Source organism: Demequina maris, from assembly GCF_000971155.1.
GTDB lineage: Bacteria > Actinomycetota > Actinomycetes > Actinomycetales > Demequinaceae > Demequina > Demequina maris.
On record NZ_BBLX01000001.1, the window covers coordinates 41,879 to 98,063 of the forward strand.

The following is a 56,185-nucleotide window of genomic DNA, read 5'->3' on the forward strand; positions in this document are numbered from 1 at the left end:
GTCGTCTTCTTGACGACCGTGGTGGCGGTGCCGCTGCCCGGGATCGAGAGGCGCTGGCCGACGGTGATGAACGCGGCGTTGGCCAGCTTGTTGGTGCGGGCGAGGGCGGCGACGGTGGTGCCGTGGCGCTGGGCGATCTCGGACAGGGTGTCGCCGGCCTTCACGGTGTACACGCTGCGCGTCGTGGAGGCGCGGGTCGGGGCCGCGGCCTCGCGCGTGCCCGAGCCGCCGATGGTGAGCCGCTGCCCGGGGTAGATGAGCCCGGCGTTGGCCAGCTTGTTGGTGCGGGCGAGGGCGGCGACGGTGGTGCCGTGCCGGTGCGCGATCTCGGACAGGGTGTCGCCGGCCTTCACCGTGTACGTCGCGGACAGCGTGGTCGTCGTCCGCGCGGCGGCGGACCCGCCGCCCTTCGTGGGGATCGTCACCGTGGTGCCGACGTAGATCGTGGCGCGCGCGTCGAGGCCGTTGGCGGCCACGATCGCCGGGATCGTGCTGCCGTAGCGGTGGGCGAGGTCGGAGACCGTCTCGCCCTCGCGCACGCGGTGCTCCTCGTCCGCCGCGGCGGGTGCGGCGGTGGCCAGCCCGATCATCGTGACGAGCGCCGCCGTGGTGGCGGCCCTGCCGACGGGGACGGGGGTCGTCGACGCTGCCATGCGAGCCTCCGATGTGAGAGAAGGGGTTGATGTGACAGATGTGACAAATGTGACGGTAACCCGGGGTCGCGCGCGGTCGCAAGGGGGCGGGGCGGGATCAGTACCCTGGAGCCATGACCGACGCCGCCTGGCTCACCGTGCCCGACTTCGCCGACCGCCTGGGGATCACGCCCAGCGCGGTCCGGGAGATGCTCCGCGAGGGGCACCTCTTCGCCGTCCGCCGCGGGGAGCGGCAGACCCTGCAGATCCCCGCCGACGTGATCGTCGAGGGCGACGCGGGCCCCGAGGTGCTCGCGACGCTGCGCGGCACCCTCACCCTCCTGCACGACGTGGGCATGGACGACGCCGAGTGCGGCGACTGGCTCCTCGCCGAGGAGGAGGAGCTGGGCATGACCCCGCTCGAGGCGCTGCGCCAGGGGCGCCGCGCGCACGTGCGCCGCGTCGCGCAGAGCCTGCTGTAGGGCCCTCTCAGGCGCTGCGGTCCACCGCGGCGTCGACCAGGGCGAGCACCGAGGAGGCGTCCGGAAGCGCCGCGCCGAGCGCGTCCCGCGCCCGGGCCGCCTCGCGCGCGATCTGCTCCTCGACCGCGGCGAGCGCGCCCGAGGCGGTGATCGCGTCGATCGCGGCGCGGATCTCGTCCGCGCTCGCGTCCGCGCGGCCGAGGACCCCGAGGACGGCCGCGCGCTGCGCGTCGTCGCCCGCGGTGACCGCGTGCCAGACGAGCAGCGTGCGCTTGCCCTCGCGGAGGTCGTCTCCGACGGGCTTGCCGGTGCGCTCGGGCGTACCCGTGAGCCCGAGCACGTCGTCGCGCAGCTGGAACGCCGCGCCGAGCGGGAGCCCGGCCTCCCGCAGCGATGACACGGTCGCGGCCGATGCGCCGGCGGCGGCCGCGCCGAGCGCGAGGGGGAACTCGGCGGTGTAGGACGCGGTCTTGGACCGCATGATGGTGCGGATGTCGCGCTCCAGCCCCGGCAGCGCGTCGACGGGCGAGACCGCGACGCGCATGTCGAGGTGCTGGCCCGCGGTGACCAGCGCCGCCATCTCGTCGAACAGGTCCGCCACCACGTCGCCCACGCGCCGTGCCGCGAGCGTCGCGCCGCGCTGCGCCGCCACGAGCGCGACGTCGCCCGCGAGGATCGCCCCCGCGCGCCCGTAGGCGGCCGCGTCGCCGTGCCAGCCCGCGTCGCGGTGCTGCGCCTCGAACACCTTGTGCGCCGCGGGGCGGCCGCGCCGGGTGTCCGAGCCGTCGAGGACGTCGTCGTGGAGCAGCGCCGCGGTCTGGAACAGCTCGAGCGCGGCGGCGAGCTCGAGGGCGGCCTCGCGGTCCGAGCCGCCGCAGCCGTCGAAAGCCGCGAGGAGCAGCCGCCCGCGGAAGGCCTTGCCGCCCTCGGAGGACGCGGCGAGCCGGTCCGCGATGTCGGCCGCGGCGACGCCGGCCGGCGCCATCGACGCCGTGGCCCACGCGAGCAGGCGCGCGGTGCGGTCGGCGATCTCGGGGCGGGGGTCCTCGACGGTGCGCATGCGACCAGCGTAGGGGCGGGGGAGCGGCCGATGTCCCCATCCCCGCCCGCCCGCCGCATCGTCCACCGTTCGTGCCTGCGCCGGCCGCCGACCGGGTGCGCGCGCCCAGCCTGGGATCCATGACAACGATCACCGGACCCGGCGAGCTCGTCTCGCTCCTGCCCACCCTCCTCGGCTTCCAGCCGCGCGAGAGCGTCGTGACCGTGCTCCTGCGCGAGCGGGGGGCGGTCGGCGCGATCCTCCGCCTCGACGTGTGGGACCTGCTCGGCGACGTCGCCGCCGAGTCCGCACACGAGCTCGCCCGGATCGCGATGCGGGAGGGCGCGCGCCGCGCCGTGGTGGTCGGCTACGCGGAGGACGAGGACGAGGGGTGCCTCGCGGTCGCGACGGCCGCCGTCGCGCTCGAGGAGACCGTCGCCGCGGTCGAGACGTGGATCGTCGCGGACGGTCGCTACTACTGCCCATCGTGCGAGGACCCGCGCTGCTGCCCGCCCGGCGGTCGCACCGTGCCCTCCGCGCGGCCCGGGGCCGCGTCCGCATGGGCGGTCGCGCCGGACCCCGGGGCGTCGCGCGCTCCGGCACGCGAGCGGCGGCTGGCCTCGCGCGCCGCGCGCCGCTGGGAGGACCGGGCGGTGAAGGGGCTCGATGCCTGGCGCGACGCCTCGGCGCGGCATTGGCGCGCCGCTCTGGACGAGGGCGCGGACGGGCCCGCGCCCCTCGGGCGCCTGGCGGCCGCGCTCGCGGACGTGCGCGTGCGGGACGCGCTGCTGCTGATGCTCGTGCCCGGCTCCTCGCGCGCGGTGCGCGACGCCCTCGCGGGACGCGACTCGCCCGCGATCGCGCAGGCGCTGGGCGCCGCCATGCGGCCGTCCCGCCCGCCCGACCCGCGGCGCGTGGACCTCGTGACGGACCTGCTCGTCGCGGTCCTCGAGCACGCGCCCGAGCGGCTGTGCGCGGCGCCCGCGGCGACGCTGGGCGTGATCGCGTGGTGGGAGGACGACCCGGACGTCGCGCGCGCGTGGTGCGCGATCGCGCTCGACCACGATCCGGGGTATCGTCTCGCGGTGCTCGTGCTCGCGCTCATGGACGCCGCGGAGCCGCGGCGGTGAGACGCCCGGGCGGGCGCGGCACGCGGATCGTCTGCCGTGTCGCGGAACGATCTCGTTGACATGGGCGTTACAATCTAATGGATTTGCGCGAGGCGATCAGCGGGGCCTCACCATCCACTCCGTGACAGGTCGAGAGGGTAGCCGTGTCGCCGAAGCAGCCGGGTCGCGCCGACGGTTCCACCGTCGGTGCGGAGACGCGTCCGAAGAGACGTCCCGTCCGCGCAACCCCCGCATCGTCCGACGCTTCGCTGCCGCCTGCCGGCAGCTCAACCGAGAAGGAGAAGGCCACGACTACCGCAGCCGCATCCAAGTCCACCGGCGCCTCCACCAAGGCCGCCCCCAAGCGCGCCGCGAAGGCCGCCGCCGACGAGGTCGAGGAGACCACCGAGGCGACCGCCGCGCCCAAGCGCAGGGCCGCCCCCAAGCGTGCGACCAAGACCACGGCGAAGGCCTCCGCCGCGAAGGCGAAGGACGCCGAGGACGAGGCCGCCGAGGTCGACCAGGACGACCTCGAGGTCGACGACGCCGAGGTCAAGGCCGTCGCCGACGAGGAGGCCGCCGAGGGCTCGGGCACCAAGCGCGCGGGTGCGGACGAGGAGTCGGACAACCGGGGCTTCGTCCTCGGCACCGGCGACGACGACGCCCCCGTCCAGCAGGTCATGACCGCCGGCGCGACCGCCGACCCGGTCAAGGACTACCTCAAGCAGATCGGAAAGGTCGCGCTCCTCAACGCCGAGCAGGAGGTGGACCTCGCCAAGCGCATCGAGGCCGGCCTGTTCGCGGAGGAGAAGCTGTCCTCGGGCGAGAAGCTCGCCCCCAAGCTCCGTCGCGAGCTCGAGTGGATCGCGAACGACGGCCGTCACGCCAAGAACCACCTGCTCGAGGCGAACCTCCGCCTCGTCGTCTCGCTCGCCAAGCGCTACACCGGCCGCGGCATGCTGTTCCTGGACCTCATCCAGGAGGGCAACCTCGGTCTGATCCGCGCGGTCGAGAAGTTCGACTACACCAAGGGCTACAAGTTCTCGACGTACGCCACGTGGTGGATCCGCCAGGCCATCACCCGCGCGATGGCGGACCAGGCCCGCACCATCCGCATCCCGGTGCACATGGTCGAGGTCATCAACAAGCTCGCGCGCGTCCAGCGCCAGATGCTCCAGGACCTGGGCCGCGAGCCCACCCCGGAGGAGCTCGCCAAGGAGCTCGACATGACGCCCGAGAAGGTCGTCGAGGTCCAGAAGTACGGCCGCGAGCCCATCTCGCTCCACACCCCGCTCGGCGAGGACGGCGACAGCGAGTTCGGCGACCTCATCGAGGACTCCGAGGCCGTGGTCCCCGCGGACGCCGTGGGCTTCACGCTGCTCCAGGAGGAGCTGAGCAAGGTCATGGACACGCTCAGCGAGCGCGAGGCCGGCGTGGTCGGCATGCGCTTCGGCCTCACGGACGGCCAGCCCAAGACGCTCGACGAGATCGGCCGTGTCTTCGGCGTCACGCGTGAGCGCATCCGCCAGATCGAGTCGAAGACCATGTCGAAGCTGCGCCACCCGTCGCGCTCGCAGGTCCTCCGCGACTACCTGGACTGATCACCCGCGCGACGAGGCCGCCCTTCCCCCCTCGGGCAGGGCGGCCTCGTCGCGTCGGGGCGTCTCTCGGCTCCCCGCAGGAGTGACGGACCTGCAGGAGCCGTCGCTGACCTCCCCGCAGCGGTGTCCGGCGCGTCGGCGGCCCGCCGTCACGCGTAGGCGCGGCGGATCGCGAGGCTGCGGCGCATGGCGCGCAGGGGGTGCATGACCCAGGCGCGCACGGTGGCGCGGCGGTCCTTGGGCCGGGCCTCGCGGAGCGCCTCGAGGCGCTCGCGCCGCTGCTCGGCGAGGCGGTCGAGGTCGGCCGCGCGGGTCTCGAGGTACAGGGCGTTCATTCCGAGGTCGTTCATGATGCTCCCCCTTGCCGGCGCCGGCCGTTCCGGCGTCCCGACACCACCGAGCCTGCGCTCTGAGGCGTGCCTCCGGCATCGGGCAGGTGCCCTATCTTTGGCGACCTGGGTGGTCAGGGGCGCGTCGCGTCGTCCTGGGGCGGCAGGCCCGTGACGGACCGCTCGTCCTCCCACACCTCGACGCCCGGGATGCCCGGGATGCGGTCCCGCGTGTAGACGGGATCCCGGCCCGCACGATGCTGTGCCGTGTAGTCCTTGAGCAGCGCGAAGACGTGGCGCGACAGCGGCGCGAGCGCCAGCAGGTTGAGCAGCGCGAGCACGCCGAGCAGCAGGTCCGCGAGCGACCAGACGAGCGTCGCGGACACGAGCCCGCCCACGAGCACCGCCGCGACCACCGCGCCGCGGTAGCCCATCAGCACCGACCGGCGCTCGGTGATGTACTCGATGTTCGACTCGCCGTAGAAGTTCAGGCCGAGGATCGTGCTGAACGCGAGCAGGAACACGATGAGCGAGAGCAGCGCGCCCGCCCACGTGCCGAGCGAGCCCACCACCGCATCGTGCGTCATGGCGACCCCGGGCTCCGCGGTCTCGAGGTCGGGCCGCGTCACCAGGATGATGAACGCCGTGATCGAGCACACGAAGAGCGTGTCGAAGTAGACGCCCAGGGACTGCACGAGGCCCTGCTTGACGGGATGCGTGGTCGCGGCGCTCGCCGCGGCGTTGGGGGCCGTGCCGAAGCCCGCCTCGTTCGAGAACATGCCGCGCTGCACGCCGGTGAGGATGACCGTGCCGAGCGCGCCGCCCGCGACCGCCCGTCCGCTGACCGCGTCCTCGAGGATCGCCTGCACGACGGGCCCGATCGCGTCGACGTGGAGGACCACGATGACGATGCCGAGCCCGAGGTAGAGCAGCGCCATCGCGGGCACCACGGTCTCCGTCACGAGCGCGATCCGGTGCGCGCCGCCGAGGATCACGGCGCCGGTGAGGACCGCCACGACGATCGCGACCGCCGGGGCCACCCAGCCCGGCGCGCCGGACGGGAAGCTGTCGGTGACGGTCTCGGCGATGGTGAAGGACTGCAGCATCGTGACCGCGAACGGGGCGGCGACGATGAGCACCACCGCGAGCACCACGCCCAGCCACCGCGAGCCGAGCCCGCGCTGCACGTAGTACGCGGGGCCGCCGCGGAAGCCGTCCGCGTCGCGGTGCTTGTAGAGCTGGGCGAGCGTGGACTCCACGAACGCGGTGGCCGCGCCGAAGATCGCCATGAGCCACATCCACGCGACCGCGCCCGGGCCGCCCACCGCGATCGCGGTACCCACGCCCGCGATGTTGCCGATCCCCACGCGCGATGCGGCGGAGACCGTGAACGCCTGGAACGCGGACAGGGACTGGGGGCGGCCGTCGGCGTCCGTGGGGGTGCGGTCGGTGAGGCCCTTGAGCATGCGGGGGAGCAGGCGCACCTGCACCACGCCCGAGCGGACGGTGAAGTACAGCGCGAGCACGATGACGAGCGGCAGCACCAGCCAGGTCCACAGCGTGTCGGTGGACGAGACCACCCAGTCCTCGAGCGCGTTCATAGGACTCTCACGCTAGGCCGTCCGGCGGCGAAGCGCCTGGTGGGAGCCGGAAGCGGGGTCATGCGGCGTCGCGACGATGCGCGGCGAACCACGCGGCGGCCTCGGCCCGGTTGGCGGCGCCGATCTTCGCGAGGATCGCGGACACGTGCACGCTGGCCGTCTTGGCCGCGATGTGCAGGTGGCTGCCGATCTGGGGGTTGGTCATCCCGGCCGCGACCAGCGCGAGCACCTCCTGCTCCCTGGCGGTGAGCGTCCCGAGCGCGTCGGCCTCCTCGTCGCGGCGGCGGAGCGCCTCCGCGGCCCAGCGGCCGATCAGCGCGGCGCCCTCGGCGGGCGCCTCGCGCGCGACCCGGGCGAGCAGGTCCTCGGCCGCGCGACGATCGCCGTCGCGGCGCGCGGCGAGCGCGAGGCGGAGGCGCGCCTCGTGGAGGAGCCGGCGAGGCGGGCGGCCGGCCTCGCACGCCTCGACGGCCGCGCGCCAGCGGGCGGTGGCGTCGCCGGCCGCCAGCATCGCTGCGGCGATGGCGGGCAGGTACGGGGGGCCGGCGTCGGTGGGCTGCGCGTCCGCCACCTCGCGGGCGCGGGCCTCGAGCTCAGGGTCGACGTCGAGCCGGGCGGCGCGGGCCGAGGAGATCGCGCGGCAGGTGGACAGCAGCAGCATGGGCGACGCCGTGGCGTCCACCACCGCGTCGGGGTGGAGCAGCAGCCGGGCGTCCGCGAGCGCGCGCTCGCGAAGGCGGCGCGCCGCGACAGGGGCCGCCGCCTCGGCGCGGGCGAGCGCGAGGTCGATCGACAGCGCCTGCCAGTTGAACGCCCCCTCGGCGTCGTCCGCGGGCGACGCGACCAGCGGCTCGGCGCGGGCGAGGATCTCCTCCGCGTCGTCCAGCCGGTCGTCCCAGAGGGTCGCGATCGCCTCCAGCTCGAGCAGGAACTCCTCCCATCGGGGCGACTCCCCGCGCAGCAGCGCCGCCGACCGACGCAGGTGCGGCACCGCCTCATCGCCGCGGCCCGCGTTGACGAGCGCCTCCGCGACGTTGGCGGCGATGGGGGCGCCGATGCGTCGCTCGAGCCCCTCCTCGAACGCCTCCGACAGCGACGCGAGGCCGGCCTCCACGGCCTCGTCGAAGCGGCCGAGCCGGTTGAGGATGTCCACCACGTTGGCCGTCGCGCATCGTCCCCACAGCATGGCGCCCTCGTCGATCTCGAGCGCGTGCCGCAGGTCAGCGAGCGCGGTCTCGTACCCGCCGGCGTGCAGGCGGAGCACGGCGCGCTTGCACAGCGCCATCGACATCACGGCGGGGTCGCCGGACCGCGAGGCCAGGGTCACGCACGCGTCGGTGAGCGCGGACTGCTCCGGCTCGGCCGAGATATGGGCGCGGGCGGCGAGAGCCTGCACGCGGTAGGGCAGCGCGGCGGCATCCGTGCGGTCGCCGAGCAGCGCCTCGATGGGAGCGAGGTGGACCATCGCGGCCGCCGTGCCGACGTGCTCCGCCGCGAGCGACATCGCCGCGGCGTGGAGCCGGGCCTTCTCGATGGCGGCGCCGTCCGCGGGGGCCGACGCGAGCGCGTGCTCGATCATGCGCATCGCGGCGCGGCTCTGACCCGCGTCGCGCAGATCCTCGGCGACCTCGCACCGCAGCGCGAGCTCGTCTCGCCCGAGCATCCCCGCGGGGTCCGCGACCTCGTCCCACAGCTCGAGCAGCTGCTCGCCGAGCCGTGCCGCCGTGGCCACCGCGTACTCCGCGCGCGCCGCCTCGACCGCGACGATGGTCGCCGCGAACGCCTGGTCCGGGTCGTGGGCCGCGCGCCAGTGGTGCGCGGCGGCCGCGGCAAGCGCCCGGTCGCCCGCGTCGACGCGGCGCTGCACGATCGCGGCGAAGGTACGGTGCGCCGCGACGCGCTCGCGGGGGAGGAGCTCCCCGTAGACGGCTTCGCGCAGCAGTGCGTGGTGGAACGCGAGGCCGGACTCGTCGGCGCGCAGCGCCCCCGCGGCGAGGGCCTCGCGCAGCCCCCGGGCAAGCTCGTCGTCGTCGCCTTCCCACGCCTCGGCGAGCAGCGCATCGTCCACCCGTTCGCCGCCGGCGCTGAGGAGCCGCGCCACCGCCTGGGCCTCCGCCCCGAGCCGCTCGTAGCGGGCGAGGACGATGTCCTCGAGGGTGCCGGCGAGGGGCCCGTCGGCCCCCAGCACGAGCTCCTCGACGTAGAGGGGGACGCCCTCGGACCGGGCATGGACGGCGGCGACCGTCGCCGCCGACGGGTCGACGCCGGTGAGCAGGCGCATCTGCTCCGCCACCTCGTGGCGCTCGAGCCGGGTGAGCCCTACCGTGCGGACCGCGCGGCTGCGCTCGAGCTCGGCGACCACGGTACGCAGGGGGTGGCCGCGCGAGACGTCGTCCGCGCGGTAGGTGAGGAGCAGCGTGAGGCGTGAGCCGCGCAGCGTCCCGGCGAGGGTGCGCACCAGCGAGCGGGTGGCGTCGTCCGCCCAGTGGAGGTCCTCCAGCACCAGCACGAGGTGCTGCGCCGCGGACAGGTTCTCGAGGACACGTTCGACCGCCTCGGAGACGAAGTCGGCGCCGCTGGGAGGCGGTGCCTCCGCGCCGTCGTCGAGCTCGGGCACGAGCCGGGCGAGGGTCGCGCGGACGCGGGGGCTGCCCGCCGCGTCGCCCAGGGCGTCGACGCCGACCTCGCGCGCGAGGTCGTGCAGGAGGCGGCGCACCGCGCCGAACGGCGCGCCCACGGTCGCGCCGTCGATGCACTCGCCGGTCGCGACGACGGCGCCCGGCAGCGCGCGGGCGCGGGCCACGAGCTCGCGGACGATGCGCGACTTGCCGATGCCCGCCTCGCCCCTGACGATCACGGCCGACGGCTCGCCGCGGGAGCCCGACGCGAGGGCCTCGTCGAGGACGGCCAGTTCGCGCTCGCGGCCCACGAGCGCCGGCGCCTCGCGCATGGCGGTCACCGGGAGGTCCCTCGCCGGGAGCGTGCGCGCCTTCCCCCTGCGCCGCCGGGTCGGGCGAGGAGGTGCTGCGGCCGGCCGCACGAGAAACGCCCCCCGCGTCCCGGCGCGTCATGCGCCATGGGCCCATCGTCGCACCGCGACGCGCCTGGTGGAAGGGCGGAGACGGCGGGCGAGGGAGGTCAGGGCACCTCGGGCGGCACCTCCGGGGTCGCGACCTCGGCCGCCTCGCGGTCGCGGGCGGTCTGCGCGACCACGATCGCGACCAGGACCACCGCGGCGCCCGCGAGCTGCAGCGGGGCCAGCGTCTCGCCGAGCCACAGCCACGCGATGAGGAACGCGAACAGCACCTCGGAGGACGCGAGGATGCCGGCGGCGGTGGCGTTGACGTGGCGGAGCGACATGAAGATCAGCACGAACGGGGCGAAGCCGCCGAGCGCGACGATCCACAGCAGCGGCACCCACAGCGGGAGCACGACGTCCGCGAGCGCGCCGTCCATCGAGATGCGCTCCACGAGCAGCGCCGGGTCGATCCGCCACCAGCCGGAGAACGCCGCCCAGAAGGCCGTGGCGAAGGTGGACGCCCAGAAGGCCACCGCGAGCGGCGGACGCACCGCGACGCTGCGCTCGCCCGCGAGGAAGTAGAACGCGTACGCGGTCGCGGCGCCGAGCCCCGCGAGCACGCCGACGCCGTCGAGGCTCGAGTCCCAGAGCTCCGCGACCACGGCGAGGCCGAGCAGCACGCCGCCGATCGCCCACCACAGGCGGCGATGCACGCGCTCCTTGAACACGAGCAGCGCCGTCAGCGCGACCAGCACCACCGCCGTGTACTCGAACAGGAGGGCCACGCCGACGGGCAGGCGGGCGATCGCGACGGAGTAGAGCCACTGGATCATCGCGAGGCCCGCGATGCCCAGCAGCGCGTAGAAGCCGAGCTCGCGCCGGGTCACGCGGAACTGGCCGCGGTCGGACACGAGCAGGACCGTTCCGGCGATGAGCATCGTGGCGAGCGCGCGGGCGAACGTGAGCTGCTCGGGCGTGATGCCGGCCGCCATGACGACCTTCGACATCGACCCGTTGATGCCGAACAGGGCCGCGCCGGTCAGCGCGAACGTCGCGCCGAGCGCGGGGGAGCGGTGCGGGAGGGCCACGGCGTCAGCGTAGGTGCTCGGGCGGCGGCGAACCCGCAGGCAACCGCCCGGCGAGGCAGTAGCATCGTGCCGTCCGTCCCGACCCGAGGAGTCCCATCGTGAACGCCCTTCGCTACGCCCTGCTCGTCCTCCACTTCGTGGGGCTCGCCGCGATCCTCGGGCCCGCGCTCGACCAGCTCAAGGCCGACACGAAGCGGATCACGATGGCGATGGTGTGGGGCGCGCGGGCGCAGCTGGTGACCGGCCTGGGCCTCGTGGCGCTCGCGGAGATCCGCGCGAGCCAGGAGGACTTCGAGGTCGACCACGTGAAGATCGCGGTCAAGCTGCTCGTGGCGCTCGCGATCGTCGGCATCGCGGAGGCGACGCGCAAGCGCGAGAACCCCGTCACGCCGTTCTGGATCGTCACCGGCCTGACGGTCGTCAACATCGTCGTGGCCGTCGCGTGGCGCTGACGTGATCGAGGTCCGCCCGGCCGTCACGGCGGACGCCGCCGAGATCGTCCACCTCGGCGCGCTCATGTACAAGGCGGTGGGCGCCAAGCCCACGCCCACGTGGGCGGTCGAGTCGACCCGCATGGTGCGCGAGCGGCTCGGCAGGGACCTCTTCGGCATGGTGATCGACGCACCCGAGGGCGGCCTGGCGGCGTGCGGCCTCGTCAACGTGGCGCCGCGCCTCGCGCGTCCCGGTGCCGACGCGCACGCGATGGGCTACATCCAGTGGGTGTCCACCGCCCCGCAGCACCAGCGCAAGGGCTACGCGCGCGCGATCATGGAGGCGCTGCTCGACGAGACGGACCGGCGCGGGATCGAGGTCGTCGAGCTGCACGCGAGCCCTGCGGGCCTGCACCTCTACCAGGACCTCGGCTTCTTCATCAAGCACGACAACGTCGCGATGACGTCCGTGCGGCGCCGCCCGCGCGGGCAGGGCCCGGTCTAGCCGACCTGCGAGCCGCGGTCGCGCTGCCGCCGCGCCCAGCGCAGCGCGCGCACCTGCGCGGCGACGGTGGCGACCGCGGTCGTGAGCACGATGGCGCCCGCCGCGCCGATCGCGGTCCATCCGACCACCGTGTCCTCCGGCGTGCCGTAGAGGCGTCCCTCGCCGATCCACGCGAGGCCCCACGCGAGCGTCGCGGTCGTGGTCCACGCGAGGACGGGGGAGACCGACAGGTCGCGGACCATCGCGATCCCGAGGAAGCCGGTCGCCACCAGCACGCCGACCGCGGCCGGCATGCCGTCCTCCGGGTCGCTGCCGAGCCACCATGCGACCACCGCCGTGACGTTCGCGACGGTGGCGACGGTCGCCCAGCCGAGGTAGAGGCCCACCGGCGCGTCGGAGACGGCGGCCACGAGCAGCGAGGCCGGGCGGCCGCGCCCGAGCCGTGCCGCCGCGATGCCCAGGGCGATGAGGATCGCGGCGAGGACGCCGACCGAGGCGGCGAGCCACTCCCGCTGGACCACGTAGATCCAGGCGGCGTTGAGCAGCATCGCGGCGAGGACCGGCCACGCGATCGCCCGCAGGCGCGGGCTCGAGCCGAGGGTGGGGAGGGCCTGGACGACGGCGAACACCGCGAGGGCGGCGTAGATGACGGACCAGACGCCGAAGGCCGGGGTCGCGGGCGCGAGGAGCGTCGCATCGGCGGCGAGCACGCCCCCGGCGGCCTCCTCGATCGGGGTGCCGCCGAACGCACCCGAGCCCCACGCCGCGCCCAGGATCGCCACCACGGCGCCCACCAGGACGAGCGCGCGCTCGGCCACCGCCCAGGGCGAGATCTCCTGCTCCACCGTCATCGTCACGTTGTCCCCTTCCTGCCAGGGCTAACGCTCCCACGTCCCGAGATCATCCGCACGCTCATCGGTGAGGCGGCGCGCCGCCGTCGGACGGCGCAACTAGGATGTCCGCCGTGGCGAACGACTACTCCGCTAGGCATCTATCCGTCCTCGAGGGCCTCGAGGCGGTGCGCAAGCGACCCGGCATGTACATCGGCACCACCGACTCGCGTGGCCTCATGCACTGCCTGTGGGAGATCATCGACAACTCGGTCGACGAGGCCCTCGGCGGCTTCGGCGACCGCATCGAGGTCGTGCTGCACCCCGACGACTCGGTGGAGGTGCGCGACCTCGGCCGCGGCATCCCCGTGGACGTCGAGCCCAAGACCGGGCTGACCGGCGTCGAGGTCGTCATGACCAAGCTCCACGCGGGCGGCAAGTTCGGCGGCGGCTCGTACGCCGCGTCCGGCGGCCTGCACGGCGTCGGCGCGTCGGTGGTGAACGCGCTGTCCGAGCGCCTCGACGTGTGGGTGGACCGCGGCGGCAAGACGCACCACATGGGCTTCCGCCGCGGCGAGCCCGGCTACTTCAAGGACCCCGCCACCGGTCCCGTGCCCGACGCCGAGTTCGTGCCGTTCGTCACCGGCTCCGAGCTCGCGATCGTCGGCAAGGTCGCGAAGGCGCGCACCGGTACCCGCATCCGGTACTGGGCGGACCGTCAGATCTTCAACAAGACCGCATCGTTCACCTACGAGGACCTGCTGGTCCGCGCCCGCCAGACGGCGTTCCTCGTGCCCGGGCTCACGCTCGTCGTGCGCGACGAGCGCAACCCCGCCGAGCCGCACGAGGAGGAGTTCCGCTACGAGGGCGGCGCGCGCGACTTCGTCGACTTCATCGCGGCCGATGCGGCGGTCACCGACACCTGGGAGCTCACCGGGACCGGCACGTACACGGAGACCGTGCCCGTGCTCAAGCCCAACGGCCACCTCGTGTCCGAGGAGGTCGAGCGCGAGTGCCAGGTCGACGTCGCGCTGCGCTGGGGCACCGGCTACGAGACCGAGACCCGCTCGTTCGTCAACATCATCTCGACGCCCAAGGGCGGCACCCACCTCGCCGGCTTCGAGGCGGGCCTGGTCAAGGTGCTGCGCGCGCAGATCACCGCGAACGCGCGCCGCCTCAAGCTCACGGGCAAGGACGGCGCGGAGCGCATCGAGAAGGACGACATCATGGCGGGCCTCACCGCGGTGGTGACGGTCCGCATCCCCGAGCCGCAGTTCGAGGGCCAGACCAAGGAGGTGCTCGGCACCGGGCCCGTCCGCGGCATCGTCGCGAAGGTCGTCGAGCAGGAGCTCACCGCGATCCTCACCTCAACCAAGCGCGACACCAAGGCGCAGGCGAACACCGTCCTCGAGAAGGTCGTCGCCGAGATGCGTGCCCGCGTGGCCGCGCGCAAGCAGAAGGAGATCTCGCGGCGCAAGAACGCGCTCGAGACCTCGTCGCTGCCCGCGAAGCTCGCGGACTGCCGCTCGAACGACGTCGAGCAGTCGGAGCTCTTCATCGTCGAGGGCGACTCGGCGCTCGGCACCGCGAAGCTCGCGCGACGCTCGGACTTCCAGGCGCTGCTGCCCATCCGCGGCAAGATCCTCAACGTGCAGAAGGCTTCCGTCACGGACATGCTGCACAACGCCGAGTGCGCGTCGATCATCCAGGTCGTGGGCGCCGGCTCGGGCCGCACGTTCGACCTCGACGCCGCGCGCTACGGCAAGATCATCCTCATGACGGACGCCGACGTCGACGGCGCCCACATCCGCACGCTGCTGCTCACGCTGTTCTTCCGCTACATGCGCCCGCTCGTCGACGCGGGCCGCGTCTTCGCCGCCGTGCCGCCGCTGCACCGCGTCGAGGTGTCGGGCTCCGCGCGCCGCGAGAAGGAGTACATCTACACGTACTCCGAGAAGGAGCTGCAGGAGACGCTGCGCGACCTCAAGCGCGCGGGCCGGAAGTACAAGGAGGACATCCAGCGCTACAAGGGCCTGGGTGAGATGGACGCCGACCAGCTCGCGGAGACCACGATGGACCCTGGGCACCGCACGCTGCGCCGCGTGACGAGCGCCGATGCGGCGGCGGCCGAGCGCGTCTTCGAGCTCCTCATGGGCAACGACGTGGCGCCGCGTCGCGACTTCATCATCGCGGGGGCCGCCTCGCTCGACCACTCGCGGATCGACGCATGAGCGGGCTGCCGGGCCGGGCGCCCGAGACGCACGAGGGCGCGCCGCCGTGCCCCGTCCACCCCTACGGCTTCCACACCCGTGCGAGGGTGCGCCCGGCGGGCAGCGCGACGGTCTTCCGTGACGCGTCGCCCGTGGGCATCCCCGCCCGCTGCCCGCAGCTCGAGCACGAGCTCGACGAGGCGGACCGCGAGGTCGACTTCATCGACGAGCTGTGGATGCGTGAGCGCGCCGCGCGGGGCTTCGGGCTGACGCTGCTCGGCGTCGCGCTGGTCGCCGCCGTCGTGATCGCGCTCGTGCTCGGCGCCGCGGGCACCGTCGCCATCGTGGCCGCGGTGCTGGTCGGCGGAGCCGTCGTGATCGGCCTCGACCGGGCCGACCGCGCGATCCACCGCGAGCGCCTGCGCCGGGTGCGCGACTGGCATCGCCGCGTCGGCACGCCGCGCTAGCGTCCATCCGGCGGGTCCCGGCGGACCTTTGCCACAATGAAGTCCGAAGTCCCCCCAGACAAGCGACGTCGTGGATGCGGTCAGCCGCGTCCCCGACCAGAGGGATGAGATGGCCGACGAACGTGTGAACCCGGGCGACCACGAGCACTCGCTCGAGCCCGTCGGGCTCATCCAGCAGTCCGGGGCGATCCTGCGCGTGGGCCGCATGATGCTCGCCGCGGGGACCGCGAGCTACCGCGTCAAGGAGGCGATGGCCGCCGTCGCGAGCGCGCTCGGCATCGACCGGCACACGGCCGCGGTCACCCTGACCGAGATCACCGCGACGACCCACCGCGGGTCCATCTTCCGCACCGAGGTGACGGAGGTGCGCAAGTTCGGCGTGAACGCCGAGCGCATCGCGCTGCTCGACGACTTCCGCACCGCGATCCCCGAGCGGACCACCGTCGACGAGGTGCACGCCGCGCTCGACCGCATCGAGACCAAGCCGGCGCTGTACCACCCGGCCGTCAACGCGCTCTCGGCCGGCGCCGCCTGCGCGGCCTTCGCGGTGCTCAACAACGCGCGCCCGCTCGAGGTGCTCGCGGTCCTCATCGCCGCGACCGGCGGCCAGTTCCTGCGCCGGGCCCTCGCGCATCGTTCCTTCAACCCGTTCGGCACGACCATGGTGGCCGCGGCGCTGGCCTGCGGGATCTACCTCGCGTCGGTCGCCCTGTACGGGATCTTCGGCGCGGCAGTCGACGTGCACGCGTCGGGCTACATCGCCTGCACGCTGTTCCTGCTGCCGGGTTTCCCGCTCATCACGGCCGCGCTCGACCTGGCCAAGCTGGACTTCTCCGCGGGGATATCGCGCCTGGTGTTCGCCACGATGATGATCGTGGGTGCGGCGCTGTCGGTGTGGGCGATCACGCTCGTGGGCGCGCTCGACACCAGCGCGCGCGAGCCGATCCCGCTCGACGCCTTCCCGCACTACGCGATGATGGCGATCGCCAGCCTGGTGGGCGTGCTCGGCTTCGCGCTGATGTTCAACTCGCCGGCGAGGATGGCGCTGTCCGCCGCGCTCATCGGCATGGTCTCGAACACGGCCCGCCTGCTGCTCATCGACCACGGCGTCATGATCCAGATGGCGACCGTGATCGCGTGCGTCCTCGTGGGCGTGCTCGCCGCGGCCGCCGCCCCGCGCACGCCGTCGCCGATCATCACCCTGCAGGTCCCGGCCGTGCTCGTGATGATCCCGGGCGTCATGGCGTTCCAGTCCGTGGTGAGCCTCAACGAGGGCGACTACAACGCGACCATCGCCTCGATCCTGCAGGTGCTTCTCGTCGTGCTGTCGATCCTGGTAGGACTGGTGATCGGCAAGCTCATCACCGACCCCAAGTGGGCGTTCGACCAGTCCTGAGGCGGCGCGTGGCGCCGGGAGCGGAGGCGATCGTGGGACCGTCGGGCTATCGCGCCATCGATCCGGACCTGCCGTGGATGGGACGCAGCGTGCTGGGGCCGCGACGCCTGCGCGCGGACGATGCGCGGGCCGTGATGGCCGCCGAGGACCCCGTCGCGCTCGGGCTGATGCTGGCGTATGCGCGCTCGTACGCGGGCACGTTCGGCGGGATCGTGCAGGGGATCGCCGGGGCGGCGGCCCTGACGATGCTCGGGAGGCGCCGCGAGGCGGCGTGGGCCGTCGCGGTGGCCGGCGGCTCCGGCCTCGTCGTCGTGGAGACCCGACGGCGTGCTCGGCAATGGGAGGCGGTCATCGAGACCCGCCTCGCGGTCCTCGGGTCGGGTGCGGCATGACCCGGGTCATCGAGCCGACGCGCCGCATCGCGGTGCTCGACGCGCACCGGCTGAGCGACCGGGCGGTGGCGCGGCTCGCGAGCGCGGCCGCGTCGATCGTGGTGCTGAGCAGCGACGCGCTGTTCGACGACGGGGAGCGGTTCCGCGACCTCGTGCCGGACGTCGAGCTGGTGGACGGCGGGCTCGTCCGCGGCGACGTGCGCGAGGCGATCGTGCGGGCCGCCGACCTGGGCTGCCGGCTGCTCGCGGTCCCCGAGCCGATCCGGCGGCGCCGCTTCCTCCACCTCGCGGTCAACGGCGCGATCGACGCCGCCGAGCGCGGGCATCCCACGGTGGCGGTGCTGGTGATGCGGCCCCACGAGGTCGAGGGCGACGTCGCGGTGTTCTCCAACACCGGCGAGGCCTCGGGCTACGGCCTGGCCTTCGCACTGGAGATCGCGATGCGCCGGGGCGTGGCCGTCGCGCGGATCCTGCCCAAGAAGGGCCTGTACGTCCGCCGCACCGCCGAGGTCGGGCATCGTGCCGACGTCGAGGCGGGGGAGGCCGGGGTCAAGGTCCGCTACCGCAAGGTGGCGCGCCCCCTCGAGACCGTGCTGCGCGGGCAGTACACGCTCGCGGTCCACTCGGTGCTCGACGTCATCGGCAGCCGGTCCGCGCGTGCCGGCGTGGGCGCCCCCGCACGGATCCAGCACGACCCGAACGTCGACGCCGTGCTGTGGCTGCTGCGGTTCTTCCGCGGCGACGTGCTGCTGGTCGCGGACGGCGTGCGGCTGCGCCAGGCCCGCGTGAAGGCAGCGGAGGACGACGCGCCGCTCGTCTGAGCGCGCCGGCACACCGCTCCTGCTCCGCCTGCTCCAACCGGCGTACCACGACGCTCTCGACCCGAGCGACCAGGGACGACGCGTGCGAACCTGCTGGTGTACGCCGGTTGCGTGCGAGGGCCTTGACGCTCTACTTGTTTTTTGCAAGTGTGGGCGGTGGTGACATTCACAACCCTGGGGAGGGGATCACCATGACCGCGATGTTCGTCAACCTGCCGGTGACCGACCTCGAGCGCGCGAAGGCGTTCTATACATCGGTCGGGTTCACCATCAATCCGCTGTTCACCGATCACAACGCCGCGTGCGTGGTCGTCGAGGACGACCACAGCTACTTCATGATCCTGGTCCGCGAGTTCTTCCAGACCTTCACCGACAAGCCGATCGGCGACCCGGCGGTCACCGCATCGGTCTCGACGGCGATCTTCCTCGACAGCCGCGAGGACGTCGACGCGACCGTCGCCGCGGGGCTCGCTGCCGGCGGGACCGAGGACAAGCCCGCGTCGGACTACGGCTTCATGTACCAGCGCCAGCTCACCGACCCCGACGGCAACATCCTCGAGTTCGGCTGGATGGATCCGGTCGCGGCGGAGAAGGGCCCCGAGGCCTTCATGAACCAGCAGGCCTGAGGTCCATGGCCGCACGCGACTACGGACAGTACTGCGGCGTCACGCGGGCGCTCGAGCTCGTGGGCGAGCGCTGGGCGCTGCTCATCATCCGCGACCTGCTGGTCGGGCCGCGCCGCTACGGCGAGCTCGCCGCGGGCCTGCCGCGGATCCCGAGCAACATCCTGGCGGCGCGGCTCAAGGAGCTGCAGGCCGCGGGCGTCATCCGCCGCATCCCGCGCCTGCGCACCATCGTCTACGAGCTCACGCCTTACGGACGCGAGCTCGAGCCGGTGGTCCTCGCGCTCGGCGCGTGGGGCTTCAAGGCGATGGGGGAGCCGCGCGACGAGCAGGTCATCACGCCCGACTCGATGACGATGGCCCTGCGGACCGCTTTCCGGCCGCAGGTGTCCGCGACGCTGCCCGCCACGGCGTACGCCGCGAGCCTCGGCCCCGCCGACCTGCTGATCCGCGTCGACGGGCGCGCCCTCGAGGTGGTCCGCGGCGACGGACCGGCCGACCTCGCCTTCGCCGCCGGCCCCGGGATCCGCGACGTCATCTCGGGCGAGCTCGCGCCTGAGCGGGCGATCGCCACCGGCGTGGTCGAGGTGCTGCGCGGGCCCGACGCGCTGCTCGACCGGTTCGCCAGCACGTTCCACCTCGCCGCCTGAGCGCGCCGCGCCGCGCGCCAACCGGCGTATCAGCGCGACCTCGCGGTGGGGGACCAGGGACGATGCGCGCGAGACCGCGGATGTACGCCGGTTGCGTGAATGGCCGGGTGGGGCGCGGGGCGCGAGAAGCCGGTCAGACCAGCGGCTCGCCCGGCAGCAGCTCCCACGAGCGGTCGTGGCGGGAGTAGCCGTGCCGTCCGTAGTACCCGGCCGCGCCCGGCGCCTCCGACACGCGGATCTTGCAGCGCGGCCCGAGGAGCGCCCGCATCTCACGCTGCAGCTCCAGCCCGATGCCGTCCCGCTGACGGGCCGCGTCCACGCCCAGCTCCTGCAGGTAGCAGATGAGCGCGAAGTCGGTCACGGCGCGCAGGAAGCCCACCAGCCGGTCGCCGTCCCACGCCGTCACGACGATGTCGGACGCGTCCAGGGCCGCCTGCATGAGGGCGGGGTCGTCGACCGGGAGCCGCTCGCCCAGGCCCGAGCGCCGGACCACGTCGATGTACGCCTCCGCGCTCGGTCGCGCATCGGTCCGGTACTCGACGGGCCCGGTCATCGGTGCCTCAGCCCAGGCCGGCGACCGGGGTCGGCAGCGTCACGCCGGAGCCGTCGCGCTTGCCCGGCTCCTCGGGAAGGTCGACCGGCTGACCGGCCGACGTCGCGGCGCGCGGGGGAGTGGGACCCGCCCACGCCAGCAGCAGCACGTCCTCGCCCTTGAGGAAGCGGTGCGCGCGCACGCCTCCCGTGGCACGGCCCTTGGCGGGGAACTCGGTCATCGGGGTCCACTTGGCGGAGCCCGCGGCGACGCCCGGCAGGCCGTCGGACGGGCCCGCGATGGTCGCGACCGCGCCCTCGGTGCCCGCACGGACGATGCCGAAGAAGATCGCCTTGGCGCCGGCGGCCATCTTGATGCCCGCCATGCCGCCGCCCGCGCGGCCCTGGGGGCGCACGTTCTTCGCGTCGAAGTGCAGCATGCTCGCGTCGTCCGTGATGAAGACGAGGTCGTCGCCGTCCGCGCCGGCGCCCGCGCCGACGACCACGTCGCCGTCCTGGAGGGCGATGGCCTCCCACGCGTCCTTGTTCGGGATGTCGTCTGCCTTGACGCGCTTGACCACGCCGTGGCGGGTACCCATCGCGATCGGGGTGGTGCCGTCGAGGGGCACGAGGCCCACGGCCTCCTCGCCCTTCTCGAGCAGCACGATCTCGCCGATCGGCGTGCCGCCGCCGAGCGACGGCGGCTCCTGGCTCGGGGGCAGCGCGGGCACGTCGAGCAGCGACAGGCGGACGATGCGGCCCAGGCTGGTCACGACGCCCACGTCCGCGCGGGCGGAGGCGTGGACCACGCTGCGCAGCGCATCGTGCGCCGAGCGGCGGCCCTCACGTGCCGGCGCCTCGTCCTCCGCCGTGCGGGCGGCGAGCCCGGTGGTGGACAGCATCGCGTAGCAGGGGGTGTCCTCGATCTCGAGCGACAGCGCGGGCGCCTTGGCGCCCGTCTTCGCGCCCGTCGCCACGGAGGCGGCCGACGACACGGCGCCGCCGTCGGCGAGGAGGATCGTGCGGCGCGGGGTGCCGTACTGCGAGGCGACGGCGTCCATCTCGCGGCCGACGACGTCGCGCAGGACGGCGTCGGAGCGGAGGATCTCCTCGAGCTCGGCGATCTCCGCGAGCAGCTGGGCCTTCTCGTTCTCGAGCTCGAGGCGCGAGAACTTGGTGAGGCGGCGCAGACGCAGCTCGAGGATGTAGTCGGCCTGGATCTCGGACAGGTCGAAGGCCGTGCGCAGGCGCTCGCGCGCGGTCGCGGCGTCGTCCGAGGCGCGGATGATCTGGATGACCTCGTCGATGTCGAGGATCGCGATGAGGAGGCCGTCGACCAGGTGAAGGCGGTCCTGGCGCGCCTTGAGGCGGAAGGCCGAGCGGCGGCGCACCACCTCGAGGCGGTGGTCGACCCACACGCGCAGCATCTCCTTGAGGCCCAGCGTGCGGGGCTCGCCGTCGACGAGCGCGACGTTGTTGATCGAGAACGACTCCTCGAGCGGGGTGACCCGGTACAGCTTCTCGAGGACGGCCTCGGGGTTGAAGCCGTTCTTGATCTCGATGACCAGGCGCAGGCCGTGGTGACGGTCCGTGAGGTCGGTGACCGCGGAGACGCCCTCGAGCTTCTTCGCCGAGACGGCGTCCTTGATCTTCTCGATGACCTTCTCGGGGCCCACCATGTACGGCAGCTCGGTCACGACGATGCCCTGGCGGCGCGGCGTGACCTTCTCGATGCGTGTGGTGGCGCGCGTGATGAACTTGCCGCGGCCGGAGGCGTAGGCCTCCTTGACGCCGTCGAGGCCGACGATCTTGCCGCCGGTGGGCAGATCGGGGCCCGGCACGAAGCGCATGAGCTCGTCGAGCGAGGCGCCGGGGTTGCCCAGTAGATGACGGGCCGCGGAGACGACCTCGACGAGGTTGTGCGGCGCCATGTTGGTCGCCATGCCCACCGCGATGCCCGCCGCGCCGTTGACCAGCAGGTTCGGCACGGCGGCCGGCAGCACCGACGGCTGCGTGAGCTTGTTGTCGTAGTTGGGGACGAAGTCGACGACGTCCTCGTCGAGGTCCGCCGTCATCGCGAGCGAGGCGGGCTCGAGGCGGCACTCCGTGTAGCGGGAGGCCGCGGGGCCGTCGTCGAGCGAGCCGAAGTTGCCGTGGCCGTCGACGAGCGGCAGGCGCAGCGACCAGGACTGCGCCATGCGCACCAGCGCGTCGTAGATCGCGCTGTCGCCGTGCGGGTGCAGCTTTCCCATGACCTCGCCGACCACGCGCGCGGACTTCACGTAGCCGCGCTCGGGGCGCAGGCCCATGTCCTGCATCATGTAGACGATGCGTCGCTGGACGGGCTTGAGGCCGTCACGGGCATCGGGAAGCGCGCGGGAGTAGATCACCGAGTACGCGTACTCGAGGAACGACGCCTCCATCTCGGCGCTGACGTCGATGTCGACGATCTGCGCGTCGGGCGCGTCGGACATCTGCCACCTCGTCTCTTCGGGGTCCGGATCCAGCCCGTATTGTCTCGCGTCCGTCGGACACGCGCGCACAGGCTCGCGGGGCGCCCGGCCGGACCGCGCATCGTCCCTGCGGACGGCGGGGGTCGGGTGCCCACGAAGGTGAGAGAATATCGGCCATGGCCCAGACCCTCGACCAGGCGGTGAAGATCGCGGGGTACTACCCGGCGCTCGCCACCTCCGTCCTCCACTCCGCGATCGGCACCGAGACGGTGCGCGCGCACTTCGTGCACGCCGAGACCACCTTCGACGACCGCGAGGTCCGTCGCCACATGACCGTGCTGGTCATCACCGACACGCGCCTGCTGCGCGTCCACATGGACGACGGCGCGGGCCACGCGGGCGCCGGCGCCGCGCACGAGGCCTCCGCGACGGTCGAGACGACGGCGCTCGGCGCGATCCGCAACACGGCGATGACGCACGTGGTGCACGAGCCCGAGCGCTTCTCCGAGGGCGACCTGCCGAGCGAGCTCGTGCTCGCGGTGGGCGGCTCGGTGCACTCGCGGGTCGACCTCGAACCGGCCACGTGCGGCGACGAGAGCTGCGAGGCCGACCACGGCTACACCGGCACCCTCACCTCCGACGACATCCTCGTGCGCGTCAGCCTCATCGCGGACGGCGCGGACTCGATCCGCGCGCTGCAGGACTTCGCGGGCGTGCTGCAGGGGGCCATCGGGGCGCGCGGGTGAATCCCGCCGGGCGGCTGGCCGCCGCCGGGCTCTCGCTCCCCGCGTACGGCGGGCTCGAGCTCGGCGCGGTGCTGCCCGGTGCGCTCGCCGCGGTAGGCGCCGCGAACGCGGTCGCCGCACGCGACGCCGAGGCCGATCGCCTGCGGCTCGGCATCCCGCGGGCCGACCACGTGGTCGTGGTGCTCCTCGACGGGCTCGGCCACCACCAGCTCGACGCCCGCAAGGGGCACGCGCCGTTCCTGCGCTCGACCGAGTCGGGCATCATCACCGCCGGCTTCCCGACCACCACCGCGACGTCGCTCGCGCTGTTCGGCACGGGACGCGCCTCGGGCGCGACCGGGATGACCGGCTACACGGCCCACAACCCGGCGACCGGCGCGGCCGCGAACCTCGTGTCCTGGGAGGGCGCGGGGGACCCGGACGACTGGCAGCGGGAGCCGTCGCTCATGCGCGTCGCGCACGAGGGCGGCCTCGCCGTGGCCTCGCTGGGCAAGCGGCGCTTCGCCGGCTCGGGCCTCACCCGCGCCGCGCTCGCCGGCGGCGACTTCGTGGGCGCCGAGCGCCTGTCGGACCGCGTCGACGAGGCGATCCAGCGCGCCCGCCGGCCGGGGCTCACCTACCTGTACTGGGGCGACATCGACGCCGCGGGTCACAAGCACGGCTGGCAGTCCGACCCGTGGGTCGCCGCGCTCGAGGACGCCGACCAGGAGCTGCGCCGCCTGCGCGTGCGCCTGCCGCGCCACGCCGCGATGGTGGTGACCGCGGACCACGGCATGATCGACGTCACCGGCGCGCCGCGCTGGGACGTCGCCAAGGTGCCCGAGCTCTCGCGCGGCGTCCGCCTCGTGGCGGGGGAGCCGCGCGCGCTGCACCTCCACATGGACGATGCGGCGGAGGCCCCCGCGGTCGCGGAGCGCTGGCGCGACATCCTGGGCGACGATGCGGCGGTGTTGCTGCGCGAGGAGGCCGTGGGCCTGGGTCTGTTCGGGCCCGTGTCCGGGCACGTCGAGGAGCGGATCGGCGAGGTCGTCGTCGCGATGGCCGGGCGCGCGACCGTCGTCGACTCGCGCACGCAGTCGGATCAGGCGCTCGCGCTCATCGGCGTGCACGGCTCGCTGACCCCGGAGGAGCTCCAGGTGCCGCTGCTCGTCGCGAGCGAGGCGTAGGCGCCCCAGCCCCTCTCCACACACCGAGCCCGATCGAGCTCGAACACGATGCAACTTCCGTACTGAAACGCGGGTGACCGGCGCCCAGTTGCAGAGCCTGTGTGGAGAGCGGTCAGCAGGCCGGTGGTGCTCAGCCCTGGTCGTTCTTGGCGCCGAAGACGATCTCGTCCCAGCTCGGCACCGACGCGCGACCGCGCTTGGAGGAGCGGCGCTCGACGGGCTCGTCCGCCTTGGCGGTCGGCGCCTCCGCGGCGGGCGTCTCCTCGCGACGAGCGCGTCCGGCGGGCTGGGCGAAGCCGGTCTCGGCCTCGCGCGCACGACGCGCGGGACCGAAGCCCTCGAACTCCTCCTCGTCCTCCTCGTCCTCGGCCACGGACTCGCGGGTGCCGCGGCGCAGCTCGAGGTCGTCGAGGAGCAGCTCCGTCGCGCTCTGCTCCGGCACGGGGGGCAGCGAGATCTCCTCGGCCGCCGCATCGTCCGCCGTGACCACGGGGAGCGCGTCGGTGGCGGGGGCCGGCGGGCGCGTCGCCTGGAGGGGGCGCGCCGCATCGTCCCCGCCCTCGCGGACGGCGCTGAGGTGGCGGCGGGGGATCGGGACGTCGAGCAGCTCGGTCTCGGAGAGCCAGCGGGCCTCCTCGTCCTCGGCGGTGACGGTGCGGGCGGTGTGGTCGAAGGTCCACAGCGCGCGCACGCCGCGGCCGGAGACGCGGTAGTCGGCGGCGACCTTCCACGGCTCGTCCACCTCGCGCCACGCGTCCCACTCGACGGACTCGGGGTCGACGCCGCGGGCCGCCAGGCGGTCGGTCACGAGCTCTCCCAGCTGCGGGGCGCTCGGGTCGCGGCCGATGCGGGTCTCGCGTGCGAGGTCGGCGATGTACTGGCGCTCGGCGGCGACCGGGCCCTCGTACTTCTCGATCGCGGCCAGGCTCATGCCGGTGAGCTCCGCCAGCTCGGCGGCGGTCAGGCCGGCGCGGATGCGCTGCTGGATCTCGCGCGGCGTCATCGTGGGGGCCTCGGCCTCCTCGGGCGCCTGCGCGGCGGGACGGGCGGGCCTGGTGTAGCGGACGGCGTGGCGCAGCTCGTCGGTGAGGGGGAGCTCGAATCGGTCGCCCGACTCGGCCTCCACGACGAGGTGAAGGCCGTCCTCGGAGGGACCCACGAGGGTGAGGCGAGTCATGGCATCAGGGTGCCACGCGCGACCCCGAGCCGATGCGCGACACCCCGGTTCACGTGGATTGCCCCGGCCCCTACGATGAGGCCATGACCACGCCGACCGTGCTGCTCGACGTCGCGTCCGCGCTCGCCACCGAGGCGGGCCGGCTCATCATCGAGGGTCGCGCCCAGGCGCGGGTCGCCCTCACCAAGTCCTCCGACGTCGACGTCGTGACGCAGATGGACATCGCCGCCGAGCGCCTGCTGCGCGAGCGCCTCGCGGAGCTGCGGCCGGACGACGGCGTGCTCGGCGAGGAGGGCGACGACGTCGTCGGCACGTCGGGCATCACGTGGGTGGTCGACCCGATCGACGGCACCGTCAACTACCTGTACGGCATCCCGCACTTCTCGGTGTCGGTGGCGGCCGTCAGCGGACCGCCGGATCCGCGCCGGTGGACGGTCGAGGCGGGCGCGGTGATGGACGGCTCCGGCGTGCTGTGGACGGCCGCGCGGGGCGAGGGCGCATGGCGCGACGGCGAGCCGCTGCGGCGGGACGATGCGCCGGACCTGGACCGCACGCTCGTCGCCACGGGCTTCCAGTACGTCGCCGAGCGGCGCGCCCTGCAGGGGCAGGTCGTGGCCGCCCTGCTGCCCCAGGTGCGCGACATCCGTCGCCTCGGGTCCGCGTCGGTGGACCTCGTGCATGTCGCGGCCGGGCTCGTGGACGCGTACTACGAGCAGGGCCTGCACCCGTGGGACTTCGCCGCGGGCGCCCTCATCGCCTCCGAGGCCGGGGTCAGGGTGGCCGGCATGGACGGCGGACCGGCGGACGGCGACATGCTCATCGCGGCCATGCCGGAGGCCTGGGAGCGGCTCCGCGACGTGCTCGCCGAGGCGGGCGCGCGCCCGTTCTGACGGCCGTCGGCCGGCTCGCGCGGTGCCACGAGATGCAATCCGGCCCGCGATGGTGCACAATGCGTCAGCCGCGCGGGAACAAATCGCCCCTGTGAGGCATTGAAACCCCGCAAGCATCGAGGAAGGGACGCAAGCCGCATGGCAACGGATTACGACGCGCCGCGCAAGACCGACGACGAGATCTCGGCCGACTCGATCGAGGAGCTCAAGGCTCGTCGGGCGGACAAGACCTCCGGCGTGGTCGACGAGGACGAGACCGAGGCGGCGGAGGGCTTCGAGCTCCCGGGCGCGGACCTGTCCGGCGAGGAGCTCTCGGTCCGCGTGCTGCCCGCGCAGCAGGACGAGTTCACGTGCATGTCCTGCTTCCTGGTGCACCACCGCAGCCAGCTCGCCAGCTTCAAGAACGACCAGCCGATCTGCTCGGAGTGCGCGGCCTGACGCATGGCCGACCTCGAGATCCTCGTCAGCACGACCGAGCCGGACGTGCCGCTCCCGCGCTACTCCCACCCGGGTGACGCGGGCGCGGACGTCACCACCCGCATCGACGTGACGCTCGAGCCGGGGGAGCGGGCGACCGTCCCCACCGGCCTCAAGATCGCGCTGCCGGACGGCTACGCCGCGTTCGTCCACCCGCGCTCGGGCCTCGCCGCGAAGCGCGGCGTGACGATCGTCAACGCGCCCGGCACCGTGGACGCGGGGTACCGCGGCGAGATCGCCGTCACCCTGCTCAACACGGACCCCCGCGAGACGGTGACGCTGTCCCGCGGCGACCGCATCGCGCAGCTGGTGATCCAGCGCGTCGAGCGCGCCGACTTCGTGGCGGTCGAGTCCCTCCCGGGATCGCACCGCGGCGACGGCGGCTTCGGCTCCACCGGCGTGACGACCGCGACGGCCGCGTCGTGACCGAGGCGCCCACCGTGAACATCGCCGACGTCCAGCCCCGCGGCATCGCCCGCGTGTCCGGCCGCGTGGTCGCGATCCAGGTGGAGCCCTCGGACGCGCCGCCGGCGTTCACCGTGCGGCTCGAGGACGCCACCGGCCGCATCGACGCGATCTTCATGGGCCGCCGCGAGGTGCCGGGCATCTCGCCCGGCACGCTCCTGAGCCTCGAGGGCCGCGTGTGCGAGTCCGAGGCCCTCCCGCGCCTGTACAACCCCCGCTACGAGCTCGTCCCGAGCGCATGAGCGGCGAGCAGCCCGCCGCGGACAGCCGCGCGGCGCGCCTGCTGGGCGGGGAGACCTTCGACCTCCACGAGGCGATCGGCGGCTGGCGGGGCTTCCTCGAGTCCTCGCTGCCCGGCATCGTGTTCGTCGCGGCCTACATCGCGTGGGGCGGTTTCCGGGTCCCCGTGATCGCGGCGGGCGCCGTCATGGCCGTGCTCGTGATCATCCGCCTCATCCAGCGCACCCCGGTGGTGCAGGCCGCCTCCGGCGCGGTCGGCGTCGCGATCGGCGCCATCTGGGCGTGGCGCGCCGGCGACGCCTCCGGCTACTTCGTGCCGGGCCTGTGGCTCAACGCCGCGTACCTCGCGGGCATCCTCGTGTCGATGATCGCCGGGTGGCCGGTGGTCGGCATCGTCGTGGGACTCATCCGTGGCGAGGGGACGCACTGGCGCCAGGACCGCGCCGAGCGGAAGCGCTACCAGCTCGCCTCGGCCGTGCTGGCCGGCATGTTCGCGCTGCGCCTGCTCGTGCAGGTGCCGCTCTACCTCGCCGGTGCCGTCGCGGCGCTCGGCACCGCGAAGCTCGCGATGGGGCTGCCGCTGTTCGCCCTCACGCTGTGGGGCGTATGGCTGCTGGCCCGCGACGCAGGAGCTGCTCGAGAGACTCAGGATCCGCCTCCGACGACACGATGAACAGCAGCTCGTCATGAGCCTCGAGCGTGTCGTCCGGGGTGGGTGCGATGGTGCGGTCGCCGCGGATGATGCACGCGAGCACGATGTCGACGGGCCACTGGATCTCGCTGAGCGGCACCCCGACCACCGGGGACGATGCGGGCAGCGTCACCTCGACCATCGCGGCGCCGGACTGGCGGAAGGTGAACACGCGGACGAGGTCGCCGATCGCGACCGCCTCCTCGACCATCGCGGTCATGATGCGCGGCGTCGACACGGCAACGTCGACGCCCCACTGCGTGTCGTACATCCACTCGTTGCGCGGGTTGTTCACGCGGGCGACCGTGCGCGGCACGCCGAACTCGGTCTTCGCGAGGAACGACACGACGAGGTTGGCCTTGTCGTCGCCGGTCGCGGCGACCACCACGTCCATCGTCTCGACCTGGGCGTCCCTCAGGGCCGACATCTCGCACACGTCCGCGAGCATCCACTCCGCCTCCGCGACCTGCGCGACGCGCATGGCGGCGGGGTTCGAGTCGACGAGCAGCACCTCGTGGCCGTGCTCGAGGAGGTCGCGCGCGATCGAGCGACCCACCGAGCCTGCGCCCGCGATCATGACCTTCACTTCGACACCTCCGGGGAACGGCCCGTCACGCGGGCCGGGTCGGCGCCCGACGCGGGCACCATCGTGAAGTAGGCCTCGTCACCCTCCTGCACCAGGCAGTCCGGGTCGGGCAGCAGCGGCTCGCCGAAGCGCACGAGGTAGGCGACGCGCGCGCCGGCCCGCCGCTCGAGCTCGGTGTAGCGGTGGCCCACCCATCCCGAGTCGACCGCCAGCCGCCTGAGGCTCACGCCGGCGCTCGGGTCGTCGTAGAGCGCGTCCGAGCCGCCCGGCAGGAGCCGCGAGACGATCTGCGCGGCGGTCCACGGCACGGGGGCGACCGTGGGGATGCCGAGCCGGCGGTAGACCTCGGCACGCCCGAAGTCCGCGATGCGGGCCACCACGTTGTCGATCCCGTAGGTCTCGCGCACCACGCGCGCCGCGAGGATGTTCGAGTTGTCGCCGTCGGAGACCGCGGCGAACGCGTACGCGTCCTCGACGCCCGCGGAGACGAGCGTGTCGCGGTCGAACCCGATGCCCGTGATGCGCTGGCCCTCGAAGGTGGGAGGGAGCCGGCGGAAGGCGTCGCCCGACTGGTCGATCACCGCTACGGTGTGGCCGCGGGCCTCGAACTCGGTCGCCAGCGTCGCCCCGGTGCGGCCGCAGCCCATGATCACGATGTGCACGGCAACCCACGGTATACCCCTTGAGCCTAGGATGGTGCGACGTGCAGAGGTTTCTCGAAAGCCTGAAACTGCTGGTGTTCGGGCGTCCCATCGCGACCGAGCGCGCGCAGCGCGTCGGGCTGAAGACGCGGTTGGCGCTGCCCGTGTTCGGCGCCGGCCTCCTGTCCACGGTCGCGTACGCCCCCGACGCGGTGGTCGACGCCCTCCGTAAGGGAGGCGTGCAGTCGACCCTCCCGGTGATGGCGCTGGCGGTCGTGGCGATCATGGTGCTGCTGGGCTACGCGTACCGCTCCAACGTGCGCAAACGGCCCGACGAGCGCGGCGACTACGGGCTCGTGTCCGACAAGCTGGGGCCCACGGCGGCGCTCATCACCGGCGCCTCGCTGCTGGTCGACTACATCTTCACCGTCGCCGTCTCGGTCGCCGCGATCGCGCAGTTCGTCGCGTACGTGGTGCCGGCGGTGGGGGACCGGCACACCACCGTGGCGGTGGCCTCGATCCTCGTGATGACGCTCGCGAACCTCCGCGGCGTCGTCGAGCGTGCGCGCGTGAGCCTCGCGGTGTGGTTCGGCTTCCTCCTCGTCATCGGCCTCGTCATCGGCTTCGGCGCGAGCCGCGGCGACGTGGTGCCGCCCGCGAACCCGCCGGAGCCCACGTGGTCCTCGGCGATCGCCTTCGCGGGCGCGATCGCGTCCGGCGCGGTCATGCTCACCGGCATCGACCACCTCGCGTCGTCCGCGCCCGAGCACGCCGAGCCGCGGGCCAAGCGCGCGGGGCGCACCCTGATCCTCGCGGTGCTCACCGGCGCGGCCGCGTTCCTCGCCGTGACCCTCATGGTGTGGCGCTACCGCGTCTCCGGCTGGCAGTCGGGCCCGGTGCTCCTGCAGGCCACGGACCGCATCTTCGAGGCCTCGTGGCCCGTGTGGGTGGTCGCGATCCCGACCGTCGCGATCCTGTACGCCGCCGCCTCGACCGTGTTCCGCCGGTTCTCGCGCCTGACCTCGCTGCTCGCGAGCGACTCGTACCTGCCGCGCCAGCTGTCGCAGCAGAGCGAGCGCCTCGTGTTCCGCGGCGGCGTGCTGTGGGTCGCCGGCGCCTCCGCGGCGATCGTCGTGGCCACGGGCGCGCGGCTCGAGCAGCTCGTGCACATGTACCTCATCGGCGCGTTCGCGGCGATCGTGCTGAGCCAGTTCGCGATGGTGCGGCTGCAGTCCGCGCGGATCGCGGTCGAGCCCACCGGTCGCCCGCGCGTGCGCATGAAGGGGACCCGCGTGCTGCACGTGGCCGCCGCCATCGTCGCGGCCGCGGTGTGGATCGTCATCGCGGTGTTCAACTTCGCCGCCGGCGCGTGGTTCGCGCTCGTGCTCGTCGCCGGCCTCGTGCTGCTCATGCGCGGCATCCACTCGCACTACGGCGACGTGCGCCGCCAGCTCACGATCCAGCCCAACGACCGCGCCTCGGCCCGGCCCAGCGCGACCCACGGCATCGTGCTGGTCGCGCAGCTGCACCGGCCCGCGCTGCGCGCGATCGCGTACGCGAAGGCCGCGCGCCACTCGTCCCTCGAGGCCGTCGCGGTGCAGGTCGACCCCGCGGCCACCCGCGAGCTCCAGCGCCGCTGGGGCGAGCTGCGGCTCGGCGTGCCGCTCGTGATCCTCGACTCGCCGTACCGCGACATGGTGGGACCGGTGCTCGAGCACGTGCGCTCGATCCACCGCCTGTCGCCGCGCGACATGGTCGTCGTGTACGTGCCCGAGTACATCGTGGGACGCTGGTGGGAGAGGTTCCTCCACAACCGGGCGACCCTGCGCCTGCGCGCGCGGCTCCTGTCGGTCCCGCGCGTCGTGGTCGCGGCCGTGCCGTGGCACCTGCAGTCCTCGCTCGACACGGTCGAGGGCGCGGACTTCACGCGCGAGCTCCCGCGGGTGGCGCCGGCGGAGGACGAGAACGAGGAGGCGGCCACGCGTGGGTGACCTGGTCCTGGAGATCGGCGCCGTCGCGCACGGCGGCCACTGCGTCGCCCGCCACGAGGGCCGGGTGGTCTTCGTGCGGCACGCGCTGCCCGGCGAGGTGGTCCGCGCGCGGCTGACCGAGGCGGGGGACGATGCGCGGCTGTGGCGCGCGGACGCCGTCGAGGTGCTCGAGGCGTCGCCCGACCGCGTCCCCTCCGCATGGCCCGAGGCCGGAGCCGGCGGCGTCGGCGGGGGCGAGCTCGCACACGTCGCGCTGCCGGCCCAGCGGCGCTGGAAGCACGACGTGCTGAGCGAGGCGTTCCTGCGCTTCGCGGACCGCGACTTCCCGGGCGAGGTCCATGCCGCCCCGGGCGACGACGAGCGCGGGGGGCTGGGCTATCGGACCCGTGTCACCGCGGTCGCGGGGCCCGACGGGCGCGCGTCGATGCACGTGCACCGCTCGCGCGAGCTCCGGCCGTTGTCCGCGTTGCCGATCGCGGCGCCGGCGCTTGAGGAGCTGCTGCTGGGCACCCGCTACCCGGCGGGCGCTCACGTCATGGGCGTGGCACCCGGGGGAGAGGCGCCGAGGCTCGTCGTCGACGGCACGCCGTGGCGCGGTGGCCGGCCCGACAAGCGCGACAACGCACCCCGCCGCGTGCGGGAGACCGTGACGACGTCGCGCGGCGCGCTGACCTACCAGGTCGACGTCGAGGGCTTCTGGCAGGTGCACCGCGAGGCGCCGACGGTGCTCGTCGAGGCGGTGCTCGACCGCCTCGGGGACGCGGAGACCGTGCTGGACCTCTATGCGGGCGCGGGGCTCTTCACGGTGGCGCTCGCATCGGCGGGGCGGCACGTCACGTCGGTCGAGGCGGACGCGCGGGCCTCGCGCGACGCCCGCCGCAACGTGCACGGCCTGCCCGACGCGCGCATCGTCCACGGGGACACGCGCGCGTACCTCGAGGCGGGACCGGACACGCCGGACGCGATCGTGCTCGACCCGCCGCGCTCGGGCGCCGGCGGGAAGACCGTGGACGCGCTGGCCGCCGTGGGTGCGGCCCGCCTGGTCTACGTGGCCTGCGACCCTGTCGCGCTCGCGCGGGACACCGCGCTGCTCGGCCACCACGGCTACGTGCTCGAGGAGGCGCAGGCCTTCGACCTGTTCCCGATGACGCACCACGTGGAGACCGTCGCGACGTTCACGCGCTGACGCGGCATCGGGCCGCCGACCAGGCGCGTCTCCCGTGCATCTCCCGGGGTGGGGCCGTGGCTAGGATGGGCGCAGACCCATCGCCGGGAGACCCCGAACCACGGAGGAGACGCATGAGCGCGAACACCCTTGGATCCCAGTCGACGCTGAACGTTGGCGAGAAGCAGTACGAGATCTTCCGACTCGACGCGGTTCCAGGGCTCGAGCGCCTGCCGTACTCGCTCAAGATCCTCGCCGAGGCGCTCCTGCGCACCGAGGACGGCGCGAACATCACCGCGGACCACGTCCGCGCGCTCGCCGGCTGGGAGCCCACCGCGGACCCCGACACCGAGATCCAGTTCACCCCCGCGCGCGTGGTGATGCAGGACTTCACCGGCGTGCCCTGCGTCGTGGACCTCGCGACGATGCGCGAGGCCGTCAGCGAGCTCGGCGGCGACCCGACCGTCATCAACCCGCTGGCTCCCGCCGAGATGGTGATCGACCACTCGGTCGTCATCGACATCTTCGGCCGCGGCGACGCCCTCGAGCGCAACACGGACCTCGAGTACGAGCGCAACCGCGAGCGCTACCAGTTCCTCCGCTGGGGCCAGACGGCGTTCGACAACTTCAAGGTCGTCCCGCCGGGCACCGGCATCGTGCACCAGGTCAACCTCGAGTACCTGGCGCGCGGCGTCATGACGCGCGACGTCGACGGCACCACCCAGGCCTACCCGGACTCGTGCGTCGGCACCGACTCGCACACCACGATGATCAACGGCCTCGGCGTGCTCGGCTGGGGCGTGGGCGGCATCGAGGCCGAGGCGGCCATGCTCGGCCAGCCCGTGTCGATGCTCATCCCCAAGGTCGTCGGCTTCAAGCTCACCGGCGAGATCCCCGCCGGCGCGACCGCCACCGACGTGGTGCTCACCATCACCGAGATGCTCCGCAAGCACGGCGTGGTCGGCAAGTTCGTCGAGTTCTACGGCGAGGGCGTGGGCGCGGTGCCGCTGGCCAACCGCGCGACGATCGGCAACATGAGCCCCGAGTTCGGCTCGACCGCCGCGATCTTCCCGATCGACGACGTCACCGTCGACTACCTGCGTCTCACCGGCCGCTCGGCCGACCAGGTCGCGCTCGTCGAGGCGTACTGCAAGGAGCAGGGCCTCTGGCACGACCCGTCGCGCGAGGCGGCGTACTCCGAGTACATCGAGCTCGACCTGTCGACCGTCGTGCCGTCGATCGCGGGCCCGAAGCGCCCGCAGGACCGCATCGAGCTCACCGCGGCCAAGGAGTCGTTCGGCCGCTCGATCCTCGACTACGCGCAGCACGAGGAGCTGCACGGCCTGGACGAGTCGGTCGAGGAGACCTTCCCGGCCTCCGACCCGATCGCCGCCGAGGCCCACGCGGACGATGCGCCCGAGCCGGCCCACGCATCGTCCACCGTCACGAAGACGCGCCCCCACAAGCACGCGCCGGTCACCCTCGCGGACGGCACCGAGACCGCGCTCGACCACGGCGCGGTCGTGATCGCGTCCATCACCTCGTGCACCAACACGTCGAACCCGTCGGTCATGCTCGCGGCCGCGCTGCTCGCGCGCAACGCCAACGCGAAGGGCCTCACGTCGAAGCCGTGGGTCAAGACGTCGATGGCGCCCGGCTCGCAGGTCGTCACGGACTACTACGAGAAGGCCGGCCTGTGGCCCGACCTCGAGGCGCTCGGCTTCCACCTGGTGGGCTACGGCTGCACCACGTGCATCGGCAACTCGGGCCCGCTGCCGCAGGAGGTCTCGGACGTCGTCAACGAGAACGACCTCGCCGTCGTCTCGGTGCTGTCGGGCAACCGCAACTTCGAGGGCCGCATCAACCCCGACGTGAAGATGAACTACCTCGCGTCGCCGCCGCTGGTCATCGCGTACGCGCTCGCCGGCACGATGGACCACGACTTCGAGACGGAGCCGCTGGGCACCGACTCCGAGGGCAACGACGTGTACCTGCGCGACATCTGGCCCGACGCGGCCGAGGTCGAGGCCATCGTCGGCTCGTCGATCACGCAGGAGATGTTCGAGAAGGACTACGCGGACGTGTTCGCGGGCGACTCGCGCTGGCAGAACCTGCCCACGCCGGCCGGGAAGACCTTCGAGTGGGCCGACGACTCGACCTATGTCCGCAAGCCCCCGTACTTCGAGGGCATGGGCCTCGAGCCCGAGCCCGTCCAGGACATCGCGGGCGCCCGTGTCCTCGCGCTGCTCGGCGACTCGGTCACCACCGACCACATCTCGCCGGCCGGCTCGATCAAGGCGGACAGCCCCGCGGGCGTGTATCTCGCGGAGCACGGCGTCGAGCGCCGCGACTTCAACAGCTACGGTTCGCGCCGCGGCAACCACGAGGTGATGATCCGCGGCACGTTCGCGAACATCCGCCTCAAGAACCTGCTGCTGCAGCAGGAGGACGGCTTGGTGGTCGAGGGCGGCTACACGCGCAACCTCCTCACCGGTGAGCAGACCACCATCTACGACGCCTCGGTCGCGTACCAGGAGGCCGGCGTGCCGCTCGTGGTGCTCGCGGGCAAGGAGTACGGCTCCGGCTCGTCGCGCGACTGGGCCGCGAAGGGCACCCGCCTGCTGGGCGTGCGCGCGGTCATCACCGAGAGCTTCGAGCGCATCCACCGGTCGAACCTCATCGGCATGGGCGTCCTGCCGCTGCAGTTCCCGGCCGGGGAGAGCGCGGCGTCGCTCGGCCTCGACGGCACGGAGACCTTCGACATCGCGGGCGTGGCCGCCTTCTCGGCCGGCGAGCACCCGCGATCGCTGCCGGTCAAGGCGACGAGGACGGACGGCTCGGTCGTCGAGTTCGACGCGGTGGTCCGCATCGACACCCCCGGCGAGGCGGACTACTTCCGCAACGGCGGCATCCTGCAGTACGTGCTGCGGTCGCTCGTGTCCTGAGCGCCGCCCGGCCCCGTTGGCCCCGTCCGGCGCTCGCCGGGCGGGGCCGCTGGCCTTGTACGCGCGGTGCGTCCCGCATCGTCCGCGCACGATGCGCGGGGCGCCAGGCCGGGACGGGCCCGCAGGGCGTCGGGACCGCGAGGCCGTAAAGTGGATCGTCAACAGCAGTAAGGAGCAACGGGTGCTGGAGCGCATCGGGTCGCCGCGGGATCTCCGCGGGCTGACCTACGAGGAGCTGGCGGAGCTCTCCGCCGAGATCCGCGACTTCCTGGTCGACAACGTGTCCCGGACCGGCGGCCATCTGGGCCCCAACCTGGGCGTCGTCGAGCTCACGATCGGCATCCACCGGGTGTTCCACTCGCCGTACGACTCCGTCGTGTTCGACACCGGCCACCAGGCGTACGTGCACAAGCTCCTCACGGGACGCCAGGACTTCTCGTCGCTGCGCCGCCGCGGCGGGCTCGCCGGCTATCCCGCGCGCCAGGAGAGCGTGCACGACATCGTCGAGAACTCCCATGCGTCGACGGCGCTCTCGTGGGCGGCCGGCATCGCGCGTGGCCACACGATCAAGGGCGAGACCGAGCGCTCGACCGTGGCCGTCATCGGGGACGGCGCGCTCACCGGCGGCATGGCGTGGGAGGCGCTCAACTCGCTCGGCGCGTCGCAGGACCGCGTGGTCGTGGTGATCAACGATAACGGGCGCTCGTACGCGCCCACCATCGGCGGCCTCGCGCGGCGCCTGGACGGGATCCGCACGGACCGCCGGTACGAGGAGTTCCTCGGCTGGGGCAAGCGCACCTTCCAGGACCGCGGACCGGTGCGCGGCTGGACGTACCAGACCGTCATGCACACGAAGCGTGCGCTCAAGGGCCTGCTGACCGACGACGGCGTGTTCGCGGACCTCGGCCTCAAGTACATCGGGCCGATCGACGGGCACGACCTGCCGCAGGTCGAACGCGCGCTCCAGCAGGCGCACGACTTCGCGGGGCCCGTGATCGTCCACGTCCTCACGGAGAAGGGCCGCGGCTACACGCCCGCGGAGCAGGACGCCGCCGACCGCTTCCACGCGGTGGGCAGGATCCACCCCGAGACCGGGCTGCCGATCGAGCCGTCGCGATTCGGATGGACCGGCGTGTTCGCGGACGAGTTCGTCGCGGTCGCGGAGGAGCGTCCCGACGTGGTCGCGCTGACGGCCGCGATGCTCGCGCCCGTGGGGCTCCAGCCGTTCGCGGACGCGTACCCCGACCGGGTCATCGACGTCGGCATCGCCGAGCAGCACGCCGTCACCAGCGCGGCGGGCCTCGCGTACGCGGGCCTCCACCCGGTGGTGGCGGTCTACGCGACCTTCCTCAACCGTGCCTTCGACCAGGTGCTCATGGACGTCGCGCTGCACAAGGCGGGCGTGACGTTCATGCTGGACCGCGCGGGCCTCACGGGCGACGACGGCCCCAGCCACAACGGCATGTGGGACATGGCGCTGCTGCGCCACGTGCCGGGGCTCGAGCTCGCGACGCCGCGCGACGCGGACACCCTGCGCCAGGCCTTCCGCGATGCGCTGGACGTCGACGACGCGCCCACCGTGGTGCGGTACCCCAAGGGCGCCGTGGGCGACCCGATCCCGGCGATCCGCACCGTGGGCGGGCTCGAGGTGCTCGCCGAGCACGGCGCCGCGCCGCGCGTCGTGGTCGTGGGCCTGGGGCCGATGGCCGGCACCGCGATCGAGGCGGCGGACAAGATCGCCGCCGACGGCATCGACACCCTCGCCGCCACCGCCACCTGGGTCCACCCGGTCCCGGACGGGCTGTCCGAGCTGATCGGCGGCGCCGAGCTGGTCGTGACCGTCGAGGACGGGCTCACCGACGCCGGGATCGGCCAGGAGTGGGCGAGCTACGCGCGGCTCCGCGGGCTCACCGCGCAGTGGGCCCACCACGGCATCCCGCGCGAGTTCCTCCAGCATGCCTCGCGCGCGCAGCTCATCGACGACCTGGGCCTCGACCCGTCGGCGATCGCCGCGGACACGCTCGCACAGCTCCAGCAGGACTGAGCGGGCGCGCTGCACCGCCACCCCGTTTGGGAAAGTGGTAGGTGGTTGTCGGTTTTCCGAGGTTCCTGCGCCTCATGGGCAGCTCAGTGTCGATCGGCGGGAAGCACCCGCGCGGCGCGTCTCATCCGCCGCGCGACCACCAGGTACCCATGACGCGCGGAGACCTCCGGAAAGCGACCACCACCTACCACTTCGGGTGAGGGGTGAGGGGTTGGAGGCGGGGCTCAGCCCTCCGACGGCACCGCCGACTCAGCGAAGGCCCCGGCGAGCTCCGGCGCGACCAGGTCGATCTGCCACGCGCGTGCCCCTCGGCCCGCGAGGAAGGTGCGGATCCACTCCTCGCCGCCGTCCGTGTACTCCCAGCACGTGCGGCGCAGCGCATCGGGCTGGAGGAGGTTCTCGGCGGGGATCTCAAGGCGGTCGACCAGGGCGGCGATGCGCTCCCGCGCGCCGGTCAGACGCGCGAAGGCCTCCGGTCGCTTCTCCTTCCACACCCGCTGCTGCGGGGGGCCGTCGCCCTGAGGGGCGCGACGCGAGGGAAGCGACTTGTCCGGCAGCGCCATGGCCTCCTCGACGGCCTTGTACCACTGGGGTGCGCGGCGCTTGGTGCCCTTCGACTGGTACTCGCGGACGCCCAGGAGCCCGTCGAGGGATGTCGGCTTCGCGAGCGCGGCGGCGACGATGGCCTGGTCGCGCAGCACGCGGCCGGGGGAGATGTCGCGACGGCGCGCCTCGCGGTCGCGTGCCTCCCACATCGACCGCACGATCGCGAGGCCGCGCTGGTCGCGCACCTGGTGCGATCCCGAGGTGCGGCGCCACGGCTCCTCGCGGGGCTCCGGCGGCGGCGCGAGGCGCACGGCCTCGAACTCCTGCTCGGCCCACTCGAGCTTGCCGGCGGCGATGAGGTGGTCGACCAGGCGTTCGCGCAGATCGAGCAGCACCTCGACGTCGAGTGCGGCGTACACGAGCCAGTCGTGGGGGAGCGGTCGCGTTGACCAGTCCTGCGCCGAGTGCTCCTTGGCGAGCGCGAAGCCGAGCTCCCGCTCGACCACCGCGGCGAGGCCCACGCGTGGCCAGCCGAGGAGGCGGGCGCCCAGCTCGGTGTCGAACACCTTGGCCGGGTTCATGCCCAGCTCGCGCATGCCGGGAAGGTCCTGGCTCGCCGCGTGGAACACCCACTCGGCGTCACCGAGCGCCTCGCCGAAGCTGGACAGGTCCGGCAGCGCCGCGGTGTCGATGAGCGCGATGCCGGCGCCGGCGCGCTTGAACTGCGCGAGGTAGGTGCCCTGGCCGTAGCGGAAGCCCGAGGCGCGCTCGGCGTCGGCGGCCACGGGACCCGTCCCGGCGGCGAAGGCCTCGCAGGCCGCGGCGAGCGCCTCGGGGGTGTCGATCAGGGGAGGCACGCCATCCGCGGGCTCGGTCAGCGGGATGGCGGCTTGCGCATCGTCCTCCGGGGTCGATGCGGCGGTGGGCTCGGTCACAGGGTCCTTCCCGGCAGCGTGCGCACTCCTTCCGGCGTCGGAGGGACGCCGGCGCACGCGGCCATGAGATCCGTCCACGCCGCGATGTGCGGGGCCAGATCGGTGGTGGTGGGCGTCCACGACGCCCGTAGCTCGATGCTGACCTCGTCCGGTCGGTCGGACATCTCCCCGAACGACGACGAGGTCACCTTGGTCACGGTACCGCCGCGCGCGCGGTGAGGCGCACCCGCGAGGGCGTCCGACAGCCACGACCACGCGACATCGCCCCACAGCTCGTCCCGCCCGACCTCGGGATCGGCGGACGCCTTCACGAGGGCGACGATGCGCATCGTCCCCTCCCAGGCGGCCTGGCCGTCGGGGTCGTGCAGGATCACGAAGCGGCCCGACGCCTCCTCGCCCTCGACCTCCCCGCTGATCGCGGCGGCGTACGGCGCGATGCGGTGAGGGGCGGGCACCTCGGTGAGGCGGACCGACGGGTGGGTGGGCGCGTCGCGCAACGACAGGAGCGCCTCGCGGAAGTCCGCGGGCGCCGCGCTGAGATCGCCGGCCATAAACGGAGCCTATGCCCCGTGCCTGGCAGTCGGCGCGTACGCCACGCTCGGTGCGAGCGTCTAGGCTGGGCGGGTATCCCCGAACCCTCCCGAAGGATGGAGACGATGGCGCTCGCTCAGATCGGTGTGACCGGACTCGCGGTCATGGGCCGCAACCTCGCACGCAACTTCGCTCGCAACGGATTCACGGTCGCGGTGCACAACCGCTCCCCGCAGAAGATGCACTCGCTCATCGAGGAGCACGGCGACGAGGGCACGTTCATCGGCTCGGAGACGCTCGAGGACTTCGTCGCCTCGCTCCAGAAGCCACGCACCGTCGTCATCATGGTGCAGGCCGGTGGCCCGACCGACGCCGTCATCGGCCAGCTCACCGAGCTGCTCGAGGAGGGCGACATCATCGTCGACGCGGGCAACGCGCTCTACACGGACACGATGCGCCGCGAGAAGGAGCTCGCCGCGAAGGGCCTGCACTTCGTGGGCTCCGGCGTCTCCGGCGGCGAGGAGGGCGCGCTGCTCGGTCCGTCGATCATGCCCGGCGGTCCCGCCGAGTCGTACGTGACGCTCGGCCCGATCCTCGAGAAGATCTCCGCCAAGGCCGAGGACGGCACCCCCTGCTGCGTGCACGTGGGCCCCGACGGCGCCGGCCACTTCGTCAAGATGGTGCACAACGGCATCGAGTACGCCGACATGCAGCTCATCGGCGAGGCGTACGACCTGCTCCGCACCGGACTCGACCTCGAGCCCGCCGAGATCGCGGACATCTTCGCCGAGTGGAACCAGGGCGACCTGGAGTCCTTCCTCATCGAGATCACCGCCGAGGTGCTGCGCCAGACCGACGCCAAGACCGGCAAGGCGCTCGTCGACGTCATCAAGGACGAGGCGGGCCAGAAGGGCACCGGCCGCTGGACCGTGAAGTCCGCGCTCGACCTGGGCGTGCCGGTCACCGGCATCGCCGAGGCGACCTTCGCCCGCGCCATCTCGTCCCAGGTGAAGCAGCGTGCGGCCGCGCGCGACGTGCTCACCGCGTCGACCGGCGACTTCCACATCAACAACCGCGAGGGCTTCGTCGAGGACGTGCGCCTCGCGCTGTACGCCTCGAAGGTCGTCGCGTACGCGCAGGGCTTCGACCAGATCCGCGCCGCCTCGGAGGAGTTCGGCTGGGACATCACGCTCGGTGACATGGCGAAGATCTGGCGCGCGGGCTGCATCATCCGCGCGCGCTTCCTCGACCGAATCACGGACGCGTTCCAGCGCGACGCGGACCTGCCGACGCTGCTCGTGGACCCGTACTTCTCGGACACGATCGCCGACGGCGTGGGCGCGTGGCGCCGCGTGGTCGCCCAGGCGGCGCTCACCGGAGTGCCGGCCCCGGCCTTCTCGTCGTCGCTGTCGTACTACGACTCGCTGCGTGCCGAGCGCCTGCCCGCCGCGCTGATCCAGGGTCAGCGCGACTTCTTCGGCGCGCACACCTACAAGCGCGTCGACATGGACGGCACCTTCCACACGCTGTGGTCGGGCGACCGCACCGAGGTCGAGGCGTAACAGGCCTTCTGCTTGCTCCCGCACGGGGCGTCGGCTGCGGCCGGCGCCCCGTGCGGCGTCTCCCGGGCGTGGGGTGGGTGCTGAGCGTGCCCGGCGCGCGCATCGTCCCACCGGACGATGCGGTGTGTCGGCGGGCATCGCCGGGGCCTCTAGGCTGGGCCGGGTGAGCATCGAGCTGGTGGGGCGCAGGCCCGAGGTCGCCCCCGAGCAGCTGATCGCCGCGCTGGTCCCGCCGCCGCACTTCGCGTCGGCGTCGTTCGACTCGTACGTGCCGGACCCGGCCCACCCGTCGCAGGGCGCCGCGCTCGCCGAGGTGCGAGAGTTCGCGGCGCCTCACCTGCGACGGTTCCGGTCGCGCAAGGGGCCCGGCATCGGGCTGTACCTCGACGGCGGATTCGGGGTGGGAAAGACCCACCTGCTCGCGTCGCTCGCGCACGCGCTGGGGCCGTCGCGCGCCGCCTTCGGCACGTTCGTGGAGTACACGAACCTGGTGGGCGCGCTCGGCTTCGCGAAGGCGCGCGAGGCGCTGTCCGAGTTCGGGGTCGTGTGCATCGACGAGTTCGAGCTCGACGACCCAGGCGACACGCTCATCATGGCGCGGCTCATGCGCGAGCTGACCGACGCGGGGACGTGCGTCGCCGCGACGTCGAACACGCTGCCCGATGCGCTGGGCGAGGGGCGCTTCGCCGCCGACGACTTCCAGCGGGAGATCCAGGCGGTCGCGCGGGTGTTCGAGACCGTGAGGATCGACGGTCCGGACTACCGCCACCGCGGCTCGCTGGACTTCCCGGCACCGTCCTCGGACGAGGTGCTCGCCGAGCTGGCGGCGGGGGACGGCGGTGCCTCGGTGACGTGGGGCGCGATCGTGGCCGACCTCGTGCATGTGCATCCGTCCCGCTACGGGGCGTACGTGGACGGGGTGGAGCGGCTCGCGATCAGCGGTGTCGCGCCGCTCGAGGATCAGAACCAGGCGCTGCGGGTGGTCGCGCTCGTGGACCGGCTGTACGACCGCGACGCGGTGGTCGCGGCGTCGGGTGTGCCGCTGCCCGAGGTGTTCACGCCCGAGATGATGCGGGGCGGATACCGCAAGAAGTACCTGCGCGCGCTGTCCCGGCTCGAGTCGATGGCCCACGCGGCGCTGGAGCACACGCGGCCCGTGTGACGGGTCCGGTCAGCGCTCCTTCTTGTTCTTCTTCTTGTTCTTCTTCTTGTTCTTCTTCGCCTGCGGGGCGGAGGCGGGCGCCGCATCGTCCGCGCCGCCCTCGCCGTCCTGGCCGCCCTTGCCGCCCGCATCGTCCGGGGGCAGAAGCGCCTCGAGGCGCGCCCGCTCGGCCGCCACGTCGAAGCCGGCCGGCGGCCACCCGAGGTCCATGTCCTCGAGGGTGTCGACGAGGAGCTGGGTGACGGCGAGCCGCGCGTACCACTTGCGGTCGGCCGGGACGACGTGCCAGGGCATCGAGGGGGTAGAGGTCGCGTCGAAGACGTCCTGGTAGGCATGCATGTACTCGTCCCAGCGCTCGCGCGCGTCGAGGTCGCTCGGGTCGTACTTCCAGAACTTCTCGGGGCGTTCGAGGCGCTCGGCGAGGCGTCCGAGCTGCTCACCGGGCGAGATCATCAGGGCGACCTTCACCACCGTGATGCCGGCGGCCTCCGTCTCGCGCTCGAAGCGGTTGATCTCGGCGTAGCGCTGCTGCCACGGGTCCCCGTCGACGAGCCCGGCGACGCGCGCGATCAGCACGTCCTCGTAGTGGGAGCGGTCGAACACGCCGATGCGGCCGGGGCGGGGGAGCGCGCGGCGCACGCGCCACAGGTAGTGGTGGCGGAGCTCCTCCGGTGTGGGCGCGCCGAACGAGCGCACCGCGACGCCCTGCGGGTCGACCATGCCGAGCACGTGCCGTGAGATGCCTCCCTTCCCCGACGTGTCCATGCCCTGGAGGACCAGCACGATGGCGCGCGAGCCGCCCGACCGGCCCTCCGCGAAAAGCATCTCCTGGAGGTCCGACAGCCGGGTGCCCAGCCTCGCCATGGCGGCCTTGCCCTCGGTCTTGCCGCCGCTGAAGCCGGGTGTGGCGCGGGTGTCGAACGAGCCGAGGTCGAAGTCGTCCCCCACACGCAGGATGTCCGACGGGCGCCCCCGCCATCCCGGAGCTGCCACGTGCGCCTCCCTGAACGTCGTCCTAACAGCCCACGATAACGGCGCCCCACCGGTCGCGGAGCGGTGGGGCTCCTGCTAAACCGGGTGGTGAGGCCCACCGGGAGCCTCGGGGGGTGAACAGTCATGTCGAGCAACACGGGTGCGAACGCCGGATGGGGCGGCACGTACTTCCTGGCGATCGTCGGGTCGGCGGTGTGGTTCTGGCAGCAGGCCGACGGGTTCTGGGAGCACGTCGGCGCGTTGCTGCAGGCGCTGGTGTGGCCGGCGTTCCTGATCTACGACGTGTTCGAGGCGCTCAACGCGTAGAGGCGGCGCGAGACCTGAGCGGTCGCGTGGGTCGGTTGCGTCCTGGGGGTGTGTTGGCGTGCGCCCGCGCCGCCTTGGCGGGCTGATGTCCCCGGGCCTGTGCGCGCTGGAAATTGTCCACATACCAGGGACGATGCTGCTGTGGCGTTGTCGGACCCTGGTGGTGGACTGGTTCCATGGAGTTCTCGGTGCTGGACGTCGCGAAGGGCTTGGTGCCGCTCAAGCCCTTCGAGCAGCGTGACCTGCGCACGCTGTCCGAGGACGAGCTCGCGACCGCGTTGGAGGTCGCCGGCAAGCTGGCACGGCTGGCGGACGTGCCGAGCGTGATGCTCGCCGCGGAGGTCCAGCGCCGTTCCAAGGACAAGCCCGGGGGTGGGATGGCGCGCAGGCGCGGGCACCGCAACGCCGCGGGTTTGGTGGCCAAGCAGCGGGGCGGGTCGGCCGGTCAGGCGCACGATGCGATCGCCACCGGCGGGCTGTTCGGCAGCGACGACGGCGACGGTGACGGTGACGAGAACTCCGGGGGCAGCGAGTCCGTGCCGTTCCCGCATGTGGCGGCCGCGGTCAAGGCCGGCGACCTCTCAAGCGCGCAGGCCGCACTGCTGATCGAGACCCTCGAAGCGTTGGACGGTGCGGGCGAGGAGGTCGAGCAGGCACTGGTGGCCAAGGCGTTGAAGCTGTCGCTGGCGGACCTGCGCAAGGCGTGCCTGGCGCTGCGGGCACGGTGGGACCAGGACCGGTGGTCCGAGCGCGAGAAGCGCCAGCGCGGCGAACGCTACCTGGCGCTGACGGAGAACGCCGACGGGATGGTCCGCATCACGGGGCTGTTGGATCCGGCGTCGGCGGCACCGATCAAGACGTGGTTCGACGCCCAGGTCAAGGCCGCCTTCCGCCAACGCCGCGAGGAAGGCCTGGGAGCGGCCCCGGCAGGTGAGGCCGGCCGGATCCGCGTCGACGCGCTCGTGGACCTCACCCGCCACGGGATGCGCTGCGAGGCGCCCGGCTCAGGAGTGTCCACGGAGGTCGTGATCCGTATCGACCACGACGCGCTGCGCACCGGGGTGGGGCTCGGCTCCTGTGATGCGGTGTCCACGCCGTTGTCGGCCGGTCAGACGCGACGCCTGGCCGTCGACATGAAGGTGCTCCCGATCGTTCTCGGCGGCGGCTCCCAGGTCCTCGACGTGGGCTACGCCCGCCGCTTCTTCACCCCCGCCCAACGCCACGCGTTGGCCGAACGTGACGGCGGCTGCGCCTTCTGCCACGCCCCCGTCGCCTGGTGCGACGCCCACCACATCGCCTGGTGGAAGGACCACGCCGGCCCCACCGACCTGTCCAACGGGGTGCTCCTTTGCACGAGATGCCACCACCGCATTCACGACGACGGCTGGCAGGTACGCGCCACCGCGACCAAGGTGTGGTTCATCCCGCCCACATCGGTCGACCCCCAGCAGCGACCCCGCCAAGGCGGCAAAGCCGCCCTCGAGGTCAACTTCGCCAGCACCACCCGCGCCAGCACCACCGCCCCACCCAGATGACCCCGCCCCGACGGCGCCCACCCAACCGGGAGGCGCCGCACCGGCACGCCCGGAAGGCGCTACGAGCGGGCGTGGGGCGATCAGCGCGGCAAGGCTTACTCCGCCGCCACCAGCGCCACCGCATCGGGCGCGAGCACGAGCCCGTCCTCGGTCGCCTCCACCGACCCGAAGGTCGCGAGTGCCGCGGAGGCGGCCGCGACGAGCATCGGCGCGTCCGACAGGTTCGCGTGCACGCGCACCGGGCCGTGCATCGTCAGCTGGCGCGGCGCCTGCTCCGAGGCGCCCGCGGGGTGCGCGGCCCAGGCCTCGGCCGAGAGCGTGAGCGCGCGCGCCTCCATGACCGAGGCGACCCATTGCTCGATGAGCCGATGCGACGCGGAGGAGGCCGACACCCCGGACCCGAGCTTCGACCGCAGGAACGTCTGCCGGTCCTGCGGATCGGGGACCTGGATCGACCCGCCGTACAGCTCCTCCCAGCCGTGACCCGCGAACTCGCTCATGCGCCCCTCGGAGACCGCGGAGCCCAGCGGCTCGTCGTGGTCCGTGAAGAACATGAACGGCCGGGTCTCCCCGTACTCCTCGCCCATGAACAGCATCGGCGTGAAGGGCGAGAGCAGCACCAGCGCGAGCGACGCGGCCTGCCCGCCGGGGGACAGGCGCGACGCCGGCCGGTCCCCGAGCGCGCGGTTGCCCACCTGGTCATGGTTCGAGGCGAACACGACGAAGCGCCGGCGGTCGGTGGACGCCGGTACCGGCTTGCCCCAGTCCTCGCCGCGGAAGGTGGAGAAGCCGCCGTCGTGCAGGAACACGTCGCGGTAGACCTTGTCGAGCGCCTCGATCGTCCCGAAGTCGCCGTAGTAGCCGTGGCGCTCGCCCGTGAGGTACGCGTGGAGCGCGTGGTGGACGTCGTCGGCCCACTGGGCTGTCATGCCGAGCCCGCCGTCGGCGACGGGGGTCACCATGGCGACGTCGTTGAGGTCGGACTCCGCGGTCAGCGAGAGCGGTCGCCCCAGCCGCGCCGCCAGCGCCGCGGTCTCGTCGGCGAGCTCCGCGAGGATGTGGCGCTCGGAGTCGTCGACCAGTGCGTGCACCGCGTCCAGGCGGAGCGCGTCGATGTGGAAGCCCTCGAACCACCGCAGCGCGTTGTCGACGATGAAGCGCCGCATGCCCTCGGCCGAGGGCTGGTCGAGGTTGACCGCCCAGCCCCAGGGCGTCTCGTGCGCGTCCGTGAAGTAGGGGCCGTACTGGGCGAGGTAGTTGCCGTCCGGGCCCAGGTGGTTGTAGACGATGTCGAGGCACACCCCGAGCCCGTGCTGATGCGCGCGGTCGACGAACCGCTGCAGCGCCGCCGGGCCGCCGTACGCCTCGTGGACCGCGTACAGCGCGACGCCGTCGTAGCCCCAGCCCCGGTCGCCCGGGAAGGCCGCGAGCGGCATGAGCTCGATCATCTCGACGCCCCGCGCCGCGAGGTCGCGGAGCTGGTGGCCGTCGATCGCGTCGAGCGTCCCGCCGGGGGTGAAGGTGCCCACGTGGAGCTCGTAGTGGACCGCTCCGCGGGCGTCCAGGCCGGCCCAAGCATCGTCCGCCCACGCGTAGGCGGCGGTGTCGAACGTCCGCGAGGAGCCGTGCACGCCGTGCGGCTGCCAGGCGCTGCGGGGGTCCGGGAACGGTCCGTTGCCGTCGACGACGAACGCGTAGTCGGTCCGTGCCGGCAGCCGCGGGCCCTCCCACCAGCCGTCGGCGGACGGCCGCATGGCGGCCGTGACGGGAGCGTCCGCCGGGCCGATGCGGCACTCGACCTTGGTCGCGGCGGGCGCCCAGACCCGCACCGGGGCGCTCACACCCGCTCCAGGAGCGCGACCGGGTGGTTCCTCAGCAGCTGCGCGAGCGGCGCCGAGCCGCCCTCGATCACCTGGCGGCCGATGACGTCGCGCCAGTGGCCCTCGGGCAGCTGGACCGTGTGCTCGGACCACCCGCCCAGGCGCTCGAGCTCGAGCGCGGCGCGCGTCGCCACCGTGATGGACTCGACCTCGTCGCCGGCGGTGCGGGCGAACACGACCGCGTGACCCGAGGAGGATGCGAGGGGCACGTAGCCCGCCTGCGCGCCGATGAACGCCTCGGGGTGGTCGCGGCGCAGGCGCAGCGCCGCCGAGGTGACGAGCAGCTTCTCCTCGGCGAGGCCGCGCGGCTTGGCCCGCCGGCTGAGGCGGCGCAGCGTCTCGTCGCGCAGGTCGAAGTCGACGGGGCGGCGGTTGTCGGGGTCGACGAGGCTGGGAGCGAGCAGCTCCGTGCCCTGGTAGACGTCCGGGACGCCGGGGATCGTGAGCTGCAGGAGCTTCTGGCTGAGGATCGCGGCGCGCACGCCGGTCGCGGTGAGCCGGTTCCAGCCCTCGACCGCCTCGCGCACCGCTGGGTCGGCGTGGGTGGTCTGCGCGAACCACAGCACCTGCGACTCGTAGGTCTCGTTGACCGACGTCCACGTGGTGTGGGACTTCGCCTCCCGCATCGCCTTGAGGAGGTAGCCCTCGAGGCGGTCCCAGGCCATGAGGCCGTCCTCGTCGGACGTGCCGACGAGGGTCTGCCACCAGAGGTTCTCGGTGCGCCCGTCGAGCTCGGCCGGGCGCAGCTCCTCGGTGATGGCGCGCAGGTGCTGGACCAGCTCGTCCCACTGGTCCGCGGCCTCCGACAGCACGCCGAGCCGCGCCCGGACGTCCTCCGAGCGCTTGGTGTCGTGGGTCGACAGGCACGTCATGGCGTGGGGGAAGATCTGCTGCTGCTCGTGGGCCCACGCGTGGAACGCGGCGGGCGGCATCGCGAAGCGGCCGGCGGGGGAGCCGACCTCGCACAGCGGCAGCAGGTGGGTCCACCGGTAGTAGGCGGTGTCCTCGACGCCCTTCGCCATCACCGCGCCGCAGGCCTGCTGGAAGCGGGTGATGAGCTCGGCGCGCTTGGCGTCCGTGGTGCGGCCGGCCGAGCCGACCTCCGCCCCCTTGATGAGGTCCACCACCACGTCGAGCGTCTCGTGACGCTCGGGGTCGAGCACCCGGCGGGCCCGCTCGGCGGCGTGGTCGATGACCTCGGCGGAGGCGGGGCGCGCCTTCTCGCCGGCCACCACGTAGGCGCGGTACCGGTCGAAGGTGACGAGCAGTGTGCGGAGGCAGTCGTAGAGCGCCCGCCAGGTGTGGTCGCGCAGGCGGACGTCCGTGGTGCAGATGTTGTGCGCGATCGTCGCGAGGCGGTGGACCTCGCTCGAGAGGGACTCGCGCACGATCTCCCACTTGGCGGCGTCGATCATGTCGGGCAGCTCGCCCATGGCGTCGCCGGCGACCCGGTGGAGCGTGCCGGCGAGGGGTGCGGCGCCGGAGGGGTCGCGCAGCAGCGCGCCCACCCGCCACGAGGCGTCGTAGCCGGTGGTGCCGGCGCAGCGCCACGTGGTCGGCAGCCGCTCCTCGTCCTCGAGGATCTTCTCGACCACGATCCACGCGCCGTTGGTCGCCTCGGACAGCCGGGCGATGTAGCCCTCCGGGTCGGCCAGGCCGTCGGGGTGGTCGATGCGGAGCCCGTGGAGGGTGCCGTCGTTGATGAGGGCGACGATGCGCTCGTGGGTCGCGTCGAACACGTCCTCGTCCTCGACCCGCACCGCCACCAGCGAGCCGACGTCGAAGAAGCGCCGGTAGTTGAGCTCCTCGTTCGCGACCCGCCAGTACGCGAGCCGGTAGTGCTGCTCCTCGACGAGCGACGCGAGCGGCAGGTGCTCGGTGCCGGTGCGGATCGGGAACACGTGGTCCCAGTAGCGCAGGACGGGCACCTCGCCGCGGTCCTCGAGCCCGGGCACGACCATGTGGTCGACGGACAGCTCGCCCGCGGACAGCACGGTGCCGATGCGCTGGCCGAGCACCGGCATCAGCACGGGCTCGCCGGACTCCCAGTCGACGTCGAACCAGTGCGCGAACGGCGACTCGAGCCCGTGCTCCAGGACCGACCACAGCGCCTTGTTGTGGAACACGGGCGTCGGCACGGCCATGTGGTTGGGGACCACGTCCGCGACCAGCCCGATGCCGCGCTCGCCGGCCTGCCACGACAAGTTACGCAGCCCCTGCTCGCCGCCGAGCACCTCTGCGATGCGCGAGTGGTCGACCACGTCGTAGAAGTGCGTCGAGCCCGGTGCGGCCGTGAGGATGGGGGAGAGGTACAGGTGCGAGACGCCCAGCGATGCGAAGTAGTCGAGGCGCGCCGCCGCGTCCGCGAAGGTGAAGTCCTCGCTCAGCTGCAGGCGGTAGGTGGACACGGGGACCTGTGCGCCGACGCGGTGCCCCTGCCTCTTCGTGCTCCTCGATCGATCGTGCGTGACGTCTGTCGTCATAGAGAGAACCAGCCTCCTCAGGGTGTGACCATCATGACAGACACGCCCCGGGGAGGCTGGTATTCCCTTGGGAGGGCTTTTACTTCACCCTGACCTCGATCTCGACCGGGATGTTGCCGCGCGTGGCGTTCGAGTACGGGCACATCTGCTCCGCCTTCTCGGCGACCCGGTCGGCGGTCTCCTGGTCCAGGCCGGTCGCGGTGACGGTGAGCCGCACGCCGAGCCCGAAGCGGTTGAGGGCGACCGGGCCGATGCCGACCCGCGCGGTCACCCGCGACTCGACCAGCTTCACCTTGAGCAGCTTCGCCGCGCCCTGGAAGGCGGAGTTGAAGCACGCCGCGAAGCCGGACGCGAACAGCTGCTCGGGGTTGGTCTTCTTGGGCTTGGTGAGCGGGTTGGGGATGACGAGGTCGAGGTCGAGCAGCCCGTCGCTCGTGGCGACGCGGCCGTTGCGGCCGTCGCCCGTCGCGGTCGCCTCCGCGGTGTAGAACGCCTTAGGCCGGCGCGGCGCGCCGTCGTGCGTCGTCTCCTCGCCGGGGGTGATGTCGACGGCGTCCTCGGTCGCCACGGTGTCGGTCTGCTCGGTCATGCGCTCCTCCTGGGGTCGTGGGGGTCCCACCGCCGGAATGGACCGACGGTTGTAGAGTTACTAGTACGTCTACATGAAGCCGAACGCAAGTCGGGGCAGGATGGATTCCCGGAGGAGCGAACGAATCTCGCGAGAGGAGCGGTGATGACGACCGTGACAGCCGGACCTCCGCGCCCCGTGCGCGGCTCCGGCGTGCGCGACGCGATCCTCGACGTCGCCGCCGCGCAGTTCGCCGAGCACGGCATCCGCGCGGTGAGCGCGGACCGCATCCTCGCGGAGGCGGGCTTCTCGAAGGTCACCTTCTACCGGCACTTCCCGACCAAGGACGATGCGGTGGTCGCCTACCTCGAGCGCGAGCTCGCCCGCGTGCGCGCCGTGATCGAGGCGTCTGCCGCGGACGACATCGACCTCGGCGCGCTGTCCGCGGCCCTCACCGAGGAGATGTGCCGGCCCCACTTCCGGGGCTGCCCGTTCATCAACGCCGCCGCCGAGTACCCGGACCCCGAGCACCCCGTGCGCCGCGTCGTCGCCGACTTCCGCGCCCTCATGCTGGGGGCGATCGACGCGTGGCTGGAGCGCCGTGGCGTGCGGGAGCGTGCCGCGCTGGCCGAGCAGATCATGATGCTGCGCGACGGTGCGCTCGTGGCCGGCTACCTCGACCACGACCCGGACGGCGTGGCCCGCGCTCTCGCGGGCGCGATCGGCGCGCTCGTCGACGACGCTGTCGACGACGCCGTCGACGAAGCGGTCGGCGACGGGGTCGAGGACGCGTCGTGACGGACGCATGGGAGGTGCGGGACTGGCGCGTCCGCGTCGCGGACCTCTACGCGGAGGTCAGGAGCGAGCCCGATCCCGAGGTCGCCCACCGCATGTGGGCGCACGGGCGTGCGGCCCTGCTGCGGGACCACCCGGCGACGCCGGTGCCGGCGGCGGCCCGCGCATCGTTCACCCCCGAGGTGGCGCCGTACGACCCGGCCCTGCGCTTCGTCGTCCCGGTCGAGGAGGCGGCGCCGGAGCGTCGCGAGGTCCCCACGCCGACCGACGGCGTGGTGCCGTTCGAGCGCGTCGGCCGCGTGAGCCTTCCCGGCGTCGGCGGCCTCGACGTGTGGTGGCTCGACAGCTACGGCGGCGGGATCTTCGTGCCGCTCAAGGACGGCTCGCCCCGCACGTACGGGGGCGGCCGGTACGTCCTCGACACGGTCAAGGGAGCGGACCTCGGCGGCACGCGCGACGCGCTCGTGGTCGACCTCAACTTCGCCTACCAGCCCTCGTGCGCGTACTCGTCGGACTGGGTGTGCCCGCTGCCGGGGCCCGGCAACACCCTCGCCGTGGCGGTCGAGGCCGGCGAGCTGTACGTGCCGGTCGAGGGCTAGGTCTGGGGCTGGTCCGCCGCCGGATCGTCGAGCGAGTCGTGGTGCGCCGCGGACATCCGGAGCAGCTCGATGACCGTCTTGGGGTGGTAGGCGGACAGCCGGTCGGCCACGAGCGACATCACCGCGCCGGTGCCGACGTCCGTGAGGCGCAGCACGATGTCCGTGAGCCGCCCCGTGACCTCGACCTCGAGGCCGTGGCGCGCGAAGGTGCCCATGAGGTAGGCGCGCTCCGGGTGCGCCGCGAAGAAGCCGTGGGGGAGGCCGAGCACGTGCACCTGCGTGGGCGTGACCGCGAGGCAGACGTGGGGCGGCAGCTCCGCATGGTGGGCCGCGAGGTCCTCGCCGAGGTGCGCGCCGGCCGCGACCGTCTCGGGCGCGCCGGTGTCGTCGTGCGCGACGTGGCTGTCGGCGCGGCCGTTCCAGATCGGGTCGTCGAGCGCCGTCTCCGGCATGAACTCGGCGACGTCCATGATGCTGTCGTCGCCGGTGGCGGCCCTCGCCGCCGTCTTGAGCCGTTCCTCGCGTGACATGCTCCGCCTCCTCCGGGCGCCCAGGCCGCGACGCCCTCCCTGCCACCGTACGCGCAGGTCCCGGGGCGGTGCAGGGGAGCGGGCGGGGATGTGGGCGGTCGGCGATGCGGCGTGCCGTGGCCCGCGTCCCTGGGACCTCCGGCCCTCTCGCGGCCCCTCGAGCGGTGAAACGATTCACGTCAGGTGTTCGCGTCTCCAGCGGTGTCGGCCGCGCGCGGGCCCGGGAATGGAGGTGCGACGTGGCACATCGGATGATCTGGAACCAGACCGCCTACTTCGGCGCGGGGGCCATCGAGGTGATCCCCGGAGAGCTCGAGTCGCGAGGCTTCTCGAAGGCGTTCGTCGTGTCCGACAAGGTCCTGATCGAGTCCGGCGTCACCGCGAAGGTGACGGCGCTCCTCGACGCGGCGGGATTCCCGTACGAGGTGTACTCCGACGTGCTGCCCAACCCGCCCATCGAGAACGTCCAGGCGGGCGTCGAGGCCTTCACGACCGCGGGCGCCGACGTGCTCATCGCGGTCGGCGGCGGCTCGCCGCAGGACACCTGCAAGGCGATCGGCATCATCATCGCGAACCCGGAGTTCGCGGACGTGCGCTCGCTCGAGGGCGTGGCGCCGACCAAGAACCCCTCGGTCCCGATCATCGCGGTGCCCACCACCGCGGGCACCGCGTCGGAGACCACGATCAACTACGTCATCACCGACGTCGAGCTCAACCGCAAGTTCGTGTGCGTCGACCCCCACGACATCCCGATCCTCGCGGTCGTCGACGCCGACATGATGGCCACCGCGCCCCGCGCGCTCAAGGTCGCGACCGGCCTGGACGCGCTCACGCACGCCATCGAGGGCTACACCACCAAGGGCGCGTGGGAGCTGTCCGACCTCTTCCACCTCAAGGCCATCCAGGTGATCGCGGCCTCGCTGCGCGCCGCGGCCGACGGGGACGGCGAGGCGATGGAGCGCATGGCGCTCGCGCAGTACATCGCCGGCATGGGCTACTCCAACGTGGGACTTGGCATCGTGCACGCGATGGCGCACCCGCTCGGCGCGTTCTACGCGGCCCCGCACGGCGTCGCCAACGGCATCCTGCTCGCCCCCGTGATGGCGTTCAACGCACCCGAGACGGGGGAGAAGTACCGCGACATCGCCGCTGCCTTCGGCGTCGAGAACGCCTACGGCATGCCGCTCGACGAGGCCCGCGAGGCCGCCGTCGACGCCGTCGCGCAGCTCACGCGCGACCTGGGCAACCCGCTCGGCATCGACGAGATCGGGGCCAGGTCGGAGGACATCCCGGCGCTCGCGCAGGCCGCGTTCGACGACGTCTGCGCGGGAGGCAACCCCCGCGAGACCACCGTCGCGCAGTTCGAGACGCTGTACCGCTCGCTCCTGGGCGTGTCCGTGGGCTGACCTGGGACGATGCGCGAGGGCCGTCGGCGGGAGCCGGCGGCCCTCGTCGCGTCCGGTCGGATCCCTACACGCCCTCGACCGCCTCCAGCCGGCCGGTGCGCACCGCCGCGACCAGCGCCGCGTGGTCGCGCTCGGCGACGTCCGCGTAGCGCCGGGACCAGACCGCGATGGCTTCGTCGAACGTCGTGCCGTTGCCGAGGTAGCCCCGGATGGCGCCCGCGCCGGCGCTCTGCGCGTGCGCCCTTGCCAGCAGCGCGCCGCACACCCCGGCGTAGCCCGCGAGCGCCGCGGGCGTGAGCGCCTCGAGGTCGACCGCGCCCTTCATGTCCCGGAACTGGCGGATGTAGTAGTCGTGGCCGTCGTACGCGAACCAGCCGAGGAATCGGTCCGACACCGCCTGCATGACGCGCTGCCCGGTCACCACCCGCCAGCCCTCGCGGCCTGGGCCGCCCGGCGTCGAGAGCGCGCGCCGCGCCTGGGCGAAGGGCATCCCGCCGTGGCTCACGAGCACCGAGGGGCGCGCCTCCTTCGCCTGGAGGAACAGGGGCTCGCCGGACGGGCCGACGAGCAGCACGATGTGGGCACGCAGCCCGACCGACCCGACGCCGACCGCGCGGAACGCCCCGTCGACCACCGTGAACTGCTCGAGCAGCGCGACCACGTCGGGCGCCGTCGTGTCCCGGTACGCCTCCATGAGCCGCAGGGCCGCCTCCGGCGCCACGAGGCCCAGGTGGCGCAGCACGGGCGGCTCATCGACGATCCGCAGCGCGGTCCCCGAGCCCTCGGTGGTGATGGAGCGCAGCACGCGGGTCGACGTGCGGCGTCGCGCCTTCCGCTCGGCCTTGCGCATGAGGTCGCGCACCGCGGTGCCCCGGGCCGACTCCTCGAGGCGATCGGCCTCGACCCGGTAGTAGAAGCGCTCGAGGGCGGTCATCTCGAAGAGCCGGTGGAGCGCGCGACGGTAGGCCCGCACCGCCTCCGCCACCGCATCGCCGCACTCGTCCTCCGACGCGCCGACGTCCCTGCCGGCGAGCACGATGCTCGCGCCGAGGCGCTTGACGTCCCATTCCCACGGGGCGACGGTGACCTCGTCGAAGTCGTTGAGGTCGAACATCAGCCGGCGCTCGGGGGAGGCGTAGAGCCCGAAGTTCGCCACATGGGCGTCCCCGCAGGCGACGACCCGCACGTCGGTGCGCGGGGCGTCGCGGAGGTCGTGGGCCATCTGGGCGGCGCTTCCCCGGTAGAAGGCGAAGGGCGACTGCATCATGCGCCCCACGCGGATCGGCACCATGTCGGGCATGCGGGTCGCGTGCTGCTCCTCGAGCAGGCCGATGACGTCCCGGTCCGGCAGGTCGAGCGCGGCGTGGTCCCGCCGCCTCAGCGCGTGGCGGAGCTCGCGACCGCGCCGGAGCTGCTCGGAGAGCGTCGGGCGCGCCTCGAGCGGATCCTGCGAGACGGGCATGCCTCCATCATCGAGCGGCGCGCCGCCGGGCGCGCGGGCTGGAGACGACAGAAGGCCCCCGGGGCGAACCCGGGGGCCTTCGTGCGTGGTGGGCGATACTGGGATCGAACCAGTGACCTCTTCCGTGTCAGGGAAGCGCGCTACCGCTGCGCCAATCGCCCGTCTTCTCCAGACGGAGCGACCGCCGGCTTCCCCTGGGGGAGACCGGCGGTCCTTGGAGCGGACGACGGGACTCGAACCCGCGACCCTCACCTTGGCAAGGTGATGCTCTACCAACTGAGCCACGTCCGCGTTGCCGGGGCAGAAGCCTCGGACTTCATGAGGATCCCGAAGGAACCTCGTGGTGGGCGATACTGGGATCGAACCAGTGACCTCTTCCGTGTCAGGGAAGCGCGCTACCGCTGCGCCAATCGCCCGAGGTGGAGATGGGATTCGAACCCACGTATACGGCTTTGCAGGCCGCTGCCTCGCCTCTCGGCCACTCCACCGTAGTGCCGTAACCTAGGGCTACGACGCTCCGAGCGGACGACGGGACTCGAACCCGCGACCCTCACCTTGGCAAGGTGATGCTCTACCAACTGAGCCACGTCCGCATGTCTGGGCTGTTGCCCTGACGAGAGATAGACCTTAGCGGATATCGGCGCGCGAAACCAAATCGGCGGGCGGCTGAGCGTGTCGCCCCGTTCGGCCCCCGTTCACCGCCACCGCTAGCGTGGGCGGCATGCGATGGGAGGACGATCCGCGCCGGTCCGGCAGCGCCGCGTTCCGGGGCGTTCGCGCGTCCCGGCCGGTCGAGCACGTCGACCTCGCGCGGCACGCCGCGCGGGTGGCGGAGGGCGGGTTCTGGGTCGTCGTCGCGACCTTCGAGGGCCGCCTCGACGCGTGGCGCATGGCCGACGTCGAGAGGGACGATGCGGTGCCCGAGCCGGCGCCCGGCCGGGAGTGGGAGGGCCCGTCGCCCGAGGCGTGGACCACGTCCCTGGACAGGGACGCCTACGTCGCGGGCGTGGACGCGATCCGCGCCGACATCCGCGAGGGCGAGGTCTACCAGGTCAACCTGTGCCGCATGCTCGAGGCGGCCCTGCCCGCCGCCGAGCCCGGCCCCGACGCGGTCGCGCTCGCGCATCGTCTCGCGACGGGCAACCCGGCCCGCTTCGCCTCGCGCATCGTCATCCCGCGCACGGAGTCGTGGCCGGGCGCCTGGGTCGTCTCGGCGTCGCCGGAGCTGTACCTGCGGGTGGACGGCCCCCGCGTCGCGTCGAGCCCGATCAAGGGCACGTGCGCGCCGGGGGAGTCGATGCTGCCCAAGGACGAGGCGGAGAACGTGATGATCACGGACCTCATCCGCAACGACGTCTCGCACGTGGCGATGCCCGGATCGGTCACGGTGCCGGAGTTCCTGGGCCTGCACGAGCACCCGGGCCTCGTGCACCTGCAGTCGACCGTCGAGGCCCGGCTC

The 56,185-nt window shown here is 73.1% G+C and carries 51 protein-coding genes and 5 tRNA genes (1 of these 56 only partly in view); 31 read left to right on the forward strand and 25 right to left on the reverse strand.

Translation table 11 applies throughout. The features are described 5' to 3' along the window. Positions 1-653: LysM peptidoglycan-binding domain-containing protein (locus AOM02_RS14420; protein WP_169746573.1), on the reverse strand; the 653-nt coding region annotated here is incomplete at its 3' end. A gap of 113 nt (positions 654-766) precedes the next feature. Here AOM02_RS14420 and AOM02_RS00205 point away from each other — a divergent pair. Then, positions 767-1,114: an Rv2175c family DNA-binding protein gene (locus AOM02_RS00205; protein ID WP_062295409.1), complete on the forward strand. Its 348-nt coding sequence runs from the start codon at positions 767-769 to the stop codon at positions 1,112-1,114. A 7-nt stretch (positions 1,115-1,121) separates the two neighbouring features. Here the strand turns inward: AOM02_RS00205 and AOM02_RS00210 are convergent, their stop codons facing one another. Next, a complete protein-coding gene (locus tag AOM02_RS00210) occupies positions 1,122-2,174 on the reverse strand; it encodes a polyprenyl synthetase family protein (RefSeq protein ID WP_062295411.1) in 1,053 nt (350 codons plus the stop codon). Between the two features lie 119 nt (positions 2,175-2,293). Here AOM02_RS00210 and AOM02_RS00215 point away from each other — a divergent pair, with 119 nt between their 5' ends. Beyond that, on the forward strand, positions 2,294-3,283 hold the full coding sequence (locus AOM02_RS00215; protein ID WP_062295413.1) for a DUF4192 domain-containing protein: 990 nt from the start codon (positions 2,294-2,296) through the stop codon (positions 3,281-3,283). A gap of 143 nt (positions 3,284-3,426) precedes the next feature. Then, on the forward strand, positions 3,427-4,863 hold the full coding sequence (locus tag AOM02_RS00220; protein WP_082104781.1) for an RNA polymerase sigma factor: 1,437 nt from the start codon (positions 3,427-3,429) through the stop codon (positions 4,861-4,863). Between the two features lie 149 nt (positions 4,864-5,012). On the opposite strand, the gene AOM02_RS00225 is transcribed toward AOM02_RS00220, so the two are convergent. The 4 genes from AOM02_RS00225 to AOM02_RS00240 all read right to left on the reverse strand — a co-directional run bounded on the left by AOM02_RS00225 (position 5,013) and on the right by AOM02_RS00240 (position 10,900). Then, on the reverse strand, positions 5,013-5,213 hold the full coding sequence (locus AOM02_RS00225; RefSeq protein ID WP_062316362.1) for a hypothetical protein: 201 nt from the start codon (positions 5,211-5,213) through the stop codon (positions 5,013-5,015). 113 nt (positions 5,214-5,326) lie between these two features. Next, positions 5,327-6,793 carry an alanine/glycine:cation symporter family protein gene (locus AOM02_RS00230; RefSeq protein ID WP_062295418.1) on the reverse strand — a complete coding sequence of 489 codons (1,467 nt, stop codon included), beginning with the start codon at positions 6,791-6,793 and terminating at the stop codon, positions 5,327-5,329. 58 nt (positions 6,794-6,851) lie between these two features. Next, complete coding sequence (locus AOM02_RS00235; protein WP_228373751.1) at positions 6,852-9,743, reverse strand: helix-turn-helix transcriptional regulator; 2,892 nt, start codon at positions 9,741-9,743, stop codon at positions 6,852-6,854. A 188-nt stretch (positions 9,744-9,931) separates the two neighbouring features. Then, complete coding sequence (locus AOM02_RS00240; RefSeq protein ID WP_062295421.1) at positions 9,932-10,900, reverse strand: EamA family transporter; 969 nt, start codon at positions 10,898-10,900, stop codon at positions 9,932-9,934. A 98-nt stretch (positions 10,901-10,998) separates the two neighbouring features. Between AOM02_RS00240 and AOM02_RS00245 the strand changes: the two genes are divergently transcribed. Continuing rightward, positions 10,999-11,352, forward strand: coding sequence for a hypothetical protein (locus AOM02_RS00245; protein ID WP_062295423.1), 354 nt, complete (start codon positions 10,999-11,001; stop codon positions 11,350-11,352). A 1-nt stretch (position 11,353) separates the two neighbouring features. Next, positions 11,354-11,836: a GNAT family N-acetyltransferase gene (locus tag AOM02_RS00250; protein WP_062295425.1), complete on the forward strand. Its 483-nt coding sequence runs from the start codon at positions 11,354-11,356 to the stop codon at positions 11,834-11,836. Here AOM02_RS00250 and AOM02_RS00255 read toward each other — a convergent pair. Beyond that, positions 11,833-12,687, reverse strand: a complete 855-nt coding sequence (locus tag AOM02_RS00255) for a tryptophan-rich sensory protein (protein ID WP_062295427.1) — start codon at positions 12,685-12,687, stop codon at positions 11,833-11,835. The two genes, AOM02_RS00250 and AOM02_RS00255, sit on opposite strands and share 4 nt — an antisense overlap. A 104-nt stretch (positions 12,688-12,791) precedes the next feature. Here AOM02_RS00255 and AOM02_RS00260 point away from each other — a divergent pair, with 104 nt between their 5' ends. The 7 genes from AOM02_RS00260 (at position 12,792) to AOM02_RS00290 (ending at position 19,225) form a co-directional block, all read left to right on the forward strand. Beyond that, positions 12,792-14,897: a DNA gyrase/topoisomerase IV subunit B gene (locus AOM02_RS00260; protein WP_062295429.1), complete on the forward strand. Its 2,106-nt coding sequence runs from the start codon at positions 12,792-12,794 to the stop codon at positions 14,895-14,897. Further along, positions 14,894-15,343: a hypothetical protein gene (locus tag AOM02_RS00265; protein ID WP_062295432.1), complete on the forward strand. Its 450-nt coding sequence runs from the start codon at positions 14,894-14,896 to the stop codon at positions 15,341-15,343. The genes AOM02_RS00260 and AOM02_RS00265 overlap by 4 nt, the downstream gene beginning before the upstream one ends. A 109-nt stretch (positions 15,344-15,452) precedes the next feature. Then, on the forward strand, positions 15,453-16,739 hold the full coding sequence (locus AOM02_RS00270; protein WP_062295434.1) for a threonine/serine exporter family protein: 1,287 nt from the start codon (positions 15,453-15,455) through the stop codon (positions 16,737-16,739). A gap of 8 nt (positions 16,740-16,747) precedes the next feature. After that, positions 16,748-17,131, forward strand: coding sequence for a hypothetical protein (locus AOM02_RS00275; RefSeq protein ID WP_062295437.1), 384 nt, complete (start codon positions 16,748-16,750; stop codon positions 17,129-17,131). Continuing rightward, entirely contained in the window at positions 17,128-17,952 is an 825-nt protein-coding gene (locus tag AOM02_RS00280) for a hypothetical protein (protein WP_062295438.1), read from the forward strand. The genes AOM02_RS00275 and AOM02_RS00280 overlap by 4 nt, the downstream gene beginning before the upstream one ends. 191 nt (positions 17,953-18,143) lie before the next feature. Next, positions 18,144-18,578 (forward strand): VOC family protein, encoded by a 435-nt coding sequence (locus AOM02_RS00285; protein ID WP_062295440.1) that lies wholly within the window; start codon positions 18,144-18,146, stop codon positions 18,576-18,578. Positions 18,579-18,583: 5 nt separating this feature from the next. Continuing rightward, the gene (locus AOM02_RS00290) at positions 18,584-19,225 is read left to right on the forward strand and encodes a winged helix-turn-helix transcriptional regulator (protein ID WP_062295441.1); all 642 of its coding nucleotides are present in this window, start codon (positions 18,584-18,586) and stop codon (positions 19,223-19,225) included. Positions 19,226-19,358: 133 nt separating this feature from the next. Here the strand turns inward: AOM02_RS00290 and AOM02_RS00295 are convergent, their stop codons facing one another. Together AOM02_RS00295 and AOM02_RS00300 are read right to left on the reverse strand one after the other, a co-directional pair. Next, positions 19,359-19,778: a GNAT family N-acetyltransferase gene (locus AOM02_RS00295; protein WP_062295444.1), complete on the reverse strand. Its 420-nt coding sequence runs from the start codon at positions 19,776-19,778 to the stop codon at positions 19,359-19,361. A gap of 7 nt (positions 19,779-19,785) precedes the next feature. Further along, positions 19,786-22,230, reverse strand: a complete 2,445-nt coding sequence (locus AOM02_RS00300; protein ID WP_062295446.1) for a DNA gyrase/topoisomerase IV subunit A — start codon at positions 22,228-22,230, stop codon at positions 19,786-19,788. Between the two features lie 155 nt (positions 22,231-22,385). Here AOM02_RS00300 and AOM02_RS00305 point away from each other — a divergent pair, with 155 nt between their 5' ends. Both AOM02_RS00305 and AOM02_RS00310 read left to right on the forward strand, forming a co-directional pair. Then, the gene (locus AOM02_RS00305) at positions 22,386-22,955 is read left to right on the forward strand and encodes a DUF5998 family protein (protein ID WP_062295449.1); all 570 of its coding nucleotides are present in this window, start codon (positions 22,386-22,388) and stop codon (positions 22,953-22,955) included. Continuing rightward, on the forward strand, positions 22,952-24,121 hold the full coding sequence (locus tag AOM02_RS00310) for an alkaline phosphatase family protein (RefSeq protein WP_062295451.1): 1,170 nt from the start codon (positions 22,952-22,954) through the stop codon (positions 24,119-24,121). The genes AOM02_RS00305 and AOM02_RS00310 overlap by 4 nt, the downstream gene beginning before the upstream one ends. A 130-nt stretch (positions 24,122-24,251) precedes the next feature. Here the strand turns inward: AOM02_RS00310 and sepH are convergent, their stop codons facing one another. Further along, the gene (gene sepH, locus AOM02_RS00315) at positions 24,252-25,298 is read right to left on the reverse strand and encodes a septation protein SepH (protein ID WP_062295453.1); all 1,047 of its coding nucleotides are present in this window, start codon (positions 25,296-25,298) and stop codon (positions 24,252-24,254) included. A gap of 83 nt (positions 25,299-25,381) precedes the next feature. Between sepH and AOM02_RS00320 the strand changes: the two genes are divergently transcribed. The 5 genes from AOM02_RS00320 to AOM02_RS00340 all read left to right on the forward strand — a co-directional run bounded on the left by AOM02_RS00320 (position 25,382) and on the right by AOM02_RS00340 (position 28,043). Next, positions 25,382-26,188 (forward strand): inositol monophosphatase family protein, encoded by an 807-nt coding sequence (locus AOM02_RS00320; RefSeq protein WP_062295455.1) that lies wholly within the window; start codon positions 25,382-25,384, stop codon positions 26,186-26,188. Positions 26,189-26,326: 138 nt separating this feature from the next. Then, entirely contained in the window at positions 26,327-26,626 is a 300-nt protein-coding gene (locus AOM02_RS00325) for a DUF4193 domain-containing protein (protein WP_042211966.1), read from the forward strand. A gap of 3 nt (positions 26,627-26,629) precedes the next feature. After that, positions 26,630-27,091 (forward strand): dUTP diphosphatase, encoded by a 462-nt coding sequence (gene dut, locus AOM02_RS00330; RefSeq protein WP_062295457.1) that lies wholly within the window; start codon positions 26,630-26,632, stop codon positions 27,089-27,091. A gap of 14 nt (positions 27,092-27,105) precedes the next feature. After that, a complete protein-coding gene (locus AOM02_RS00335; protein ID WP_156156012.1) occupies positions 27,106-27,372 on the forward strand; it encodes a single stranded DNA-binding domain-containing protein in 267 nt (88 codons plus the stop codon). Beyond that, on the forward strand, positions 27,369-28,043 hold the full coding sequence (locus AOM02_RS00340) for a DUF3159 domain-containing protein (RefSeq protein ID WP_062295462.1): 675 nt from the start codon (positions 27,369-27,371) through the stop codon (positions 28,041-28,043). Before AOM02_RS00335 ends, AOM02_RS00340 begins: the two co-directional genes overlap by 4 nt. On the opposite strand, the gene AOM02_RS00345 is transcribed toward AOM02_RS00340, so the two are convergent. Both AOM02_RS00345 and AOM02_RS00350 read right to left on the reverse strand, forming a co-directional pair. Continuing rightward, the gene (locus tag AOM02_RS00345; protein WP_062295464.1) at positions 27,961-28,647 is read right to left on the reverse strand and encodes a potassium channel family protein; all 687 of its coding nucleotides are present in this window, start codon (positions 28,645-28,647) and stop codon (positions 27,961-27,963) included. The genes AOM02_RS00340 and AOM02_RS00345 overlap by 83 nt on opposite strands. Then, positions 28,644-29,309, reverse strand: coding sequence for a potassium channel family protein (locus tag AOM02_RS00350; RefSeq protein ID WP_062295466.1), 666 nt, complete (start codon positions 29,307-29,309; stop codon positions 28,644-28,646). Before AOM02_RS00350 ends, AOM02_RS00345 begins: the two co-directional genes overlap by 4 nt. 74 nt (positions 29,310-29,383) lie before the next feature. Here AOM02_RS00350 and AOM02_RS00355 point away from each other — a divergent pair, with 74 nt between their 5' ends. The 4 genes from AOM02_RS00355 (at position 29,384) to dxs (ending at position 37,433) form a co-directional block, all read left to right on the forward strand. Beyond that, positions 29,384-31,279 (forward strand): APC family permease, encoded by a 1,896-nt coding sequence (locus AOM02_RS00355; RefSeq protein ID WP_062295468.1) that lies wholly within the window; start codon positions 29,384-29,386, stop codon positions 31,277-31,279. Further along, positions 31,272-32,465, forward strand: a complete 1,194-nt coding sequence (locus tag AOM02_RS00360; protein WP_062295470.1) for a class I SAM-dependent RNA methyltransferase — start codon at positions 31,272-31,274, stop codon at positions 32,463-32,465. Before AOM02_RS00355 ends, AOM02_RS00360 begins: the two co-directional genes overlap by 8 nt. Before the next feature lie 113 nt (positions 32,466-32,578). Further along, on the forward strand, positions 32,579-35,389 hold the full coding sequence (gene acnA, locus AOM02_RS00365; RefSeq protein WP_062295472.1) for an aconitate hydratase AcnA: 2,811 nt from the start codon (positions 32,579-32,581) through the stop codon (positions 35,387-35,389). 181 nt (positions 35,390-35,570) lie between these two features. After that, positions 35,571-37,433, forward strand: a complete 1,863-nt coding sequence (dxs, locus tag AOM02_RS00370; RefSeq protein ID WP_228373739.1) for a 1-deoxy-D-xylulose-5-phosphate synthase — start codon at positions 35,571-35,573, stop codon at positions 37,431-37,433. Between the two features lie 224 nt (positions 37,434-37,657). On the opposite strand, the gene AOM02_RS00375 is transcribed toward dxs, so the two are convergent. Then, positions 37,658-38,914 (reverse strand): HRDC domain-containing protein, encoded by a 1,257-nt coding sequence (locus AOM02_RS00375; protein ID WP_062295474.1) that lies wholly within the window; start codon positions 38,912-38,914, stop codon positions 37,658-37,660. Beyond that, the gene (locus AOM02_RS00380; RefSeq protein ID WP_062295476.1) at positions 38,911-39,465 is read right to left on the reverse strand and encodes a DUF3000 domain-containing protein; all 555 of its coding nucleotides are present in this window, start codon (positions 39,463-39,465) and stop codon (positions 38,911-38,913) included. Before AOM02_RS00380 ends, AOM02_RS00375 begins: the two co-directional genes overlap by 4 nt. A 96-nt stretch (positions 39,466-39,561) precedes the next feature. Between AOM02_RS00380 and gnd the strand changes: the two genes are divergently transcribed. Both gnd and zapE read left to right on the forward strand, forming a co-directional pair. Continuing rightward, on the forward strand, positions 39,562-41,007 hold the full coding sequence (gene gnd, locus AOM02_RS00385) for an NADP-dependent phosphogluconate dehydrogenase (RefSeq protein WP_062295478.1): 1,446 nt from the start codon (positions 39,562-39,564) through the stop codon (positions 41,005-41,007). A 163-nt stretch (positions 41,008-41,170) separates the two neighbouring features. Continuing rightward, positions 41,171-42,169, forward strand: coding sequence for a cell division protein ZapE (gene zapE / locus AOM02_RS00390; RefSeq protein WP_062296193.1), 999 nt, complete (start codon positions 41,171-41,173; stop codon positions 42,167-42,169). A gap of 9 nt (positions 42,170-42,178) precedes the next feature. On the opposite strand, the gene AOM02_RS00395 is transcribed toward zapE, so the two are convergent. Beyond that, complete coding sequence (locus tag AOM02_RS00395) at positions 42,179-43,162, reverse strand: PPK2 family polyphosphate kinase (RefSeq protein ID WP_062295480.1); 984 nt, start codon at positions 43,160-43,162, stop codon at positions 42,179-42,181. A 123-nt stretch (positions 43,163-43,285) separates the two neighbouring features. On the opposite strand from AOM02_RS00395, the gene AOM02_RS00400 reads away from it, so the two are divergent. Further along, positions 43,286-43,468: a hypothetical protein gene (locus AOM02_RS00400; RefSeq protein ID WP_062295482.1), complete on the forward strand. Its 183-nt coding sequence runs from the start codon at positions 43,286-43,288 to the stop codon at positions 43,466-43,468. Between the two features lie 176 nt (positions 43,469-43,644). Further along, positions 43,645-45,003, forward strand: coding sequence for an HNH endonuclease signature motif containing protein (locus tag AOM02_RS00405; protein WP_062295484.1), 1,359 nt, complete (start codon positions 43,645-43,647; stop codon positions 45,001-45,003). Positions 45,004-45,098: 95 nt separating this feature from the next. Here AOM02_RS00405 and treZ read toward each other — a convergent pair whose 3' ends face one another. The 3 genes from treZ to AOM02_RS00420 all read right to left on the reverse strand — a co-directional run bounded on the left by treZ (position 45,099) and on the right by AOM02_RS00420 (position 49,955). Further along, positions 45,099-46,844 carry a malto-oligosyltrehalose trehalohydrolase gene (gene treZ, locus AOM02_RS00410; RefSeq protein WP_062295486.1) on the reverse strand — a complete coding sequence of 582 codons (1,746 nt, stop codon included), beginning with the start codon at positions 46,842-46,844 and terminating at the stop codon, positions 45,099-45,101. Next, positions 46,841-49,291, reverse strand: a complete 2,451-nt coding sequence (gene treY, locus AOM02_RS00415; protein ID WP_369343983.1) for a malto-oligosyltrehalose synthase — start codon at positions 49,289-49,291, stop codon at positions 46,841-46,843. Before treY ends, treZ begins: the two co-directional genes overlap by 4 nt. A gap of 154 nt (positions 49,292-49,445) precedes the next feature. Continuing rightward, positions 49,446-49,955 (reverse strand): organic hydroperoxide resistance protein, encoded by a 510-nt coding sequence (locus AOM02_RS00420; protein WP_082104784.1) that lies wholly within the window; start codon positions 49,953-49,955, stop codon positions 49,446-49,448. Between the two features lie 144 nt (positions 49,956-50,099). Here AOM02_RS00420 and AOM02_RS00425 point away from each other — a divergent pair, with 144 nt between their 5' ends. Together AOM02_RS00425 and AOM02_RS00430 are read left to right on the forward strand one after the other, a co-directional pair. Continuing rightward, the gene (locus tag AOM02_RS00425) at positions 50,100-50,732 is read left to right on the forward strand and encodes a TetR/AcrR family transcriptional regulator (RefSeq protein ID WP_082104785.1); all 633 of its coding nucleotides are present in this window, start codon (positions 50,100-50,102) and stop codon (positions 50,730-50,732) included. Continuing rightward, entirely contained in the window at positions 50,729-51,328 is a 600-nt protein-coding gene (locus tag AOM02_RS00430; protein WP_062295489.1) for a DUF1684 domain-containing protein, read from the forward strand. The genes AOM02_RS00425 and AOM02_RS00430 overlap by 4 nt, the downstream gene beginning before the upstream one ends. Here the strand turns inward: AOM02_RS00430 and AOM02_RS00435 are convergent. Continuing rightward, complete coding sequence (locus tag AOM02_RS00435) at positions 51,325-51,858, reverse strand: hypothetical protein (protein ID WP_062295491.1); 534 nt, start codon at positions 51,856-51,858, stop codon at positions 51,325-51,327. The genes AOM02_RS00430 and AOM02_RS00435 overlap by 4 nt on opposite strands. 239 nt (positions 51,859-52,097) lie before the next feature. On the opposite strand from AOM02_RS00435, the gene fucO reads away from it, so the two are divergent. After that, a complete protein-coding gene (gene fucO / locus AOM02_RS00440; RefSeq protein WP_062295493.1) occupies positions 52,098-53,264 on the forward strand; it encodes a lactaldehyde reductase in 1,167 nt (388 codons plus the stop codon). A 64-nt stretch (positions 53,265-53,328) separates the two neighbouring features. On the opposite strand, the gene AOM02_RS00445 is transcribed toward fucO, so the two are convergent. The 6 genes from AOM02_RS00445 to AOM02_RS00470 form a co-directional block, all read right to left on the reverse strand. Continuing rightward, positions 53,329-54,726, reverse strand: coding sequence for a DUF2252 domain-containing protein (locus tag AOM02_RS00445; protein WP_062295495.1), 1,398 nt, complete (start codon positions 54,724-54,726; stop codon positions 53,329-53,331). A gap of 86 nt (positions 54,727-54,812) precedes the next feature. Then, positions 54,813-54,887 (reverse strand) — tRNA-Val (locus AOM02_RS00450). 54 nt (positions 54,888-54,941) lie between these two features. Further along, positions 54,942-55,017, reverse strand: a tRNA-Gly gene (locus AOM02_RS00455). 50 nt (positions 55,018-55,067) lie between these two features. Beyond that, positions 55,068-55,142 (reverse strand) — tRNA-Val (locus AOM02_RS00460). Position 55,143: 1 nt separating this feature from the next. Beyond that, a tRNA-Cys gene (locus AOM02_RS00465) sits at positions 55,144-55,214 on the reverse strand. Between the two features lie 32 nt (positions 55,215-55,246). Beyond that, a tRNA-Gly gene (locus AOM02_RS00470) sits at positions 55,247-55,319 on the reverse strand. A 128-nt stretch (positions 55,320-55,447) separates the two neighbouring features. Between AOM02_RS00470 and AOM02_RS00475 the strand changes: the two genes are divergently transcribed. Next, positions 55,448-56,185, forward strand: the 5' portion of a protein-coding gene (locus tag AOM02_RS00475; RefSeq protein ID WP_062295497.1) for a chorismate-binding protein. Its footprint extends 360 nt past the window's final position; 738 of the gene's 1,098 nt are visible here — the first part of the coding sequence; it begins with the start codon at positions 55,448-55,450; its stop codon lies off the right edge, out of view.

What these genes read in the sequence shown, in the direction of transcription:
- AOM02_RS00340 (WP_062295462.1), top strand. Translation starts at nt 27,369, where the DNA reads ATGAGCGGCGAGCAGCCCGCCGCGGACAGCCGCGCGGCGCGCCTGCTG.
- AOM02_RS00215 (WP_062295413.1), top strand. Translation starts at nt 2,294, where the DNA reads ATGACAACGATCACCGGACCCGGCGAGCTCGTCTCGCTCCTGCCCACC.
- AOM02_RS00285 (WP_062295440.1), top strand. Translation starts at nt 18,144, where the DNA reads ATGACCGCGATGTTCGTCAACCTGCCGGTGACCGACCTCGAGCGCGCG.
- AOM02_RS00405 (WP_062295484.1), top strand. Translation starts at nt 43,645, where the DNA reads ATGGAGTTCTCGGTGCTGGACGTCGCGAAGGGCTTGGTGCCGCTCAAG.
- AOM02_RS00425 (WP_082104785.1), top strand. Translation starts at nt 50,100, where the DNA reads ATGACGACCGTGACAGCCGGACCTCCGCGCCCCGTGCGCGGCTCCGGC.
- dut (WP_062295457.1), top strand. Translation starts at nt 26,630, where the DNA reads ATGGCCGACCTCGAGATCCTCGTCAGCACGACCGAGCCGGACGTGCCG.
- AOM02_RS00400 (WP_062295482.1), top strand. Translation starts at nt 43,286, where the DNA reads ATGTCGAGCAACACGGGTGCGAACGCCGGATGGGGCGGCACGTACTTC.
- AOM02_RS00290 (WP_062295441.1), top strand. Translation starts at nt 18,584, where the DNA reads ATGGCCGCACGCGACTACGGACAGTACTGCGGCGTCACGCGGGCGCTC.
- AOM02_RS00280 (WP_062295438.1), top strand. Translation starts at nt 17,128, where the DNA reads ATGACCCGGGTCATCGAGCCGACGCGCCGCATCGCGGTGCTCGACGCG.
- AOM02_RS00210 (WP_062295411.1), bottom strand. Translation starts at nt 2,174, where the DNA reads ATGCGCACCGTCGAGGACCCCCGCCCCGAGATCGCCGACCGCACCGCG.
- AOM02_RS00325 (WP_042211966.1), top strand. Translation starts at nt 26,327, where the DNA reads ATGGCAACGGATTACGACGCGCCGCGCAAGACCGACGACGAGATCTCG.
- AOM02_RS00300 (WP_062295446.1), bottom strand. Translation starts at nt 22,230, where the DNA reads ATGTCCGACGCGCCCGACGCGCAGATCGTCGACATCGACGTCAGCGCC.
- AOM02_RS00295 (WP_062295444.1), bottom strand. Translation starts at nt 19,778, where the DNA reads ATGACCGGGCCCGTCGAGTACCGGACCGATGCGCGACCGAGCGCGGAG.
- AOM02_RS00205 (WP_062295409.1), top strand. Translation starts at nt 767, where the DNA reads ATGACCGACGCCGCCTGGCTCACCGTGCCCGACTTCGCCGACCGCCTG.
- AOM02_RS00225 (WP_062316362.1), bottom strand. Translation starts at nt 5,213, where the DNA reads ATGAACGACCTCGGAATGAACGCCCTGTACCTCGAGACCCGCGCGGCC.
- AOM02_RS00320 (WP_062295455.1), top strand. Translation starts at nt 25,382, where the DNA reads ATGACCACGCCGACCGTGCTGCTCGACGTCGCGTCCGCGCTCGCCACC.
- AOM02_RS00420 (WP_082104784.1), bottom strand. Translation starts at nt 49,955, where the DNA reads ATGACCGAGCAGACCGACACCGTGGCGACCGAGGACGCCGTCGACATC.
- AOM02_RS00435 (WP_062295491.1), bottom strand. Translation starts at nt 51,858, where the DNA reads ATGTCACGCGAGGAACGGCTCAAGACGGCGGCGAGGGCCGCCACCGGC.
- gnd (WP_062295478.1), top strand. Translation starts at nt 39,562, where the DNA reads ATGGAGACGATGGCGCTCGCTCAGATCGGTGTGACCGGACTCGCGGTC.
- AOM02_RS00270 (WP_062295434.1), top strand. Translation starts at nt 15,453, where the DNA reads ATGGCCGACGAACGTGTGAACCCGGGCGACCACGAGCACTCGCTCGAG.
- AOM02_RS00305 (WP_062295449.1), top strand. Translation starts at nt 22,386, where the DNA reads ATGGCCCAGACCCTCGACCAGGCGGTGAAGATCGCGGGGTACTACCCG.
- AOM02_RS00380 (WP_062295476.1), bottom strand. Translation starts at nt 39,465, where the DNA reads ATGGCCGGCGATCTCAGCGCGGCGCCCGCGGACTTCCGCGAGGCGCTC.
- AOM02_RS00255 (WP_062295427.1), bottom strand. Translation starts at nt 12,687, where the DNA reads ATGACGGTGGAGCAGGAGATCTCGCCCTGGGCGGTGGCCGAGCGCGCG.
- AOM02_RS00235 (WP_228373751.1), bottom strand. Translation starts at nt 9,743, where the DNA reads ATGCGCGAGGCGCCGGCGCTCGTGGGCCGCGAGCGCGAACTGGCCGTC.
- AOM02_RS00230 (WP_062295418.1), bottom strand. Translation starts at nt 6,793, where the DNA reads ATGAACGCGCTCGAGGACTGGGTGGTCTCGTCCACCGACACGCTGTGG.
- acnA (WP_062295472.1), top strand. Translation starts at nt 32,579, where the DNA reads ATGAGCGCGAACACCCTTGGATCCCAGTCGACGCTGAACGTTGGCGAG.
- AOM02_RS00265 (WP_062295432.1), top strand. Translation starts at nt 14,894, where the DNA reads ATGAGCGGGCTGCCGGGCCGGGCGCCCGAGACGCACGAGGGCGCGCCG.
- AOM02_RS00445 (WP_062295495.1), bottom strand. Translation starts at nt 54,726, where the DNA reads ATGCCCGTCTCGCAGGATCCGCTCGAGGCGCGCCCGACGCTCTCCGAG.
- sepH (WP_062295453.1), bottom strand. Translation starts at nt 25,298, where the DNA reads ATGACTCGCCTCACCCTCGTGGGTCCCTCCGAGGACGGCCTTCACCTC.
- AOM02_RS00260 (WP_062295429.1), top strand. Translation starts at nt 12,792, where the DNA reads ATGTCCGCCGTGGCGAACGACTACTCCGCTAGGCATCTATCCGTCCTC.